General features: G+C 47.9%; 43 protein-coding genes, 2 tRNA genes and 1 rRNA gene. 45 read left to right on the top strand and 1 reads right to left on the bottom strand.

Features of this window, described 5'->3' with window-relative positions; all coding sequences use genetic code 11:
* From rrf to rsmI, 10 genes are all read left to right on the top strand, one after another.
* Positions 1-80 (top strand): 5S ribosomal RNA (gene rrf, locus KNP99_RS15570); the annotation flags it as partial.
* Between the two features lie 68 nt (positions 81-148).
* A complete protein-coding gene (locus KNP99_RS14770; protein ID WP_214846403.1) occupies positions 149-1,570 on the top strand; it encodes an aminotransferase class I/II-fold pyridoxal phosphate-dependent enzyme in 1,422 nt (473 codons plus the stop codon).
* Positions 1,567-2,205, top strand: coding sequence for a dTMP kinase (tmk, locus tag KNP99_RS14765; RefSeq protein WP_088835962.1), 639 nt, complete (start codon positions 1,567-1,569; stop codon positions 2,203-2,205). Before KNP99_RS14770 ends, tmk begins: the two co-directional genes overlap by 4 nt.
* Complete coding sequence (locus KNP99_RS14760) at positions 2,202-2,531, top strand: cyclic-di-AMP receptor (RefSeq protein WP_029332194.1); 330 nt, start codon at positions 2,202-2,204, stop codon at positions 2,529-2,531. The genes tmk and KNP99_RS14760 overlap by 4 nt, the downstream gene beginning before the upstream one ends.
* Positions 2,531-3,523: a DNA polymerase III subunit delta' gene (locus KNP99_RS14755; RefSeq protein ID WP_088835963.1), complete on the top strand. Its 993-nt coding sequence runs from the start codon at positions 2,531-2,533 to the stop codon at positions 3,521-3,523. The genes KNP99_RS14760 and KNP99_RS14755 overlap by 1 nt, the downstream gene beginning before the upstream one ends.
* A gap of 6 nt (positions 3,524-3,529) precedes the next feature.
* Positions 3,530-4,360 carry a PSP1 domain-containing protein gene (locus tag KNP99_RS14750; RefSeq protein ID WP_029332196.1) on the top strand — a complete coding sequence of 277 codons (831 nt, stop codon included), beginning with the start codon at positions 3,530-3,532 and terminating at the stop codon, positions 4,358-4,360.
* A complete protein-coding gene (gene yabA, locus KNP99_RS14745) occupies positions 4,357-4,719 on the top strand; it encodes a DNA replication initiation control protein YabA (protein ID WP_029332197.1) in 363 nt (120 codons plus the stop codon). Before KNP99_RS14750 ends, yabA begins: the two co-directional genes overlap by 4 nt.
* 49 nt (positions 4,720-4,768) lie before the next feature.
* A complete protein-coding gene (locus KNP99_RS14740) occupies positions 4,769-5,506 on the top strand; it encodes a tRNA1(Val) (adenine(37)-N6)-methyltransferase (protein WP_214803543.1) in 738 nt (245 codons plus the stop codon).
* Positions 5,499-5,753 carry a GIY-YIG nuclease family protein gene (locus tag KNP99_RS14735; protein ID WP_088835965.1) on the top strand — a complete coding sequence of 85 codons (255 nt, stop codon included), beginning with the start codon at positions 5,499-5,501 and terminating at the stop codon, positions 5,751-5,753. Before KNP99_RS14740 ends, KNP99_RS14735 begins: the two co-directional genes overlap by 8 nt.
* A complete protein-coding gene (gene rsmI, locus KNP99_RS14730) occupies positions 5,750-6,607 on the top strand; it encodes a 16S rRNA (cytidine(1402)-2'-O)-methyltransferase (protein ID WP_214846405.1) in 858 nt (285 codons plus the stop codon). Before KNP99_RS14735 ends, rsmI begins: the two co-directional genes overlap by 4 nt.
* Positions 6,608-6,648: 41 nt before the next feature.
* Here the strand turns inward: rsmI and KNP99_RS14725 are convergent, their stop codons facing one another.
* Positions 6,649-6,945: a transition state genes transcriptional regulator AbrB gene (locus tag KNP99_RS14725; RefSeq protein ID WP_012368944.1), complete on the bottom strand. Its 297-nt coding sequence runs from the start codon at positions 6,943-6,945 to the stop codon at positions 6,649-6,651.
* Positions 6,946-7,286: 341 nt separating this feature from the next.
* Here KNP99_RS14725 and metG point away from each other — a divergent pair, with 341 nt between their 5' ends.
* From metG to lysS, 35 genes are all read left to right on the top strand, one after another.
* Entirely contained in the window at positions 7,287-9,239 is a 1,953-nt protein-coding gene (gene metG / locus KNP99_RS14720; RefSeq protein WP_088835967.1) for a methionine--tRNA ligase, read from the top strand.
* Positions 9,240-9,297: 58 nt separating this feature from the next.
* Positions 9,298-10,065, top strand: a complete 768-nt coding sequence (locus tag KNP99_RS14715; RefSeq protein WP_214846407.1) for a TatD family hydrolase — start codon at positions 9,298-9,300, stop codon at positions 10,063-10,065.
* Positions 10,062-11,342 carry a 3D domain-containing protein gene (locus KNP99_RS15450; RefSeq protein ID WP_214809040.1) on the top strand — a complete coding sequence of 427 codons (1,281 nt, stop codon included), beginning with the start codon at positions 10,062-10,064 and terminating at the stop codon, positions 11,340-11,342. Before KNP99_RS14715 ends, KNP99_RS15450 begins: the two co-directional genes overlap by 4 nt.
* Positions 11,343-11,411: 69 nt before the next feature.
* The gene (gene rnmV / locus KNP99_RS14705) at positions 11,412-11,969 is read left to right on the top strand and encodes a ribonuclease M5 (protein ID WP_214803549.1); all 558 of its coding nucleotides are present in this window, start codon (positions 11,412-11,414) and stop codon (positions 11,967-11,969) included.
* A complete protein-coding gene (gene rsmA / locus KNP99_RS14700) occupies positions 11,966-12,844 on the top strand; it encodes a 16S rRNA (adenine(1518)-N(6)/adenine(1519)-N(6))-dimethyltransferase RsmA (protein ID WP_029332205.1) in 879 nt (292 codons plus the stop codon). The genes rnmV and rsmA overlap by 4 nt, the downstream gene beginning before the upstream one ends.
* Before the next feature lie 84 nt (positions 12,845-12,928).
* Positions 12,929-13,168, top strand: coding sequence for a Veg family protein (locus KNP99_RS14695; protein WP_012368950.1), 240 nt, complete (start codon positions 12,929-12,931; stop codon positions 13,166-13,168).
* A 96-nt stretch (positions 13,169-13,264) separates the two neighbouring features.
* Entirely contained in the window at positions 13,265-14,125 is an 861-nt protein-coding gene (gene ispE / locus KNP99_RS14690; RefSeq protein ID WP_088835970.1) for a 4-(cytidine 5'-diphospho)-2-C-methyl-D-erythritol kinase, read from the top strand.
* A gap of 69 nt (positions 14,126-14,194) precedes the next feature.
* Positions 14,195-15,034, top strand: a complete 840-nt coding sequence (gene purR / locus KNP99_RS14685) for a pur operon repressor (protein ID WP_029332207.1) — start codon at positions 14,195-14,197, stop codon at positions 15,032-15,034.
* 162 nt (positions 15,035-15,196) lie between these two features.
* The gene (spoVG, locus tag KNP99_RS14680; RefSeq protein ID WP_088835971.1) at positions 15,197-15,508 is read left to right on the top strand and encodes a septation regulator SpoVG; all 312 of its coding nucleotides are present in this window, start codon (positions 15,197-15,199) and stop codon (positions 15,506-15,508) included.
* Between the two features lie 326 nt (positions 15,509-15,834).
* Positions 15,835-17,184 (top strand): bifunctional UDP-N-acetylglucosamine diphosphorylase/glucosamine-1-phosphate N-acetyltransferase GlmU, encoded by a 1,350-nt coding sequence (gene glmU, locus KNP99_RS14675; RefSeq protein WP_214767913.1) that lies wholly within the window; start codon positions 15,835-15,837, stop codon positions 17,182-17,184.
* A 69-nt stretch (positions 17,185-17,253) separates the two neighbouring features.
* The gene (locus tag KNP99_RS14670; RefSeq protein ID WP_029332210.1) at positions 17,254-18,210 is read left to right on the top strand and encodes a ribose-phosphate diphosphokinase; all 957 of its coding nucleotides are present in this window, start codon (positions 17,254-17,256) and stop codon (positions 18,208-18,210) included.
* A gap of 100 nt (positions 18,211-18,310) precedes the next feature.
* Positions 18,311-18,868 (top strand): aminoacyl-tRNA hydrolase, encoded by a 558-nt coding sequence (pth, locus tag KNP99_RS14665; RefSeq protein ID WP_088835973.1) that lies wholly within the window; start codon positions 18,311-18,313, stop codon positions 18,866-18,868.
* Between the two features lie 55 nt (positions 18,869-18,923).
* Positions 18,924-22,442: a transcription-repair coupling factor gene (gene mfd, locus KNP99_RS14660; protein WP_088835974.1), complete on the top strand. Its 3,519-nt coding sequence runs from the start codon at positions 18,924-18,926 to the stop codon at positions 22,440-22,442.
* Positions 22,439-23,989 carry a polysaccharide biosynthesis protein gene (locus tag KNP99_RS14655; RefSeq protein WP_088835975.1) on the top strand — a complete coding sequence of 517 codons (1,551 nt, stop codon included), beginning with the start codon at positions 22,439-22,441 and terminating at the stop codon, positions 23,987-23,989. Before mfd ends, KNP99_RS14655 begins: the two co-directional genes overlap by 4 nt.
* Positions 23,986-25,416 (top strand): bifunctional methyltransferase/pyrophosphohydrolase YabN, encoded by a 1,431-nt coding sequence (gene yabN, locus KNP99_RS14650; protein ID WP_214803555.1) that lies wholly within the window; start codon positions 23,986-23,988, stop codon positions 25,414-25,416. The genes KNP99_RS14655 and yabN overlap by 4 nt, the downstream gene beginning before the upstream one ends.
* Positions 25,413-25,685 (top strand): RNA-binding S4 domain-containing protein, encoded by a 273-nt coding sequence (locus KNP99_RS14645; protein WP_088835977.1) that lies wholly within the window; start codon positions 25,413-25,415, stop codon positions 25,683-25,685. Before yabN ends, KNP99_RS14645 begins: the two co-directional genes overlap by 4 nt.
* Before the next feature lie 65 nt (positions 25,686-25,750).
* Complete coding sequence (locus KNP99_RS14640) at positions 25,751-26,131, top strand: FtsB family cell division protein (protein ID WP_088835978.1); 381 nt, start codon at positions 25,751-25,753, stop codon at positions 26,129-26,131.
* An 83-nt stretch (positions 26,132-26,214) separates the two neighbouring features.
* Positions 26,215-26,739 carry a S1 domain-containing RNA-binding protein gene (locus KNP99_RS14635; protein WP_088835979.1) on the top strand — a complete coding sequence of 175 codons (525 nt, stop codon included), beginning with the start codon at positions 26,215-26,217 and terminating at the stop codon, positions 26,737-26,739.
* Positions 26,740-26,892: 153 nt separating this feature from the next.
* A tRNA-Met gene (locus KNP99_RS14630) sits at positions 26,893-26,969 on the top strand.
* A 9-nt stretch (positions 26,970-26,978) separates the two neighbouring features.
* Positions 26,979-27,050, top strand: a tRNA-Glu gene (locus KNP99_RS14625).
* A gap of 76 nt (positions 27,051-27,126) precedes the next feature.
* Positions 27,127-28,371 (top strand): tRNA lysidine(34) synthetase TilS, encoded by a 1,245-nt coding sequence (tilS, locus tag KNP99_RS14620; protein WP_214803559.1) that lies wholly within the window; start codon positions 27,127-27,129, stop codon positions 28,369-28,371.
* A 33-nt stretch (positions 28,372-28,404) separates the two neighbouring features.
* Positions 28,405-28,950, top strand: a complete 546-nt coding sequence (hpt, locus tag KNP99_RS14615; RefSeq protein WP_012368964.1) for a hypoxanthine phosphoribosyltransferase — start codon at positions 28,405-28,407, stop codon at positions 28,948-28,950.
* Positions 28,951-29,040: 90 nt separating this feature from the next.
* Positions 29,041-31,077 carry an ATP-dependent zinc metalloprotease FtsH gene (ftsH, locus tag KNP99_RS14610; protein ID WP_407716614.1) on the top strand — a complete coding sequence of 679 codons (2,037 nt, stop codon included), beginning with the start codon at positions 29,041-29,043 and terminating at the stop codon, positions 31,075-31,077.
* A 161-nt stretch (positions 31,078-31,238) separates the two neighbouring features.
* Positions 31,239-32,000: a type III pantothenate kinase gene (locus KNP99_RS14605; protein WP_088835982.1), complete on the top strand. Its 762-nt coding sequence runs from the start codon at positions 31,239-31,241 to the stop codon at positions 31,998-32,000.
* A gap of 11 nt (positions 32,001-32,011) precedes the next feature.
* Positions 32,012-32,938 (top strand): Hsp33 family molecular chaperone HslO, encoded by a 927-nt coding sequence (hslO, locus tag KNP99_RS14600; protein ID WP_215193341.1) that lies wholly within the window; start codon positions 32,012-32,014, stop codon positions 32,936-32,938.
* A gap of 12 nt (positions 32,939-32,950) precedes the next feature.
* Positions 32,951-33,262 (top strand): SurA N-terminal domain-containing protein, encoded by a 312-nt coding sequence (locus KNP99_RS14595; protein WP_029332222.1) that lies wholly within the window; start codon positions 32,951-32,953, stop codon positions 33,260-33,262.
* Between the two features lie 80 nt (positions 33,263-33,342).
* The gene (cysK, locus tag KNP99_RS14590; protein ID WP_088835983.1) at positions 33,343-34,287 is read left to right on the top strand and encodes a cysteine synthase A; all 945 of its coding nucleotides are present in this window, start codon (positions 33,343-33,345) and stop codon (positions 34,285-34,287) included.
* A gap of 91 nt (positions 34,288-34,378) precedes the next feature.
* The gene (locus tag KNP99_RS14585) at positions 34,379-35,767 is read left to right on the top strand and encodes an anthranilate synthase component I family protein (protein WP_088835984.1); all 1,389 of its coding nucleotides are present in this window, start codon (positions 34,379-34,381) and stop codon (positions 35,765-35,767) included.
* Positions 35,764-36,345, top strand: coding sequence for an anthranilate synthase component II (locus KNP99_RS14580; protein ID WP_214771754.1), 582 nt, complete (start codon positions 35,764-35,766; stop codon positions 36,343-36,345). The genes KNP99_RS14585 and KNP99_RS14580 overlap by 4 nt, the downstream gene beginning before the upstream one ends.
* A complete protein-coding gene (gene pabC, locus KNP99_RS14575) occupies positions 36,329-37,168 on the top strand; it encodes an aminodeoxychorismate lyase (RefSeq protein WP_088835986.1) in 840 nt (279 codons plus the stop codon). Before KNP99_RS14580 ends, pabC begins: the two co-directional genes overlap by 17 nt.
* On the top strand, positions 37,165-37,956 hold the full coding sequence (gene folP / locus KNP99_RS14570) for a dihydropteroate synthase (protein ID WP_088835987.1): 792 nt from the start codon (positions 37,165-37,167) through the stop codon (positions 37,954-37,956). The genes pabC and folP overlap by 4 nt, the downstream gene beginning before the upstream one ends.
* Before the next feature lie 2 nt (positions 37,957-37,958).
* Positions 37,959-38,330: a dihydroneopterin aldolase gene (gene folB, locus KNP99_RS14565; RefSeq protein ID WP_088835988.1), complete on the top strand. Its 372-nt coding sequence runs from the start codon at positions 37,959-37,961 to the stop codon at positions 38,328-38,330.
* Positions 38,327-38,824: a 2-amino-4-hydroxy-6-hydroxymethyldihydropteridine diphosphokinase gene (gene folK, locus KNP99_RS14560; RefSeq protein ID WP_088835989.1), complete on the top strand. Its 498-nt coding sequence runs from the start codon at positions 38,327-38,329 to the stop codon at positions 38,822-38,824. The genes folB and folK overlap by 4 nt, the downstream gene beginning before the upstream one ends.
* Positions 38,825-38,855: 31 nt before the next feature.
* Positions 38,856-39,851 (top strand): tRNA dihydrouridine synthase DusB, encoded by a 996-nt coding sequence (dusB, locus tag KNP99_RS14555; protein ID WP_088835990.1) that lies wholly within the window; start codon positions 38,856-38,858, stop codon positions 39,849-39,851.
* Positions 39,852-40,021: 170 nt separating this feature from the next.
* The gene (gene lysS / locus KNP99_RS14550) at positions 40,022-41,503 is read left to right on the top strand and encodes a lysine--tRNA ligase (protein ID WP_157898521.1); all 1,482 of its coding nucleotides are present in this window, start codon (positions 40,022-40,024) and stop codon (positions 41,501-41,503) included.
* The last annotated feature ends 365 nt before the right edge of the window (positions 41,504-41,868 follow it).

Raw genomic sequence — 41,868 nt, 5'->3', positions numbered from 1 at the left:
ATGCCGAACACGGAAGTTAAGCACTTGAACGCCGAAAGTAGTTGGGGGCTTCCCCCTGTGAGGATAGGACGTTGCCAGGCAATTGAAAAGGACCGATCTGCATCTTGCAGGTCGGTCTTTTGTATTTTAAAAACAAGAGGTGTATTTCATGAAAAGTCAGCTTCCAATCATTGAGGCACTTAAGCGACATGTCGAACGTAAGGCAACATCTTGGCACGTTCCTGGTCATAAAAATGGATCAATCGTATTAGGTCTACCTAGTTTTTTGGAATGGGATAAAACAGAACTAGCTGGCTTAGATGATTTTCACCATCCGACAGAAGCGATTCTAGAAGCAAAAGTATTGTTGCGTGAAGTCTATGATTCGGAAGATAGTCATTTTTTAATCAATGGTTCAACAAGTGGTAACTGGGCAATGCTTGCGGCTGTGACTAAACGAGGAGATCGCGTCTACGTTCAGAGAAATTCACATAAGTCGATTTTTAATGCACTCGAATGGTTAGGATTGTCTCCAATCTTCATGAGCCCTGAGTATGATGAAGAAACACAAATCGCCGGCAATGTTTCACGTGAAACATTAAAGGAAGCGTTAACATCGTATCCGGGTGGAGTCGCGGTATTTTTAACTTCACCGAGTTACTATGGAGAAACAGCAGCTATCGAAGAAATCGTAGCAGTGACAGCACGTTTTAAAATACCATTATTAGTTGATGAGGCACATGGTGCACATTTTGGAGAAGCAGTTGGAATCCGTTCAGCTTTTGAACAGGGTGCTACAGCTGTCGTCCAATCTGCTCATAAGACGTTACCGGCATTAACGATGGGGGCTTGGATTCATGAGCGATTAACGGACGTACAACGTCGTAAGCTCCACCATGCACTCCAGTCGTTTCAAACATCAAGCCCTTCGTATCTCATCATGGCTTCGCTCGATTATGCTCGATACTATCGACAGCAGTGGACGATTGATGAAATGGAAGAGGTCCGGAACAGTCATCAACTGTTCAAAGACGAACTCGACGGACTAGATGGAATGCATGCTTTTACTTTTGATGATTGGTCACGCGTGATTCTTTCCTATGAGGACTATTCCGGAGAACAGTTACTCGATGCATTAGCCAATGAAAAAATAGATGCAGAGTTTGCTTTAGCTTCATTTGTCGTCTGCATTTTACCTCTTCACAAATTATCGGAAACTGTCCGAACTCAGTGGTTAAGACAGGTAAAAGATGCGATTGAAAAGTTGAAAATGAAAGGAATTCCCTCAAAAAGGTATATCGAGCAATCAATTATGGGTAAAATAAAAGTATCTTCACTCGCTTGCCCACTGGATCAGTTAGAGGAGAGGGAATATCGGATTCTTCCGCTTCGTGAAACGATTGGTCAGATTGCACTTGAAACGATTATTCCATATCCGCCAGGTATTCCAGTCTTGTTGCGAGGAGAGCGTGTGACAAAAGAACAGATAGTATGTATTGAGCATCATATAGCCGCATCCGTCCATCTTCAGGGTGGAGAGTCTTTGCAAGAAGGTACGTTGCGTGTCATAGAGGAAGGGTTTGTTGAATGAAGGGAACGTTTATTACAGTCGAAGGACCAGATGGCGCAGGAAAAACGACACAGCTTCAATTGATGGCAGAAGCATTAAAAAAAGAGGGTTATCAGGTCATCATGACACGAGAGCCAGGCGGCACACGCGTTGGGAATGAAATCCGTTCGTTGATTCTGAATCCAGATTTCACGGAGATGGATGAAATGACAGAAATTTTATTGTATGCGGCGTCACGGGCGCAGCACGTCAATGAATTGATTCGTCCGTCACTTACAGCTGGGACTGTCGTTTTATGTGATCGTTTCGTTGATGCCTCGATTGCGTATCAAGGATATGGACTCGGGTATTCAATTGAACAGATCCGTAACGTCAATCAGCAAGCAACAGGAGGATTAACCCCTGATCGAACGTACTTGTTTGACTTGACGGTCATGGACTCGAAAAGACGAATGATTGAACGAGGGGCGCTTGACCGGATCGAGCAACGTGATGATGCATTCAGAGAGCGTGTCTATCATGGCTTTTTATCATTAGCCGCGTCAGAACCGGAACGCATTCGATTGATTGACGCCAATCAATCGATTGAAGCGGTCCAGTCGCTATTGTTAGAAGATGTGTTAGCCTATTTGAAGAAAAGGGAGAGATTATCATGAAAATGGTCATTACGATTGTTCAAGATAAAGATAGCTTACGTTTAGCAGAAGCGCTTGTTGAAAATGATTTTCGGGCAACCAAACTTGCGACGACGGGCGGCTTTTTAAAAGAAGGTAACACGACATTCATGATTGGGGTTCAAAGTGAACGTGTTGACGATTTGATGCGTTTGATCAAGAAAAATTGTTCGAGCCGCGATCAAATGGTCTCGCCGATCTCACCAATGGGAGGACACGCCGACTCGTATATTCCCTATCCGGTTGAAGTTCAAGTCGGAGGCGCGACAGTCTTTGTCTTGCCGATTGAAGGGTTTCATCAGTTCTGATGCGGACATTTCATGAGCTCGAACAAACACAATCTGTCATCTCGACGATTCTTCAAAATTCTTTACGAGCAAATCGAATCAATCATGCTTATATCTTTACGGGAGACTATGAGCCGCTTCTTTTGGAAGCGGCTCAATTGTTCGCCAAGAGTTTATTTTGTGAGCGGAAAGATCAAGTAGAGCCGTGTAATGAATGCCGAAGCTGTCGACGGATGGATAGCGGAAACCTTGTCGATTACTACCAGATTGAGCCAGATGGGGCAACCATCAAAAAAGAACAAATCCAGCAATTGATGCATGACTTGTCACTTCGGGGGTTAGAAGGGGATCGGCAAATCTATGTCGTGACGCAAGCGCACCGGATGACTCCGCAAGCAGCGAATAGTTTATTGAAGTTCTTCGAAGAACCGGGCGAAGGAAAAGTAGCGATTCTACTAACGAATCAACCGCAACTGTTATTACCGACGATTCGTTCTCGTGGACAACTGTTAAGTTTTCGACCGGCCGATCGTGTGATGATTGGACAAGTTTTATCGGATAAAACGTCCCGAGATGCGGAGTTAACCCAACTTGCAGCTCGCGTCTACTCAAAAATTGATGATGCGGAGCAAGCCTTAATCGAAGACTGGTTTGTAAATGCGCGAGCGTCAGTGTTACAATTGATGGAGGAATTAGCGAATCGTCCGGCAGATTTGCCTTTGTTCGTTCAAGAGAAGTGGATTAATCAATTTAAGAATCGGCAAGACGTCCGGATTGGTCTAGAACTCGTGACATGTTTCTTCGAAGATGCCTTGCATCTGAAGTTGAATCCATCATGGGAGATCATTACGTATACGAATAGCCGACCATTACTTGAGCAGATGGGTGGAAAGAGTCAGGCGACGATCACCCGCTGGTTGCAGGCAGTACTTGCAGCCGTCAAACGGGTCGAAGCGAATGTTAATCCTCAATTAACAGTTGAGCGTCTCATGTTTGACTTACAGAAAGGGTAGAGCGATATGCTAGAAGTAGTAGGCGTTCGCTTTAAAGAAGCGGGCAAAATTTATTATTTTGCACCTGGACAAGAGTCATTATCACGAGGACAAGCCGTCATCGTGGAGACAGTACGGGGCATTGAATATGGCGAAGTGGTAATCGCCGATAAACAAATGGACGAGGAAGATGTGGTCTTACCATTAAAATCAATTCTTCGGATTGCTGATGATAAAGATGCAATGATCGTCCGTGAAAATAAAGTAGCAGCACTTGATGCACATGCAGTGTGTGTCGAAAAGATTCGCGAACATAAGCTCGATATGAAACTCGTGGACGTCGAATATACGTTTGATCGTAATAAAGTCATCTTTTACTTCACAGCGGAAGGTCGCGTCGACTTCCGGGAACTCGTTAAAGATTTAGCAGCAGTCTTCCGGACACGGATTGAGTTGCGCCAAATCGGAGTTCGTGATGAAGCGAAATTGCTCGGTGGAATCGGTCCGTGCGGCCGTGTCCTTTGTTGTTCATCGTTCTTAGGTGAATTTGAGCCGGTCTCAATCAAGATGGCGAAAGATCAAAACTTATCACTGAACCCAACGAAGATTTCCGGGGTCTGTGGCCGTTTAATGTGCTGTTTGAAATACGAGAACGATACGTATGAAGAAATGCGACGTGATCTACCGGATTACGGAAAACGTCTGACTGTACCAGAAGGCGAAGGTCGTGTCGTCGGATTGAACATCCTCGATCAAGTAGTTCAAATTGAACTGAAAGACCGTTCCCGCGTTCTGACTTATTCGATGGAAGAATTGTTATCCGTCGGTGCCGTAAAACAAAAACGACCAAAAGAATGACGGGGTGCATACGCGTGGAGAGAGTCGATAAAAAAGAAATCATTACGCGTGTCGATGCGATCGAGCAACAGATTCATTTGCTGACTGAGCATCTGAGCGTATTAAAAGATCAGCTTGCTTACATGATGGAGGAAAATCAACACCTCTACCTCGAAAATCATCACCTGCGTGAGAAGGTGGAGCGAGACGAACAACAACCGATTACAGAAGAAGCGGAAGCCGAAGCGTTAGTAGGTGCCGGATACGATAACCTCGGTCGCCTCTATCAAGAAGGATTCCACATTTGTAACTTGCACTACGGTCAAGTCCGTAAAGACGGGGATTGCCTGTTCTGCTTGTCCATGTTAACGAAACATTGAGAGGCTGACTTCCTAGGAGTCAGTCTTTTTTTCAGAAAGGAAGACACCTATGCTTGAATTATTACCAGATGAGCGACTCGATCATCTCCTCGGAAGAGACGGTCGCATCATTCAAAGTCCGACCGTCTTTTCGTATTCACTGGATGCCGCGTTACTCGCGCAATTCGTCTGGGTCCCGATCCGCCAAGGTAAGTTGGTCGATTTGTGTGCCGGAAACGGTGCGATTCCGCTCTTTTTATCGTACCGGACGAACGGAACGATCACGGGACTCGAAATTCAACCGCGCCTCGTCGAGATGGCACGCCGTAGTATCGAGTTGAACGAAAAAGCGGGACAGCTCCAAATGATTGAGGGGGATGTCAAAACGGCCGGGAAACAACTCGGATACGGTGCCTATGATGTCGTGACCTGCAATCCGCCGTATTTTTTAGCACATGAATCATCGAACCGAAATGAGAGTGAACACTATACGATTGCCCGGCATGAAGTGTTATGTACACTTGAAGATTGCATTCGTTCAGCCGCCGACTTACTTAAACAAGGCGGGAAAACGGCATTCGTCCATCGTCCGGAACGTCTACTCGACATCGTGACGCTGATGCGTCAGTACCGGATTGAGCCGAAGCGGATGCAATTGATTTATCCGAAGGCAGGGAAAGAAGCGAATATGCTGTTGATTGAAGGCATCAAGGATGCAAAACCGGGCTTGAAGGTGTTACCCCCGTTCATCGTCTACGAGCAAGATGACACGTATACCTTACAAATGCGGGAACATCTGAATGTCTAAGCATGCGGTGTATATCGTGCGTTGCCGCGATGGGAGTCTGTATACGGGATATGCCGTCGATGTCGAGAAGCGTGTTGCGACGCACAACACGGGGCAGGGTGCCAAGTACACACGGGCGCGGCTACCGGTCGTCCTTGCGTACACAGAGACGTTTGAGACGAAATCGGAAGCGCTGAAACGCGAGTATGCGATCAAACAATTGACGCGTGCAAAAAAAGAACAGCTTATTCAAGGAGGGACGTCATGAAGGCAACAAGCAGTTTTAAGGATCAAACGAACGGCTTATATATCGTACCGACGCCAATCGGGAACTTAGAGGATATGACGTATCGAGCCGTCCGCATCTTACAAGAGGCCGATATCATCGCGGCAGAAGACACACGCCAGACGATGAAATTGTGCAATCACTTTGAAATCGACACGAAACTCGTCAGTTATCACGAACACAATAAGCAAGTTAGCGGTGAACGGCTGCTCGAAGACTTATTGTCGGGGAAACAGGTCGCCCTCGTCTCCGACGCTGGAATGCCCGGGATTTCCGATCCGGGGAGCGACTTAATCCGACTCGCGATTGCAGCAGACATTCCGGTCGTCGTCTTACCGGGTGCGAATGCGGCATTGACGGCCCTCGTCGCGTCAGGTCTACCGACGGAACGTTTTTTATATTACGGCTTTTTACCACGCAAGAAAAAAGAGCGGCGTGAAGCACTCGAGACGTTACGTTATGAGCAAGGAACATTGATTTTTTATGAAGCACCCCATCGGCTAAAGGAAATGCTTGGAGGTGTCCTCGAAATACTCGGTGATCGCCAACTCACGCTCGCCCGTGAATTGACGAAACGTTATGAAGAATACATTCGTGGATCGGTGACGGAAGCGTTAGACTGGTCGTCAGAAGAGGTCCGGGGCGAATTTGTCGTCATCGTCGAAGGAACGACGGAAGAACGTCCGAGTGAAATCCAGCAAGAGGCAGATCCACTCGATCAAATCGAACGGTATATCGCAGACGGTGAAAAACCGAATGCGGCGTTAAAGCGTGTTGCGAAGGAACGGGGACTTGACCGACAAGCCTTATACCTGTCTTATCACGAATCGAAATGAAAAAAGGAAGCGTACCGAATCGGCGCGCTTCCTTCTTGGTTTTATTCGTTTCCTGCGTAATGACGATCGAGGAAATCTTTTAACTCAACGAGGACACGTTGTGCGCCGTCTGGAGAGAGAATTAATTTTCCGTCTGCCAATTTGAAGTTATCTTCTGATACTTCACCAGTAACTTGGCAAGTCATGTTTGGTTTGTATTTTTTAAGAATGATTTGCTCGTTATCGACGTAGATTTCGAGTGCATCTTTCTCTGCGATTTGGAGTGTGCGGCGAAGTTCAATTGGAATGACTACCCGGCCGAGCTCGTCTACTTTACGTACAATACCTGTTGATTTCATTTTGTTGTTCCTCCTCTGGATGTCTAAGTCTCTGTATTTTTTTAAAAATCGTCAAAATTCGACATCACTTCTATAGAATGTAGAATACTAAACTTTCCAAAAGTAGTCAACCAATCCGAATAGCTTGAAATCAAAATGTCATTTATTTCTCAAAAAAGCCATAATTGAAACGATTTATTAATAGATTTTCCCTTTTTAAAGGAATTCAAACTATTGAGTGTGTTTTTTTGTAATTTGATGTCTGATGTCAAAAAATGTTTTGATTCGACAAAAAACGAGTTTCGACAGCGGCGATAGAACAGCGTATAATAATGGAATGAACAATAGAACGGAGGAATAACATGTCAAAAACATTTTATATCACGACACCGATTTATTATCCTAGCGCGAAGCTACATATCGGTCATGCGTACACGACGGTCGCAGGAGACGCGATGGCCCGTTATAAACGTCTTCAAGGATTCGATGTGCGTTACTTAACAGGAACGGATGAACACGGACAAAAAATTCAGGAAAAAGCAGCTGAAGCAGGTATTTCTGAACAAGCATTCGTCGACGGTGTCGTCGAGCAGATTAAAGTTCTGTGGGATCGTCTCGACATCTCGTATGACGATTACATTCGAACGACAGAACCACGCCATAAGAAAGTCGTCGAACACGTTTTTGAGACATTACTTGAAAAAGGTGACATCTATCTTGGTGAATATGAAGGCTGGTACTCGATTCCGGACGAGACGTATTACACGGAATCGCAGTTAGTGGATGGAAAAAGCCCAGATAGCGGCCATCCCGTCGAACTCGTCCGTGAGGAATGTTATTTCTTCCGAATTAGTAAGTATGCCGATCGTTTAGTCGAATACTTTGAAGCGAACCCATCATTCATCTTACCGGAATCACGGAAGAATGAAATGATCAACAACTTCATTAGACCAGGTCTCCAAGATCTCGCCGTCTCACGGACGACATTTGACTGGGGCGTCAAAGTCCCGTCGAATCCAAAACACGTCGTCTACGTTTGGGTTGATGCCTTGACGAACTACATCTCGTCACTCGGTTACGGAACGGATGATCAAGGGAACTTCGACAAGTACTGGCCAGCAGACGTTCATCTCGTCGGAAAAGAAATCGTTCGTTTTCATACGATCGTTTGGCCGGCACTCTTGATGGCACTCGATCTCCCATTGCCGAAACAAGTTTTCGCGCACGGCTGGTTGTTGATGAAAGATGGGAAGATGTCGAAATCAAAAGGCAATGTTGTTGACCCGATTCCGATGATTGACCGTTATGGTCTTGATGCTCTTCGTTATTATCTCTTACGCGAAGTTCCTTTCGGCTCAGATGGGATGTTCACACCGGAAGCATTCGTTGAGCGGATGAACTTCGATCTCGCGAATGATCTCGGGAACTTACTCAACCGGACGATTGCGATGGTCACGAAATACTTTGATGGGGTCATCCCGACCTATGCGGGAAATGTCACGCCGTTCGATGCGACATTGTCGACGCTTGCGAAAGAAACAGTCGAGAAGGTCGAGGCTTCGATGGAGCATATGGAATTCTCGGTTGCCTTAGCGCACGTCTGGCAATTAATTAGTCGCGCGAATAAATATATCGACGAGACACAACCGTGGGTACTCGCGAAAGACGAAACGAAGACGGATGAACTCGGCTCGGTCATGGTCCACCTCGTCGGAACGCTGCGTCACGTCGCGATCATGTTGCAACCGTTCATGACACAATCGCCGACCGAGATGTTCCGTCAGCTTGGTCTTGCTGGTCAGCCGATGAACTGGGGAGCACTCGAACAGTTCGCGTCGATTGAAGAAGGAACAAAAGTCGGGATTGCTGAACCGATTTTCCCGCGCCGCGACATGAAAGAAGAAGTCGAAGCAATCGTCGAAATGATGCAACAGGCGTCTGCTGCCCGAGTTGAGGAAGAAGAAGTCGAAGAAGCAGATGAGGATGTTCGTCCGGAAACGACAATTGATGTTTTTGATCAAATTGAGCTGCGTGTCGGCGAAGTCGTCACAGCAGAAAAAATCAAAAAAGCAAAAAAACTGTTAAAGTTAACGGTCGACATGGGGAAAGAAACACGCCAGATCGTTTCAGGCATCGCTGAATGGTACGAGCCGGAAGACCTGGTCGGTCGGAAGGTCATCGTCGTCGCGAACTTGAAGCCGGTCACTCTCCGTGGTGAATTATCGCAAGGTATGGTGCTTGCGGCTGAAAAATCAGGTAAACTTGAACTAGCGACCGTCCCGTCAACGATGGCGAACGGTGCCAGTGTAAAATAATTCGGATGCCTGTGGACTTCACGTCACAGGCATTTTTTTGAAAAAGGAGTCGAGGATATTGTTAATCGATACACACACACATTTAAATTCCGATCAGTTCGACGGAGACGTCGAAGAAACGATTGAACGCGCACGCGCGAACGGAGTCTCACCAATGATCGTCGTCGGATTCGATAATAAGACAATCGACCGGGCGATGGAACTTGTTGAACAGTATGATGATCTGTATGCCGTCATCGGTTGGCATCCCGTCGATTCAATCGATTTCGATGATGCAGCGTACGCGAAAGTCGAGCGCCTCATGGACCATGAGAAAGTCGTCGCCCTCGGTGAGATCGGTCTTGATTATCACTGGGATACGTCACCAAAAGATGTTCAGGAAGCTGCGTTTCGTAAACAGATTCAACTCGCGAAGAAAAAGAATAAGCCAATCGTCATTCACAACCGGGAAGCAACGGAAGATACGTTACGTATTCTCGAAGAAGAAGACGCGAAAGAAGTCGGTGGGATTCTCCATAGCTACAGCATGAGTGCCGAGCTCTTACCCCGTTGCCTAGCAATGAACTTTTATATTTCGCTCGGTGGACCGGTAACGTTTAAAAATGCGAAGATGCCGAAACGTGTCGCTCAAGAAGTTCCGCTTGATCGGTTACTCGTCGAGACAGATTGTCCTTACCTGACACCGACACCATACCGCGGCAAACGGAATGAACCGGCGTACGTCCGGTTCGTGGCGGAAGAAATCGCGCAACTGCGTGGCATGATGTATGCCGATATCGAACAAGCGACAACAGAAAACGCGAAGCGGGTCTTCCGTTTACCATGATGCGTTCGTTCTCTTATATCGCGACAGGGTGTGCCTTATTGTTAATTGCGATTCTAATCTACTTGGCGATGGATCATCCGCGTGACGTCACTATCATGATTGACGGACAAGAACAACACGTCAAGACGATAGAAACATCAGTCTATGGTGTCTTACGTGAAAATGGAATCGAAGTGCGAGCGGAGGATAACATCGAACCTTCGCGCAGTGCGGATTTACCAAAGAATGGTTTGATTGTCATCCAACGTGCAAAAGAAATTACGATGATTGTCGGATACGGGCAAGCACAGACGGTTCGGACACATGCTCGTCTTGTATCGGATTTATTGAAGGAACGTGGCATCGTCCAAGCCGATACCGATGATGTATACCCTTCGATTCATGCCGTCTTGACGACCGGGATGACAGTCCGATTCCGTGAAGCATTTCCGGTTGACATCGTCATCGGAGGACGAGCCAGTCAAGTCTATACGTACCAAACGACCGTCCGTGAGCTCCTTGCGAAACAAGGAGTGACGTTACAAGCAACAGACCGTGTTGCGCCGAGCCTTGATACCGTTGTCTCGGAAGATACGCTCGTCACCGTCAATACGACGCGACGGGCGACCTTAACGGAAGAACAGTTGCTTCCGTTCGATGTCGAGCAAGTAGAAGATCCGACATTACCGAAAGGACAACAACTTGTAACGACGACGGGGCGTCCTGGAATCCGGACCCAAAAGTACGAATTGACGCTCGCTGACGGGCTCAGTAAAGAGAAGAAGTTACTGACCGATGAAGTAACGAGTGAACCGGTGAAACAAATCATTAAAGTCGGAACAAAACCGATTGAACGAGTAGAAACACCGGCACCTGTCTTCAATGAAGAGGAGGCAACGACGCCATTGACGGTCGCACCGGAAGTCACGGCAGACTTGGACTTCAAGAATGCGAAGACGCTGATGGTCGAGGCGACGGCCTATACGAATGACCCGGCATCGAACGGGAGTCAATTGTATGATGGGCGCGCATTGACAGCGACGGGGTACGATGTCACGGATACAATCACCTATCAAGGGTTACCGATCGTCGCCGTCGACCCGAAAATAATTCCGCTCGGGACGAAAGTGTATGTCGAGGGGGTCGGACTGGCGGTCGCGCTCGATACGGGCGGTGCCATTAAAGGCAATAAAATTGATGTCCTCGTCAGTGACGAACAGACGGCGAAGACGTTCGGGCGGAAGACCGTCAAGCTTTGGGTCATTCCGAATGAGTCGGGCACGGAAGCGGGCAGTTGACGCTTCCTTGTTTTTTTCGTGGAAACAGGTACAATTACGGAAGTGTTTGAAGAAGGTGGAGAAGAATTGATGCAAAAACGCTTAAAAGAAGTCATCGTCGTCGAAGGACGTGACGATACGACACGACTACAGGAAGTATTTGATGTCGATACAATTGAAACGAACGGCTCTGCCGTCAATGAGCAAACGTTACAACGAATTGAAAAAGCACTCGAACGCCGAGGCGTCATCGTCTTCACGGATCCAGACTTTCCGGGTGACCGGATTCGCGCACGTATCAATGAACGTGTTCCGGGATGCAAACAAGCCTATCTGCCACGTGCGGACGCAAAAGATAAACGCGGTAAAATCGGTGTCGAGCATGCTTCGCCGCAGGCAATCGAACGTGCACTCGCAGCCGTTTATGAAACAGAAGAAGTCCATGTCGCAGAAGTGACACGGGATATGATACTTGCAGCAGACTTAATCGGTGGTCCATCAGCATCGTCACGCAGACGTCGGCTCGGACAGTTGCTCGCAATCGGTGAACCGAATGCGAAACAACTCGTCAAACGCGTCGCTTCGATTCGGATCACAAAAGAGGAATGGGAAGCTGCACTGAGACAGTTAGAGGAGGAACAAGATTGAAAGACATCGCAACACTACACCGGACGAAGGAAATCCTCGCGCGACACGGATTTTCATTTAAGAAGTCCTTAGGACAAAACTTTTTAATCGATTTGAACGTACTCGCGAACATTGTCGGCGCTGCTTCGTTAACAAAGGAGAGCGGTGTTCTTGAGATCGGACCGGGAATCGGGTCGTTGACGGAACAGTCCGCGAAACAGGCGAAAAAAGTCGTCGCCCTTGAAATCGACCAACGGCTGTTACCGATTTTAGATGATTCGCTCTCACCTTATCCGAACGTCAAAATCATCCATGGAGATGCACTTGAACTGGATCTCGAAACGATTGTCAACGAGGAGTTCACACAAGAAGGAATTACGGATCTTGCGGTCGTCGCAAACTTACCGTACTATGTCACAACACCGATCATCATGCGGATATTGGAGGCGAAAGCACCATTTCGGACACTCATCATGATGATTCAAAAGGAAGTCGCGGAACGGATCGGTGCGAAACCAGGTACAAAAGCGTATGGTTCATTATCGATTGCGATTCAATACTATGCGGAAGCGGAAGTCTGTTTCACGGTGCCGAAGCAAGTCTTCATTCCCGCTCCGAACGTCGATTCGGCTGTCATCCGCTTGAACATCCGAAAAGAACCGGCCGTCCAAACGAAAGATGAAAAATTATTCTTCGAAGTTGCGCGTGCGAGTTTTGCCCAGCGCCGGAAAACGATTTTAAATAATTTGTCGAGCCACTTCGGAAAAGCAGAAAAAGAAGCTGTCGAAGCCGCGTTGCATGAAGCAGGTATCGACCCAAGACGTCGTGGTGAAACGCTCAGCTTGCAGGAATTCGCACAGCTCGCGGACGCACTTTTGCCGATTAAAAAACGTTGACGGTAGCGGGAAGAAAAGATATAATATTTGCCCTTTCTAATATTTAATTAATATGCTATAATAAATATTAGTGAGGTGAAGCGTATGCCAAAGACGTTGAACGAAATCAGACATGTTTTCGAAACACATGTTGGTGAAAGACTGACGCTAAAAGCAAGCGGCGGTCGTAAAAAGGTCGTAACCCGAATCGGAACGCTCGTTGAGACGTATCCTTCGGTGTTTGTAGTCAAGCTAGACGCAGAGCGCCACAATGTCGAGCGAGTTTCTTATAGCTACGCTGACGTGTTAACCGACTCCGTACAAATCGAATTTGCGAATTCGTAAACTTACCTTCCGAAGCGGACAGAAATGTTCGCTTCTTTTTTTGTGGAAAGGTTGATACAATTCGTACAGGATACGTACTAGAGGAGGAACGGCACGATGACGATTATTGTAAAGGCACCAGCGAAAATCAATTTAGTGTTGGATGCGACGGCGAAGCGGACAGATGGTTACCATGATGTACATATGGTGATGACGACAGTGGACTTGGCAGACCGCTTAGAGTTGACGGAACTTTCGTCAGGCGAGATTCGAATGAATGCACAGCACGCCTATGTTCCGAACGATGAGCGGAACTTGGCTTACAAGGCGGCAGCCGTCTTGAAGAAAAAATTTAACATCCAGGCTGGAGTAGAGATTTACCTTGAGAAACAAATTCCGGTCGCAGCCGGTCTCGCGGGTGGATCGAGTGACGCTGCCGCGACATTACGCGGTTTGAATGATTTATGGCAGCTCGGATTGACGCTCGAACAACTCGCAGAAATCGGCGCGGAAGTCGGTTCGGATGTCCCGTTTTGTGTCATGGGTGGGACGGCGATCGCGACAGGACGTGGTGAAAAGCTTGAAAAATTGATTGCTCCGCCTCCGTGCTGGGTCGTGCTTGCGAAACCAACGATTGGTGTGTCGACGGCAGACGTTTATGGCGCACTCGATTTGACGACGGCCAAACGACCGGATGTCGAAGCGATGATTACAGCTGTTAAAGAGCAGGATTTTACGGCGATTTGTCAATCACTCGGAAATGTTCTTGAGTCGGTCACGTTACCGATGCACCCGGAAGTCGAGCAAATCAAGGATTTCATGACGAGTTGCGGGGCGGAAGGTGTCTTGATGAGCGGGAGTGGTCCGACGGTCTTCGCGTTGACGGAACACGAAAACCGGGCCCAACGTCTCTATAATGGCTTAAGAGGTTTTTGTAACGAAGTCTACGTCGTTCGTCTTTTAGGCGAAAACCATTGATAATATCCGTATGAAAATGATATATTCACTAGTGAATATTCGGAATTACGGAGAGGTGGAACAATTTAGATGAAAATTCGGAGAAGTGGTCGGTTAGTCGATATGACACGTTATCTACTCGACCATCCGCATCATCTGATCTCATTGACAATTTTCGCAGAACGCTATAAATCTGCAAAATCGTCAATCAGTGAAGATTTAGATATCGTGAGTGAAATGTTAGAGCATGAAGGAACAGGACGACTCGTCACAGTCCCGGGGGCTGCGGGCGGTGTCATGTTCATTCCGACATGGAGTAGCGAAAAAGCATTACCGTTCATCGATGATTTATGTGAACGCGTCGCACGGCCAGATCGTCTGTTGCCGGGTGGGTATTTGTATCTGACAGATTTACTTGGCAATCCACGGATGGTCAAGCAGATGGGACAAGTTTTTGCATCTGTCTTCAGTCAGAAAAAAGTGGATGTCGTCATGACGATTGCGACAAAAGGAATCCCGCTTGCTTACGCCGTCGCTGAACAACTCGGTGTACCGTTCGTGATCGTTCGTTCGGACAGTCGTGTTACGGAAGGGTCGACCGTCAGCATCAACTACGTATCAGGCTCATCAAAAGCGATTCGGACGATGGCACTGGCGCGACGAAGTCTTCCGCGCGGAGCGAACGTCTTGTTGATTGATGACTTCATGAAAGCTGGGGGAACAATTCGTGGGATGATGAGTTTACTGAGCGAGTTCGAAGCGAAAGTAGCCGGTGTCGGGGTCTTGATTGAAGCAGAAGGTGCCGAGAAAAAGATGGTCAGTGAATACGTCAGCTTAATGAAACTTGCCGACGTCGATGTCGATCTCGGACAGATTCAAGTGAAGCGTGGGAACGTCGACCAGTATTTCACAAGCGATGGGAATACCTGAATTTGACACGTGATTTCTTTGAAACTATACTGTAATTATCAAACTTTTGGAAATTATGCCTAAAAAGATTGGAAAAAGCTAAACCTTTATTTGTTTTGAACCGTAAGTAGAAGTAGACAACGAAGAGTTGTGACATCGGTTACTAAAAGGGGTGCGGACAAAATGAACGTTACGGACGTTAAAATTCGTCGCGTCGTGGCAGAGGGGCGCATGAAAGCACTCGCCTCGATTACGCTCGATCACGAATTCGTAGTACACGATTTACGTGTGATTGAAGGGAACAGTGGTCTCTTCGTCGCGATGCCGAGCAAACGGACGCAAGAAGGCATCTTTCGTGATGTCGCTCATCCAATCAATGCATTAATGCGAAAAAAGGTCGAAGATTCAGTACTAGAAGCATATGTGTTGCGTGAAGAAAATGAAGAGGCGCTCGATTTAGAGCTGACATCAGTCGAATTGACAGATCGCCCTTAATAGAGAAGACCGGTTTCCCGTATTGCGGCGGACCGGTCTTTTTTTTGCTGTTAAAAAGGTTTGCTGCAATCTTCTTACAAAACAACAACGGGTTGCGCCTCTTTCGATGAAAGCAATGAAAAGAAAAGCCCGTCCATCACAAAGGTTGATTTTAAAACGACTTATGAGTCAGCCTCCTCACGTTGTCTACAGTCTGTTTTTAATGGATGTTTCATCAATTTGACTCGGTCCTGTGATTGAATAGTGGCCTCATTTTCGTTATAGTTGGTACGAGTGTACTATTTCTGAACGAAATCAACACTAATTTACGTGGAGGAGCGACAAGGATGAATCATTTCGCGGTAATTCTAGCAGCTGGTAAAGGAACACGCATGAAATCAAAACTCTACAAAGTACTCCACCCAGTAGCTGGGAAACCTATGGTACAACACGTCGTGGACCAACTCGCGACACTTGGCGTCAAACGTCAAGTCGTAATCGTTGGGCATGGTGCGGAGTCTGTAAAAGAAGTGCTTGGCACATCGGTGGAATATGCGCTTCAAAGTGAGCAGCTTGGCACGGGTCATGCTGTTCAAATGGCAGAACCGGTACTTGGAAACGAAAAAGGATCGACGCTTGTCGTCTGTGGGGATACACCACTCTTAACGAGTGAGACGTTAGCCGCGTTACTCGACCACCATGCAGAAACGGGTGCAAAAGTGACCGTCTTGACGGCTCATGCGGATGATGCGACTGGATATGGTCGGATTATTCGTGGTGAAGAGGGACATGTTTCAAAAATCGTTGAACATAAAGATGCGACAGAACAAGAACTCGCGATTAAAGAAATCAACACAGGAACGTACGTGTTTGATAATGAGTTGTTGTTCGCTGCGTTAAAACAAGTCAAGAACGATAATGTCCAAGGAGAGTATTACTTGCCGGATGTCATCGAAATCGCGAAAGCCGATGGCGAAACGATTGCTGCCTATGCGGCGCCGACGTTTGAAGAGACAATCGGTGTCAATGACCGTGTCGCACTCGCGCAAGCTGAGACGTCGATGCGTAAGCGGACGAACGAGCATTGGATGCGTCAAGGTGTCACATTCATCGACCCGGCATCGACCTATATCGGACCAGATGTTACGATTGGTTCGGATACCACGCTCTACCCAGGGACACAATTGCTTGGGAAGACGATCATCGGGTCTGAATGTATCATCGGACCGAATAGTGACATCCGTAACAGTGAAGTGGCAGATGCTGCCGTCGTCCGTCAGTCGGTCGTAACCGATAGCCGGATCGGGCAAGCGGCACAAGTCGGTCCATTCGCGCACTTGCGTCAGCAAGCGGTGCTCGGAGCGAACACGCGTGTCGGTAACTTCGTTGAAGTCAAGAAATCGACGTTCGGTGAAGGAAGTAAATCGGCACACTTGAGTTACGTCGGAGACGCAACGATTGGTAAAAACGTCAATTTAGGATGTGGATCAATCACCGTCAACTATGATGGAACAAACAAGTTCGAAACGGTCATCGAGGATGATGCGTTCATCGGTTGTAACGTCAACTTGATTGCCCCCGTCACAGTCGGTAAAAATGCACTCGTCGCAGCAGGTTCGACAGTGACAGATGATGTTCCGGAAAACGGTCTTGCGATCGCCCGTGAGCGTCAAACGACAAAACCTGATTATCGTTAATTCAGCTATACCTTATTCATTACTTGTCGCTCTACTCGTCTAAACCAAACAAATGGAGGCCACCTAAACATGTCTACTGTCTTAGAACATGAAATTCGTATTTTCGCACTCAACTCGAACAAACCACTGGCAGAGGAAATCGCTAAGGTCATCGGAATTCCCGTTAGCGAAAGTTCAGTCAAACACTTCAGTGATGGCGAAATCTCGATGAACATCGAAGAAAGCGTTCGCGGAGATGATATCTACATCATCCAATCGACAAGTCAGCCGGTCAACGAGAACTTGATGGAGCTCCTCATCATGATTGACGCATTAAAACGTGCTTCTGCACGGACGATCAACGTCGTCATGCCGTATTATGGTTATGCACGTCAAGACCGTAAAGCACGTTCGCGTGAGCCGATCACAGCAAAACTTGTTGCGAACTTACTTGAAGTCGCAGGAGCGACACGTGTCGTCACGATGGATCTCCATGCCGCTCAAATCCAAGGTTTCTTCGATATTCCAGTAGATCAGTTAATGGGTGTTCCACTTCTTGCTACTTACTTCGAGAAGAAAAACATCGACCCAAATGAACTCGTCATCGTTTCTCCAGACCATGGCGGTGTTACACGGGCACGTAAATTAGCAGAACAATTAAAAGCACCGATCGCAATCATCGATAAGCGTCGTCCGAAACCGAACGTCGCGGAAGTCATGAACATCGTCGGTCAAGTCGATGGCAAAATCGCCATCATCATCGATGACATCATCGATACGGCAGGAACGATTACACTTGCTGCGAACGCTTTAATCGAAAATGGGGCGAAACAAGTTTATGCTTGTTGTACGCACCCTGTTCTTTCTGGTCCAGCGATGGAACGGATTGAGAACTCAGCGATTGAAGAGCTCGTCGTCTTGAACACGATCGACTTGACGCAACGTGAATGCGCAAGCAAAATCAAACAAATTTCTGTCGCGCGGTTACTTGCAGAAGCAATCATCCGTGTCCATGAACAAAAATCAATCAGCCCGCTCTTTAGCTGATCAACAAACAGATACGAACGATGAGGTCCGGTTTTTTGAAATCGGACCCTTGTTCGTGCTTTTTTTTCATCAAAGGAAATGAACAAAAGGAGGTAGCGATATGAAATGTATCGTCGGTCTAGGGAACCCTGGAGCTAAATATACGAACACACGTCACAACATCGGTTTCCTCGCGATTGATGCGTTGGCGGAGGAACACGGAATAAAATTATCCGAGTCGAAGTTTAAAGCAGTCTTCGGAACGGGAATGATAAATGGGGAACGTGTTGTGCTCGTCAAACCATTGACTTACATGAATCTATCCGGGGAAGCAGTTCGTCCGCTCCTGGATTTTTATAAAATCGCGGTCGAAGACGTCCTCGTCATCTATGATGATCTCGATTTGCCGCTTGAAAAGATGCGTCTTCGCTCAAAAGGAAGCGCCGGTGGGCATAATGGTGTCAAGTCGCTTATTCAGCATTTAGGCACACAAGAAATTAAACGCTTAAAACTCGGTGTCGGTCGTCCGCCTGCTCCGATTCAAGTCATCGATTGGGTCTTGATGCCGTTCTCAAAAGCAGAACAACCTGTCTTGCGGGAAGTATTGGCGGACGCTGTGAAAATCGCGACAGACTTTACCGATACACCATTTTTGGCTTTGATGAATCGCTATAACTGAACGAAACGCTTTGGAATTCCAAAGCGTTTTTGCTGTCGTCTTAGGAGGGGAAACTATGAAACAACTACAAAATCTGTTGCTCGGAATACCAGAAATAAAAACGGTCCGTGAGCGTTTTCGACAAGGGGTCGATGCCCAACTCATCACAGGCTTGATGAATAGCGGGAAAGCGTTGTTCGTCGCAGGCATTTATCAAGAAACAAAAAAACGGTTCGTCATCGTCACCCACAATATGTTTCAAGCGCAAAAACTGTATGATGATTTGATTGAACTAGTGCCTGAACAGGAAGTGATGCTCTACCCGGTCGACGAGACATTGGCCGCTGAATTATCGTACGGGGCGAGCCCGGAATTACGGGCGACACGGATTGAAACGCGGCACCGGCTCCTGACGACCGATGATGGTATTTTAATCATCCCACTCGTCGGTCTCAGACGGTATGCTCCACCTGCAAGTGATTTCTTAGCGCATACGAAACGGATTAAGCCGGGCGATATCTTGGCGATTCCGGACTTCATTCAAGAATTAGTCGACGCCGGATATGAGCGGACGGCGACCGTGACGACACCGGGAGAATTTTCAGTCCGCGGGAGTATCATCGATATTTATCCGTTGACGGTCGACCGTCCCTATCGATTGGATTTATTTGATGAAGAAGTCGACTCGATTTATACATTCGATGCAGAAACGCAACGATCACTCGGTGTGGTCGCAGAAGCGTTGCTTCCACCGGCAGCTGAACACTTTGCGACGACGGAAAATCTCCGTGCCGCGGGTGAACGGTTGCGTGCACTCTATGAAGCGACGAAAGAACGTGTCCAAAGTACGGAAGTCCTTGCAGCACTTGAAGAAGGGATCGCCTATGACGTCGAATTGCTCGAAAGTGGGGAGCGACCGAAACAACTCGCGAAATACGCGCCGTTACTGTATCAGAAGACATTACTGGCTGATATCACAGATGCCGTCTTGATCGTCGATGAAATCGCACGGATCGAAGAAGCGGCGGAAGTTCAGGATGCGGAAGAAGCGGAATGGATGGCTTCGTTGATTGAACGGGGGCAAAGCGTTAGTGATTACATTCTCTCGGTTCCGATGCTCAAAGTCTTCGAACAACGTCAGCTACTCTATTTGTCGCTCCTTCCGACACGCAGAAGCGGCGTCCCTGAAAGTGCAGCGATTCACTTCAACATCAAACCGATCGCTCCGTTTCATGGCCAAATGGAACGTCTGAAACAGGAAATCGATCGGTATGCCCGGGCAGACATGTGGATGGTCTTTCTTGCGAGTAACAAAGAGCGGGCGGAGCGGATGCGGCAGACACTTTCCGACTACGGTGTCGAAGCGTCCTTGCATACGGCAGAAGAAGATATGCGTCGGGGACATCCGTCGATTTTAATCGGTGGCATTCATGGTGGTTTCGAAATGACGAATGCACGACTCGTCGTCGTGACGGAAGAAGAAGTCTTTAAGCAACCGACCCGTCGCCGGAAACAGACGACGAAATTAACGAACGCGGAACGGATCAAAAGTTACCAAGAGTTGAAGACGGGTGATTATATCGTCCATATCCACCATGGAATTGGTCGTTACCACGGCATCAAAACGATTGATGTCGCAGGGAACCATAAAGATTACTTGCACCTCGTCTATGCCGGTGACGACTCCTTGTATGTTCCGGTTGACCAAATCGACTTGATTCAAAAATACGTCGGGGCAGAAGGAAAAGAACCGAAAATCTATAAACTCGGCGGAACGGACTGGAAGAAAGTCAAAGCGAAAGTCCAAAAATCAGTTGAGGACATCGCAGATGAACTAATCAAATTGTATGCGACACGAGAAGCGGCAGTTGGATTTGCTTTCCCGGAAGATGATGACAGCATGCAGGCATTCGAAGCCTCGTTCCCGTACGAGGAAACGGTCGATCAAGTCCGGTCGATTGAAGAGATTAAGAAAGATATGGAACGGCCGCGTCCGATGGATCGTCTGTTATGTGGAGACGTCGGATACGGGAAAACGGAAGTCGCGATTCGGGCGGCATTTAAAGCAGTTATGGCAGGGAAACAAGTTGCTCTCCTTGTGCCGACGACTGTTCTTGCCCAACAACACTATGAAACGATGCTCGAGCGATTCAGCGAATGGCCAATCAATGTTTCAGTCATGAGTCGGTTCCGATCGGCGTCAGAACTGAAAGCAACAAAAAAAGGCTTGAAAGAAGGAACGATCGACGTCGTTGTCGGAACACACCGTGTCTTATCAAAAGATGTTCAGTTCGCTGACATCGGTCTGTTGATCATCGATGAAGAGCAACGCTTCGGTGTTAAACATAAAGAACGATTGAAACAACTCAAAACGAATGTCGATGTCTTGACGTTGACGGCGACACCGATTCCACGGACCTTACACATGTCGATGATTGGGATTCGTGATTTGTCGGTCCTCGAGACACCGCCTGAAAACCGCTATCCTGTCCAAACGTACGTGATGGAGTACGACGGAATCATCATGCGTGAAGCACTTGAACGTGAACTTGGTCGAGGGGGGCAAGCCTTTTTCCTCTACAATCGCGTTGAAGGGATTGAACGGAAGGCGGAGGAAATCCGGGCGCTCGTTCCGGAAGCACGTGTCGTCACGGCACATGGTCGGATGACAGAGACGGAACTTGAAAGTCAATTGATTGCCTTCTTCGAGGGGGATGCCGATGTTCTTGTCAGTACGACAATCATTGAAACGGGGATCGATATTCCGAACGTCAATACATTGATCGTCAACGATGCCGATCAAATGGGTCTATCACAGCTCTACCAACTACGTGGTCGTGTCGGACGTTCAAGTCGTGTCGCGTATTCCTACTTTACGTACCGTCCGCAAAAACGGTTGACCGAAGTCGCCGAGAGTCGTCTTCAGGCGATCAAGGAATTTACGGAGCTTGGAAGTGGCTTCAAGATTGCCATGCGTGACTTGTCGATTCGCGGTGCCGGGAATCTGCTCGGATCCCAACAATCCGGTTTTATCGATTCAGTCGGGTTCGATTTGTATTCACAAATGTTATCGGAAGCCGTCGAAGAACGGAAGGAACGAATGAAAGGGAAACAACGTGTCCAAAAATTCGTACCAGACTTTACGTTCAGTCTCGATGCGTATATTCCGAGTCATTATATGTCGGATTCTGAACTGAAAATTGAGTTCTATAAACGCTTAAAGTATGTTGATACGACAGAAAGTCTTGATGCACTCGAAGGAGAGATGCTGGAGCGCTTCGGTGAATTCCCGAATGAAGTCGCACGATTGATTCAGTTGACGCGGATGCGGATTTTTGCTGAACGGGCTCGGATTGAGCGGGTCAAACAAACGGACCCGAAAATCGAGATCGTCTTATCCGAACAAACGACTCAGACGCTCGATGTTGCGGATTTCGTCAAGTGGACGGTACCGATTGGTCGCGGACTCGGCATGGGACAACAAGAAGGAAAACTTGTTTTGACGTTGAACCGTGGCAAACAAACCGTTCAACAAACAACGGAACAAGCAGAGCGGTTGCTCGCTGAACTTGACCGCCGGATCTCGATGCGATGAGTCAACGGCGAACGATTGCGCAAGGGGCAGCGCTCCTGGCGATCTCGAGTTACGTCTCAAAGCTGCTGAGCTTTTTTTACCGGATTCCGTATCAAAACATGGCAGGGGATTTTGGATTGTACGTCTATCAGACGGTCTATCCATTATTCGCGATTGCGGCAGCACTGGGGATTTATGCGCTACCCGTCATCGTCGCAAAGTTGACGTTGCATCACCCGGAAGAAAAACGAGAGGTTCTTTGGTCGATTTTCTTTGTCCTTGCGAGTCTTTCGTTAGTGTTCGGTCTGCTCGGCTGGATCATCGCACCAGAACTTGCTTTACTGTTCGGAGATCCGAAGCTCGTCCTTCCGTTACGTGCTGTGACGTTGACGTTTTATTTATTGCCGGTCATTGCCGTGTTACGAGGAATGTTTCAAGCAGACCTTGAGATGCGACCGACCGCCTTTTCGCAAATTACGGAAAACGCCGTGCGTGTCTGTTTATTGTTACTCGTGACGTATTATGGTGTCTCGATCGGAGCGAATCCTTATCAAATCGGTGCTGCGGCACACGTGACGGCGCTCGGTGGCAGTGTCGCTTCATTGTTGTTGCTCCTTCGCTTCGCGAAAGGGCGGATTGGTCGCCCGGTCGTCTCGAAGCGTCATTTAAAACGTGTCGGGAAAGTCTTATTGACGAGTGGGATGGCGGTCAGTATCGCGTCGCTTGCTTTACTGTTGATGCAGTTGATTGATGGATTGACGTTCGTCAACTTGCTCGGGGATACGATGGAGACGAAAATCGAGAAGGGGATTTTTGATCGTGGTTATCCATTGTTGCAGTTCGCAATTTTATTTGCGACGTCGATCAGTCTGGCCAGTGTTCCGACGTTGCTGACGGAGTATCGTAAACAAAATGACGCGGCGACACGGTTGCACCTTGAAACACTCCTTCGTTCTGGTCTATTGGTCGCGGCAGCTGCGACGGTCGGATTGTTTAGTGTCATGCGTCCACTCAACATCGCGCTCTATCAAGATGATAAAGGGACGATTGCGCTCAGTTGGCTTGCTGCGACGGCCTTTACGGCATCGCTCTCGATGATTATCATCTCTTGTCTCCAGTCCGTCGATGCTGAAAAATATGCCTTTGCAGGCGTCGTGCTCGGACTGGTCGTCAAGCTGTTATTAAACATCTACTTGTTGCCCCGTTATGGTATGATCGGGGCGGGAATGGCGACATTCGGCGGATTCGCGATGATGGCATCAGCACAACTCATCTTATTGAATCGGAAATTCGGACGTGTAACAGCAGGACGAATTTTCTACGTCCGATTGCTCCAAGCAATCATCCCGATGGCGTTGTTTTTGTACGTGGTCGAACGTCTGTTTCAATGGGCAGGTTTCGAGACGCGGATTGGAGCGATGTTTGAAGTGGGTCTACTCGTCATCGGTGGTGCATTGATTTTTTGTATATTTGCACTGCGCAGGCGGGTCCTGACAGAGCGGGAGTGGTCTTTATTGCCGTTCGGAGACAAACTTTATCGAATTCATCATCGGAGGAAAATCATATGACACACCGTATTACAGTCGTCGGCTTAGGTGTTGGCGAACTAGAGCAATTGCCGTTTGGCGTTTATAAGTTATTGAAAGAAACAACACAACCTGTTTATTTACGGACAGCAGATCATCCCGTCGTTTCAGAACTGGCGACAGAGGGAATGAAATTTACATCGTTTGATTCGATTTATGAGCGGCACGACCGCTTTGAAGCGGTCTATACGGACATCGTCGAAACACTGCTTGATCAGGCGACACAAACGCCAATCATCTATGCGGTACCGGGACACCCGCTTGTAGCAGAAAGTACCGTTCAACAACTACTTGCGCGTGCGACTGACATCGACATCGTCGGTGGGCAAAGTTTTCTTGATCCGATGTTTGCAGCGGTCGGGGTGGATCCGATTGAAGGATTTCAATTGCTTGACGCAACGGCCTTCCGTGTTGATGAAGCGCAAATTCGTCAACACGTACTGATCGGACAAGTGTACGATGCGTTTGTCGCAGGTGACTTGAAAGTCATGTTGATGGAACGTTATCCGGATGAACACCCGGTGACGCTCGTCACAGCAGCGGGGACGAGCAAGCAACACGTCATGACAGTTCCACTCTATGAACTGGATCGTGTGACGATGCTCAGTAATTTGACGACGGTCTATGTGCCGCCGGTGACGGAGGAAAAGGCGCTGAATCGGGATTTCGCGACGCTCAAGGACATCATCGCCCGTTTACGTGGTGAAGGAGGGTGTCCATGGGATCAAGAACAGACGCATGAATCGCTCAAAAAACATTTAATCGAAGAATCTTACGAATTACTGGAAGCAATCGACCTTCAGGACGATAACTTAATGATAGAGGAATTAGGGGATGTCTTACTTCAAGTCATGTTACATGCACAAATCGGTCTCGATGAAGGGTACTTTGATATCCGGGACGTCATCGGCAGTGTCAGTGACAAGATGATTCGCCGTCATCCACACGTCTTTGCAGAGACGACGGTTGATTCGGCGGCAGACGTCGTTGCGAACTGGCAAACGATCAAGTCGCAGGAGAAACCAGAGCGGAAATATCTACTCGACGGTGTCACAAAAGGGGCACCTGCCTTGATGCGTGCTGAACAGATTCAGAAAAAAGTCGCAAAAGTCGGCTTTGAGTGGGACACAGTCAGTGGTGCGCTTGAAAAGGTACAAGAAGAAATACGTGAACTACAAGAAGCAGCGCCAAAAGAACAACTTGCTGAATTCGGAGATCTCTTATTTTCGTTAGCACTTGTCGGAAAATATATGGGATTATCGGGAGAAGAAGCGTTGCAGCTGACGAACGATAAGTTCATTCGCCGTTTTACGCGGGTGGAACAACTCGCAAAGCGACCAATTGAAGAGTTGTCGCTCGACGAACAAGATCAGTTATGGAATCAAGCGAAGCAGGAGGAACAGTCATGAGACTCGATAAATTTTTAAAAGTATCGCGATTGATTAAACGACGGACACTCGCAAAAGAGGTAGCAGACCAAGGTCGGATTACGATTAACGGTCTCGTCGCAAAAGCAAGCAGTACAGTCGCAGTCGGAGATGAGATGACGATTCGATTCGGAAACAAAATCGTCACCGTTCAAATCGACGGCATTAAAGAGCATGCGAAAAAAGAAGAAGCGACGGACATGTATAAGATTATTCGTGAAGAAAAAGTGAATTCTGAAGAATCAATGTAATTTACCTGAAAAAGGAAGTATACTAAAGAGTGTCAGAGATGACCACTCGGATAAGGAGGGATGATATGCCGGCACCGTTAGAATCAGGTCGTCAAACACCACCAAAGATTAAACCGCTCAATGATCGTAAAAAGCAATTAAGCCAAAATGCGATTGAGAACCGATCGCGCTTAAAAAAGCGTTTCTTGATTTGTATGTCAATCTTTCTCATCGTCCTTTCTCTCATGGGGTGGTCATACATCGAAAAGAAACAATTGATTGCTGAACAAAATCAATCGTTCCAGGTCGCTCAACAAGAGCAAACAAAAGCGAAAAAAGAGTCGGCACGCCTGAAAGAGGAAATCGAACGGCTGAACGATAAAGAATACGTTGCGAACTTAGCGAGAAGTGAGTTGTTGTACTCGAAAAAAGGCGAAACAATTTTCTATTTCTCACCTGAAGATTAACCGATGGTTGCCGATTGATTGAAAAAATATGTAATCACTCGTATAATAAGAAATGAATCAACTAAAAAGGAGCAATACAATTTATGTCGATTGAAGTAGGCAGCAAAGTGCAAGGGAAAGTTACAGGCATCACTAATTTCGGAGCGTTCGTAGAATTACCGACTGGGAAAACCGGTCTCGTTCACATCAGCGAAGTGGCAGATTCTTACGTTAAAGATATCAATGATGTCTTGACGGTTGGACAGGAAATCACAGTTAAAGTCTTGAGTGTAGAAAACGATGGTAAAATCGGTCTTTCAATCAAGAAGGCTGTTGACCGCCCTGAAGGCGAACGTCCTCGTCCTGCACGTCAATTCGACCGTGGCCCACGCCCGGCCGGTCAAGATCGCGGACCACGTCCGTTTGATAACAAAGGACCGCGCAGTGGCGGCGGTGGTGGAAATCGTGGAGGATTCAACAAAGGTGGTCGCGGAGCACCTGCTCCACGTAAAGAGCAAACGTTCGATACGTTGATGACGAGTTTCCTCAAAGACAGTGAAGATCGTCTTGCGACACTCAAACGCCAAACGGATTCAAAACGTGGCGGACGCGGTGCTAAACGTCAATAACTTGCTGACCTGTTCTTTATAAGAATAGAGATGGAATGACGCTGTTCATTCCATCTTTTATTTTTTTGAAATTATTTTTATAAAAAGCGTTGACTTTCATTTGACTCCACCGTATTATAGAAAATGTGCTTAAGACGCACGAGTTAAAAATATGGCGGTGTAGCTCAGCTGGCTAGAGCGTACGGTTCATACCCGTGAGGTCGTGGGTTCGACTCCCTCCGCCGCTACCATATTTTTTTGGCCCGTTGGTCAAGCGGTTAAGACACCGCCCTTTCACGGCGGTAACACGGGTTCGATTCCCGTACGGGTCATTCTTTAAAAGCTATCTCTATTATATAGAGGTGGCTTTTTTTAGTATAGTAGATTCGAAAAGGGGATGCGTACATCATGGAAACGATTGCTCCTGTTCCGAATGAACCGCTCATCGTCGGCGTATCCGGAGGCTGCGACTCGATGGTGCTCGCGCATCTGTTGCACGAGGCGAAGTTTGATCTTTTAATTGCCCATGTCCACCATGGTCTTCGTGCAGCATCGGATGAAGAAGCCGCGTTTGTCGAAAACTGGGCTTTTGAACGTAATATCCCGTTCCGGACGACTCGTTTAGAATGGGGTGGACAACGGGTGAGTCAAGCCCGTTGTCGCGAGAAACGGTATCAGTTTTTTGAAAACTTAATGGAAGAGACGAACCGGAGTCACTTAGTCTTAGCACATCATCGTGATGATCAACTCGAGACGTTATTGATTCAGTTGTTGCGGGGTGAAGCGACGATCGACGGGATTCCGATTCATCGCCCGTTCGGTCCCGGTCAGTTGCATCGTCCGCTGGTGAACTGGACGAAACAGGAACTGACGGCTTATGCGACGCGTCAACAAATCGAGTGGCGTGAGGATGCTACAAATGCGGAAACGAAGTACTTAAGAAATCAAATCCGGCATGATATTTTACCAAGGCTCGCTCAAGTGCGCCCGGGGTTCGAAGAAGCGACGGTACGTGCCGCACGGCTTCGTCAAACGATACAGGACGAGCACTTAGCGTACGTCGAAGCATTAGTAGCGCGACATACGACGGAGGATGGGATAGTAATCGATGAGATCAACCAGCTGCCGACAGATTTGAGACGACTCGCTTTACAAGTGCTCTTACCGGATGTCCGGTTGACATCAGAGGATTTCGATCGCTTTTTAGCATGGCTCCGAGTAGATATGCCCTCGAGCGAAGTGTATTATGGAAACTGGAGGATTCGCCGCGCGTACGGATACTTGACCTGTATCGAGAAAGATACGACAGATTCTGCACTTGAATCGTTTCAAGTAGGGGCTGATTTGGGAACATACCGTTATGGTGAACGAGATGTGACGTTTTCATACGGGGATGCAGGGATTCCGTTAGCGGAAGTTACTTTCCCGCTGACGGTACGAAGTCAGTTGCCAGGGGACCGGATACAGCTAGAAATCGGAACGAAAAAAGTGAGCCGGATTCTAATTGATGCGAAAGTACCACGTTATCTTCGGGCAGAAGTTCCGGTCGTCGTCGACGCCACGGGTCAAGTTTTAGCGGTCGTCGGACATCGAATTGCAAAATTCGGGTCATTTGAACTCCTCGCACGGTCTTATTTAATGATAGAATGGTAATGTAGTGTTTAAAATGGAGGAGGAATACCTAGCATGACCTTAATGAATGATATGGAGAAAGTACTGATTTCGGAAGAAGAGATCCAACATAAAGTCGGTGAACTCGCGGGTGAACTGACAGCAGATTATGGTGATCGTTTTCCACTGCTCGTCTGTGTCTTAAAAGGCGCAATGCCGTTCATGTCTGATCTCGTCAAAAAGATGGACATGCACCTTGAGATGGATTTCATGGATGTTTCGACATACCACGGTGGAACGACATCGACAGGCGAAGTTAAAATCGAAAAGGATTTGAACACATCTGTAGAAGGACGTGACATCCTGATTGTCGAAGATATCATTGACAGTGGATTGACGCTTGGATACTTGGTTGATCTCTTCAAGTACCGTAAAGCAAAATCTGTCAAAATCGTGACATTGCTCGATAAGCCGTCAGGTCGCAAAAATGATCTTCACGCGGATTATAGTGGATTTGTGATTCCACACGAGTTCGTCGTCGGTTACGGTCTCGACTATGAAGAGAAATATCGTAACCTGCCATATGTTGGTGTGTTGAAGCCGGCAGTCTACGGTGGCTAATTATTTTTAATCTTGACTGTCACATGATAAGATGAAACCAATTACAAAGCGCGCTTTGCCGCGTCAGGATTCGTATCAGTTGATGAAGGTATGTCAGTTGGTGCGGAGAGGAGGCATAAGATGAACCGAGCAGTGAAGAATACCCTCGTGTTTGGGGTCATTTTTCTAGCTTTGATCTTGTTTCTGCAATACTTGCAGAGTCCAGTGAACAAAAGCAAAGAAATCAATTACACACAGTTTGTCGAGTCGGTTGAAAAAGGTGAAATTAAGACGGCTACCTTCCAGTACGAAGGACAGACGTATAATGTGACTGGTGATTTACGTGAAAAGGATTCGACGTATGAAACGGTTGTTCCAGCTGTTGATACGGAGTTAACGGATCTTTATACACAATTGCGCAGTCAAGGTGTCAATATGGACTTTAAAGCAGCAGAGACGAATGGCGGTTGGATCGCGTTACTGACGACGATCGTCCCGTTCATCATCATATTCATTCTCTTCTTCTTCTTAATTAATCAAGCACAAGGTGGCGGCGGCGGTGGCCGCGTGATGAACTTCGGTAAATCAAAAGCGCGCCTCTATGATACGGAGAAAAAGAAAATTACGTTTGAAGATGTCGCTGGTGCAGACGAAGAGAAACAAGAACTCGTCGAAGTTGTTGAATTCTTGAAAGACCCACGTAAATTTGCACGTCTCGGTGCACGTATCCCTAAAGGGGTCCTTCTTGTCGGTCCTCCAGGTACAGGTAAAACGTTACTTGCACGTGCAGCGGCAGGTGAGGCTGGCGTTCCATTCTTCTCGATTTCAGGTTCTGACTTCGTTGAGATGTTCGTTGGTGTCGGGGCGTCACGTGTACGTGATCTCTTCGAAAATGCAAAGAAAAATGCACCGTGTATCATCTTCATCGATGAAATCGATGCAGTCGGTCGTCAACGTGGCGCAGGTCTCGGTGGCGGACATGATGAGCGTGAACAAACATTGAACCAACTTCTCGTTGAGATGGACGGATTCAGTGAAAATGAAGGCATCATCATGATCGCAGCAACGAACCGCGCTGATATCTTGGACCCAGCCTTGCTTCGTCCAGGTCGTTTTGACCGTCAAATTACGGTTGAGCGTCCAGATGTCGTCGGTCGTGAAGCAGTTCTTAAGGTACATGCACGAAATAAACCACTCGACTCAACAGTCGATTTAAAAGCAATCGCACAACGGACACCAGGATTCTCTGGTGCTGATCTTGAAAACCTGTTGAACGAAGCAGCACTCGTTGCAGCGCGTACCGACCGGGATAAGATTTCCATTGTCGATCTAGAAGAAGCGATTGACCGCGTTATCGCTGGACCAGCGAAGAAGAGCCGGATCATTTCGCCGAAAGAGAAAAAAATCGTTGCGTGGCATGAAGCAGGTCATACGATCATCGGTGTCACACTTGATGATGCGGATGAAGTGCATAAAGTAACAATCGTTCCTCGTGGGAATGCCGGCGGTTACGTCGTCATGCTTCCGAAAGAAGATCGTTACTTCATGACAAAACCAGAACTTGAAGATAAAATTACCGGATTGCTTGGTGGTCGTGTCGCGGAAGATATCGTCTTTGGTGAAGTATCGACTGGAGCAAGCAACGACTTCCAACGTGCGACAGGACTCGCCCGGAAGATGGTGATGGAGTTCGGGATGAGTGAAAAACTCGGACCGCTTCAGTTCGGTTCAGGTCAAGGCGGAAATGTCTTCTTAGGACGTGACTTCCAAAATGAACAAAACTATTCGGACGCGATTGCGCATGAGATTGATACAGAAATCCAAGCGATCATCAACCGCTGTTACCAAAAAGCGAAAACGATCTTAACGGAAAAACGTGATCAGCTTGATTTGATTGCGACAACGTTACTTGAAGTTGAAACGCTGGATCAAAAACAAATTCACCACCTTATCGAGACAGGTGAATACAAGAAGAACGAGCCAGAAGTGGTAGCTGAACAAACGGAAGACGAGAAGAAACCGGAATCGACGACTCCTGTCATCGATGAACCGACAGAATCTCCGACACAACGTGGTTCAGTCATCGACGAAGGTCAAAATGTGGACGTAGAAAAGCCTGATCAACCACGCCGTGATGATCAAATTTAATCGCTGACACAACAAGACAGGATCAGTGCCCGCTATGCGGGTGCTGGTCCTGTTTTTATATGCCGTGATGCTTGCGCACTTCGGTAGGTGAAGCTTAGCCGACGTGGTATAATCACAACGTATATTGCAGGTATCGTATAGAAAAGTGGGGAATCAGTCAAATGATCTTAGTAATTGATGTTGGAAATACGAATATCGTACTGGGTGTCTATGCTGGCGAGACATTGGTCGAGCACTGGCGGATCGCAACCGATCGGACGCGGACGACCGATGAGTACGGGATGCTCGTCAAAGCCTTGTTCCGGGATGCAGAGTTAAACGTGGAAGAAATCGAGGGAATCGTGTTATCATCTGTCGTACCCCCCGTCGTGTTTCCACTGGAGAACATGTGCGTCCGTTATTTCAATCGACGCCCGTTCGTGATTGGACCAGGTATTAAAACCGGACTCGACTTAAAAGTCGATAACCCAAGGGAAGTCGGGGCGGATCGAATCGTCAATGCGGTCGCCGCGACGGTCAAATATGATGGTCCATTGATCATCGTCGACTTTGGGACAGCAACGACCTATTGTTATATCGATTCACAAAAACGCTATTACGGTGGAATCATTTCACCGGGTGTCATGGTGTCGACTGAGGCACTTTATAACAAAGCAGCAAAACTGCCGCGCATTGAGATTGCGAAACCACAATCCGCGATTGGGCGGAATACGATTCATGCGATGCAGTCAGGGACGTATTTTGGATATGTCGCGCAAGTGGACGGTCTTGTCCACCGGATGAAAGAAGAAATGGGTGAAGCAAAAGTCATCGCGACTGGTGGGCTTGCCCGATTAATCAGCGAGGAATCCGCAACGATTGAAATCGTCGATCCATTTTTGACGCTTGACGGGTTGCGTATTATCTACGAACGAAATAAGTGAGGGAATAAATAATGAAACGTGAAGAATTATTAGCACAACTAAAAGATGATTATTTAGTACGGGCGCTCGGTTTTAACGGCGAAGTCCGTGCATTTGCAATCCGTTCGACAAAGTCGGTGTATGAAGCACAGCTCCGGCACCAAACGACTCCGGTCGTCACGGCGGCGCTTGGCCGGACGCTGACAATCGGCGCGATGATGGGAACGATGCAAAAAGGCGACACACGTGTGACCCTGAAAGTTGAAGGGGACGGTCCGATCGGAAAAATCATCGTCGATGCCGATGCAAAAGGAACGGTCCGTGGATACGTCAGCCATCCACGTGTCGAAATGGATACGTACGTCAATGCAGACGGTCTGACGAAATTAAAAGTCGGCGATGCAGTCGGTCGCGGAAATATTTCCGTTATCAAAGACTTAGGTCTTCGTGACTTCGTCGGAGGGCAATCACCGATCCAAACCGGTGAAATCAGTGAAGACTTTACGTATTACTTCGCAGTCTCAGAACAAAGTCCATCTGTCGTCGGTGCAGGTGTGCTCGTTTATCCGGAAGATGAGTCGGTCATCGCAGCAGGTGGGTTAATCGTGCAATTGATGCCAGGAGCATCGGAAGAGACGATTGCTGCGCTTGAAACACGAGTGGCTGCATTAAAACCAATTTCGATTCTTGTCGGAGAAGAAAAAACACCAGAAGAAATGCTTGAACTCGTCCTTGGTGAATCATACGAAGTTCTCGATACAGTTCCTGTTACGTTTGGTTGCACATGTGACCGGGAAAAACTCGCGACAGCGATTGTTGCGCTTGGACCTGACGAGATTCAATCGATGATTGATGAAGATGGTGGAGCAGAGGCAGTTTGTCATTTCTGTTCAGAACACTATCAGTATGGCGTCGAAGAATTACAATCACTTCGTGAAAAATCGCTCGAACGAGCATAAGAGGGTCTGAAAATGGGAAATGTAAACTCTAAGTACTTGTGGATGTTGATTTTCATCTTACTGTTGACGAACTTTTTAACGGGAGCATATGCCTTCATGGGAGAACTACCGAAAGTTGATTCTCCGAAGATCGTCCAAGAAAGTATCGGTGGACCGCTTGAAGACGTCGTCGCGACAGTCGGAGACGAAGACATCACACGAGCGGATGTCTATCAAGTAATGCGTAAAGAACACGAACAAGATACACTCGATCGTTTGATTCAAGAAGCGGTAGAACGTCAATCCAAAAATGGAACGAAACCTACCGTGGAGCGCTTTGATTGACAGATTTCATCCAGTCCATTGATAATTGATTTATCGGATTACTTGGAATTAAAGGTTTTTCATTATGAGGAGGAATGGTCATGCGTATTGCAAATTCAGTACTAGATTTAGTCGGCCGCACGCCGATCGTCAAATTGAACCATCTGACAGGACCAGAGGATGCAGATGTCTACTTGAAACTGGAGTACATGAATCCCGGGTCAAGTGTCAAAGACCGGATTGCGCTGTCGATGATTGAAGCGGCAGAGGATGCTGGGAAACTGAAAGCGGGCGATACGATCATCGAACCAACGAGTGGCAACACCGGGATTGGTCTAGCGATGGTCGCAGCAGCGAAAGGATACCGGGCCATTCTCGTCATGCCAGAAACAATGAGCATGGAACGTCGAACTCTTCTTCGTGCGTACGGCGCGGAGTTGATTTTAACACCTGGTCCGGAAGGAATGAAGGGTGCAATCGCGCGAGCGACGGCGGAAGCAGAGGAACATGGTCATTTCATGCCGCAACAATTCAACAACGGAGCGAACCCCGTCGTCCACGAACAGACGACAGGACCTGAAATCGTTGAAGCGTTCGAAGGACTATCACTGGATGCCTTCATCGCCGGAATCGGAACAGGTGGGACGATCACGGGTGCTGGTAAAGTATTACGCGACGCCTTCCCGGGAATCGAAATCATCGCTGTCGAACCAACGGATTCACCTGTTCTTTCGGGTGGTAAACCGGGTCCGCACAAGCTCCAAGGAATTGGTGCTGGATTCGTACCCTCGATTCTCGATACACACATCTATGACGGTGTCGAACAAATCACGACGGAAGAAGCATTTGATCATGCGCGCCGTGCCGCGAAATCAAACGGAGTTCTCGGTGGGATTTCTTCAGGTGCTGCAATCGCTGCAGCTCTTAAAACGGCCAAACGTCTTGGAAAAGGCAAAAATGTGTTAGCGATCATTCCTTCGAATGGAGAACGTTACCTCAGTACGCCACTCTATCAAGTCGAGGAAGAAGAAGGTTCGAAACTATAATTTTTTTCAGGCACACGGAAGTCATTCGACTCCCGCGTGCCTTTTTTTGCGTATAATGAGGACAGAATACGTACAGAGGTGGGGGACGCAAGTGCGACAGACGAGATATGTAGCATTTACATGGACGAAGGAACAATTTTATAACCGTTATGTGGAGCGGACAAAAGAACAAACCGGTCATATCTGGCTCGAAAGTGGTCGTATCGGTTCCTATACGATGGCTGGTGTGCACCCGGTCGGGCAGTTACGCACGAAATCCGGACAAACGACGATTACAACACGTGATGGTGTCGAGGAACGAACAGATTCTCCGTTTTCATTAATTGAAGAAGTACGCGCGCGTCATGCATCGGCTCGTCCGGACGGGATGCCTGCATTTTTCGGTGGACTGGCAGGCTACGTCAGTTATGACGCTGTCCGGTATTTAGAGCGATTACCGGACGAAGCGGAGGACGATTTAGAAACAGCAGATATTTCGTTGTATTGGTACGATGAAGTCGCCGTGTATGACGAACAGGCAGGTCAGTTATTCGTTGCCGTGACGCGTGATACGGTCGAGGCAGCGGAAGCAGCACTTGAAACTGAAGTACTTGCTTGGAAAGTGGAGAGTCCTGCGCCAGTCTTTCGCCCGGTTTTGAATGAACGGTTAGAGCGGGGTCGGTCGTTCGAACAAGCCGACTTTGTCGAGGCGGCAGACCGCGTCAAACGTTATATTGAAGCGGGTGACGTCTTTCAAGTCAATCTTGCGGTTCGTCAACATGAACGTCTCTTAACATCGCCGGCTCATGTCTATGACGTGTTGCGGCAGGTGAACCCGTCGCCGTACATGGGCTACTTCGTCGATGAAGAGTTGACGCTCGTCTCAGCGTCACCCGAGTTGCTCGTCGAAAAAATTGGAGACGATCTCGCGACGCGTCCGATTGCTGGGACACGTCCGCGCGGGAAGGATGAAGCGGAAGACTTAGCGCTTGCGAAGACGCTGCTCGATAATGAAAAAGAGCGGGCGGAACACGTCATGCTCGTTGATTTAGAACGCAACGATTTAGGACGGGTCAGCCGGTATGGGTCCGTTCATGTCGATGAATTGATGGTGATCGAAAAATATTCTCATGTCCAACATATCGTCTCGAATGTCCGTGGGAAAGTAGCGGAACACCAAGGTGCGAGCGATGTTCTCGCAGCGATGTTCCCCGGTGGGACGATCACCGGTGCACCAAAAATCCGGACGATGGAGATCATCGAGGAGTTAGAACCGGTCCGGCGTGGTATTTATACAGGGTCACTCGGATTTATCAGTTGGGCGGACGATGCGATCTTCAACATCTTGATTCGGACGCTCGTCGCCAAAGATGGCGTCGCTTATATTCAGGCGGGAGCAGGAATCGTCACCGATTCTAGTTCAGTGAGCGAATATGAAGAATCACTCAGTAAGGCAAAGGCACTTTGGGTCGCAAAAGAAATGGCGGAGGGAACGACATGATTGTATTGATTGATAACTATGACTCATTTACGTACAACTTAGTCCAATACTTTGGGGAGCTCGGGCAAGAGATCCAGGTGTTTCGGAATGATGCGATTACACTCGAGGAGATTGAACAACTCAAACCCGATCACCTAGTGATTTCGCCAGGACCTTGTACTCCGAACGAGGCGGGCATCAGCCTTGCTGCGATCGAATACTTCGCAGGCAAGTTGCCTATCCTTGGTGTCTGCCTCGGTCATCAAGCAATCGGACAAGTCTTCGGCGGACAAGTCGTCCGGGCACAAGACTTAATGCACGGAAAAGTTTCGTTATTGTCTCACGACGCGACCGGGATGTTTGAAGGCATCGCTCAAGATACACCAGTGACACGGTACCATTCGCTTGTCGTCGAGCGGGAGACCTTTCCGGATGCCCTGGAAGTGACAGCGGAAGCAGGGGGAGAAATCATGGCCCTGCGACATCGCGAGTTACCGATCGTCGGTGTCCAGTTTCATCCGGAAGCAATCTTGACCCGAGACGGGAAACGGATGTTAAAAAACTTTTTGGAGTTGAATCGATATGTATCTTTGGCATGATGGACAGGTAGTAAAAGAAGAAGACGTTCGGATTTCACCATTTGACCATGGTTATTTATATGGAATGGGGATTTTTGAGACATTTCGTACGTATGCAGGACATCCATTTTTATTTGATGATCATATTAAACGGCTACAGATGAGTTGTGCCGCGATTGGAATCGTCATCCCCTATACGCGGGATGAACTGTTAGTTGCGATTGAGACCTTATACCGTGCCCATGCGACGACTGATTTATACATCCGCTTAAATGTCTCGGCTGGTCCCCGTGATATCGGACTCTCCGTTGAGCGGTATGACACGCCGACGGTCGTGATTTATGCGAGACCGATTGGTGCGCGACAAGCGACGGAGCGGGCGCTTGAAACGGTCCGGTTGCCACGCAGTACACCGGAAACGGCGTATCGCTTAAAGTCGCATCACTACATGAACAATCTAGTTGCGAAACGCCAACTGTTTAATCCGGAAGCGGAAGGGCTCTTCTTGACGAAGGAAGGATTCATTTGTGAAGGCATCACTTCGAACATTTTTTGGCGTTATGGGGAGAAGTGGTATACACCGTCGCTTGAGACGGGTGCCTTGAATGGGATCACCCGCCAGTTCTTGATGGAGCAACTTATGGTCGAAGAACGCCTTGCTTTATTGCCACAGTTGATGGAGGCAGACGAAATTCTCTACACGAATTCCGTTCAAGAAGCAGTCGCCGTTTCATCACTTGACGGACGAACGTTCCCGGGTCAATCGGGAAGCGGCTATCAACGTGTGCGTCAGCTATTCGATGAGGCCGTCGAGACGCGGTGGTCGAGGAGGGAAAAACGTTGACAAAAATCATGGGAATTTTAAATGTGACGCCGGATTCGTTTTCAGATGGTGGACAATACGTTGATGTCGAACTCGCTGTTCGTCATGCTAGGCAACTTGTTGCGGACGGGGCAGATGCAATCGATGTTGGTGGAGAATCGACGCGACCGGGTGCGACATTTGTTTCAGCAGCAGATGAAATCGACCGCGTTGTTCCAGTGATTCGTCGCTTGAAGCGTGAGCTCGATGTCTTGATTTCGATTGATACGTATAAACCGGAAGTCGCTGAAGCCGCTGTCCGTGCCGGTGCAGATCTCATCAATGACGTCTGGGGTTCGAAATGGGGGGATCGTTCAATGGTAACGGTCGCCGCCCGGCACGAAGTCCCAATCATCCTGATGCATAATCGGACGGAACCACACGGAACAGACGTCTTAGCTGAAGTCCGCGCCGACCTTGAAGAATCAATCCGATTAGCGAAACAGGCGGGTGTCTCGGAAAATCGGATTTGGCTCGATCCAGGGATTGGTTTCATGAAAACGTATGAAGAGAATTTATTTTTGATGCGTCACCTCGCGATCGCGACAGATTTCGGATACCCCGTCCTGCTCGGGACGTCGAGAAAGTCACTCATCGGATTGACGCTCGGACTCCCGGCGGCGGAACGGGTGGAAGGGACGATTGCGACCGTCTGTTACGGCATCCAACAAGGTTGCGAGTGGATGCGTGTCCATGACGTGAAAGAAATCAAGCGGGCCGCTCTGATGATGGACGCGATGCTTGCAGCAGAATTACCGAAGGGGGAATGAAGATGGATCGCATACACGTTTCAGGGATGCGTTTTTATGGTTATCATGGAGTGTTCGCAGAAGAAACGAAGTTAGGACAGCGCTTTAATGTGGATTTATCCATCGGACTTGATTTATCACGCGCCGGCGAGACGGACGATTTACGGGAAAGTGTCAATTATGCGGAACTCTATGAAGCGACGAAACATGTCGTCGAAGGGGAGGCCGTTCAGTTGGTCGAGGCGCTCGCGGACCGAATCGTCCGACACGTCTTTTTGCTCGATCCACGAATTTTGGAAGCGACCGTCAAAGTCATCAAACCTGATCCACCGATCGCAGGGCACTATGAGCATGTCGCGGTAGAAATCAATCGGGTTCGGGGGGATTATGCATGAACCGTGCTTACATCGCCCTTGGGTCGAACATCGGGGATAAGGCCGGGCACTTACATGCTGCAATTGAAGCGATGACGGCGTACCCGGAGATTCAAGCGATTCGCCCGTCCTCGATTTATGAGACCGTTCCTGTCGGTTACCTCGATCAAGATTTATTCTACAACATGGTCGTCGAACTTGAGACGAGTTGGTCCGCGGAGGTGTTGCTCGAGCACTTGCAGGGCATCGAACGCCAAGAAGGACGGAAGCGATTGTTCAAGAATGGACCGAGAACGTTAGACCTTGACATCATCCTTTATAATACAGATGATATACATTCAGAAGGATTAACGGTGCCGCATCCACGGATGCAAGAGCGGGCATTTGTCCTCGCGCCGTTGCAGGAATTGAATCCGCAATATGAGGTACCGCATTTAAAGAGGACGGTCGAGGAACTCTACGCGCAACTACCGGAAACGGAACGAGCGGGCGTCAGACGAATCGTGAAGGAATAGAGGGTATTGAAGAAGAGAGGAAGAGCGCTACATGTCAGGTTTTAAGATTGGTGACGTCGAACTGAACAATCGTGTCATCCTCGCACCGATGGCGGGCGTCTGCAATCCTGCGTTTCGTTTGATTGCAAAAGAATTCGGGGCAGGACTCGTCTGTGCGGAAATGGTCAGCGATAAAGGGATTTTGTATGAAAATGAACGGACGTTAGAGATGCTGTATGTCGACGAACGCGAAAAGCCGCTCAGTTTGCAGATTTACGGCGGATCGAAGGAGACACTCGTAAAGGCGGCACAGTATGTCGATGCCAACACGAATGCGGATATCATTGACATCAACATGGGATGCCCGGTTCCAAAAGTCACGAAATGTGATGCCGGTGCAAAATGGTTGCTTGATCCCGATAAAGTATATGAAATGGTTCATGCTGTATCGCAAGCGGTCGAGAAGCCCGTCACGGTCAAGATGCGGACAGGCTGGGACAGTCATCATATTTATTGTGTCGATAATGTCCGGGCAGCGGAAGCGGGTGGAGCAAAGGCGGTTGCTATTCACGGGCGGACCCGTTCGCAAAAGTATGAGGGCGTTGCGGACTGGAACATCATCGGGGAAGCAAAACGGGCAGTGCAGATTCCGATCATCGGAAACGGTGATGTGCAAACGCCGCAAGACGCGCAACGGATGATTGATGAAATCGGTGTAGATGGTGTGATGATTGGTCGGGCGGCGCTCGGCAATCCATGGATGCTCTATCAGACCATCCAGTATCTCGAATCCGGGACGTTACCAGCCGAGCCGACACCACGTGAAAAGATTGATATTTGCTTGTTGCATGCGGCACGACTCGTTGCACTGAAAGGTGAGAAACTAGCCGTTCGTGAAATGCGTACCCACGTCGCGTGGTATCTCAAAGGATTAAGTGGGAACGGGCAAGTCCGAAAAGCCTTATTCGATATTGATACCCATGCCGGTCTTCAAGAGTTGTTACGTCAGTATGTCGAAACCTTGGAAACAACCGTAGTACATGCGTGACAGGTAAAGTATAGTCGGCATTACCCGTTTTATGGTACGCTAATTGCATTAAAGATGAGCGAATCGGTTTTTTTCAAGGTGCTGTCGGTCATGCCGGCAGCTTTTTGATGCAGAATGATGAAGACCGTCGTGAACAATTTTTAGAAGGAGTGAATACAGTGAGTCAGGACATGGAAATGAATGATCAAATGCAGGTGCGTCTCGGTAAGATGAACGCGATGCGTGAGCAAGGACTCGACCCGTTCGGTGCTCGTTTTGAACGGTCAACGGATACAGCAAGCATTCGTTCAGCTTACGGCGAGAACGAAAAAGAGGAATTAGCTGAATTAAAACCGGAAGTAACGATTGCGGGACGTGTCATGACGACACGCCGTAAAGGGAAAGTTGGATTTACGAACGTTCAGGATGTGACAGGTCAAATTCAGTTATATGTCCGGAAAGACGATGTCGGAGAAGCAGCGTATGAAATTTACAAGACATGTGATTTAGGTGATATCATCGGAATCAGTGGTTATGTCTTTAAAACGAACGTCGGCGAGTTATCAGTCCATGTCACGTCGTTTACATTGTTGACGAAAGCACTTCGTCCGCTTCCAGATAAATATCATGGATTAAAAGATGTGGAACAACGGTACCGTCAACGTTACCTCGATCTCATTACAAATACGGAATCACGGGAGACATTCATCGCCCGAAGCAAAGTAATTCGAGGCATCCGTCAATATCTCGATAGTCTCGGCTACTTGGAAGTCGAAACACCGATGTTACACACAATCGCAGGTGGAGCATCTGCCCGTCCGTTCATCACGCACCACAATGCTCTTGATATGACGCTTTACATGCGAATCGCGATTGAATTGCACCTAAAACGTCTTATCGTCGGTGGACTTGAAAAAGTATATGAAATTGGTCGTGTCTTCCGAAATGAAGGAATTTCAACACGCCATAACCCAGAGTTCACGATGATTGAGTTGTATGAGGCATATGCGGACTATGAAGATATCATGGATTTAACAGAAAACCTGATTGCTCACGTCGCTCAAGAAGTACTTGGGACAACAAAAGTTACGTATGGCGAAGACGTCATCGATTTAACGGTTGGTTGGAAACGTGCCCACATGGCAGATCTCGTTAAAGAAGCGACAGGAATCAATTTCTTTGATGATATTTCGAAAGAGCGGGCCCACGAACTTGCCCATGAACACGGAATCGAAGTTCAGTCACATATGTCGACGGGGCATATCTTAAATGAATTCTTCGAACAAAAAATCGAGGAGACACTCGTTCAACCGACTTTCGTTTATGGTCACCCAGTTGAAATTTCACCACTCGCGAAGAAAAACCCAGAAGATCCACGCTTTACGGATCGTTTCGAATTATTCATCGTGCGTCGTGAACATGCGAATGCCTTCACGGAGTTAAACGATCCAATCGACCAACGTGAACGTTTCGAAGCACAGCTTGTTGAAAAGGAAGCTGGAAATGATGAAGCACACGAGATGGATAATGATTTCATCGAAGCATTGGAATACGGAATGCCGCCAACGGGTGGACTTGGAATCGGAATCGATCGCCTTGTCATGTTGCTAACAAACGCACCATCGATTCGTGACGTTCTCTTATTCCCAACGATGCGCCACCAACAAAACTAACAAACACGTTTGCTCCCTTTCTTCTATATATAGTAGAGAGGGAGCTTTATTATGAAAAATGAAGGCTCGAAAAGACATGATGGATTGGAATCAATCAGCAATAAAACGGGTAAATAATCTTTTTAAATGTTTTTCTAATAAAATGCTTGTACAATCGAAAAAGCCGTGGTATATTATTTCTTGTGCCGCAAATGGTTGTGACACACCGAAAAAAATATCAAAAAAAGTTGTTGACAATTGTGTTGATAACTTGGTAAGATATTAAAGTCGCTGAAAACGACACGACGAACTTTGAAAACTGAACGATGAGGCAAAAAACGTATCTTCGGATACAAACAATGAATGAAGCGCAAGCTTCGTCAACG

The organism is Exiguobacterium sp. s95 (assembly GCF_018618655.1).
Taxonomy (GTDB): Bacteria; Bacillota; Bacilli; order Exiguobacteriales; family Exiguobacteriaceae; genus Exiguobacterium_A; species Exiguobacterium_A oxidotolerans.
The sequence above is the reverse complement of the archived record's forward strand: the minus strand, read 5'-3'. Positions and strand labels throughout refer to the sequence as shown.

Coding starts and splice junctions, on each gene's coding strand:
- lysS (WP_157898521.1), top strand. CDS start 40,022: ATGGAAATGAATGATCAAATGCAGGTGCGTCTCGGTAAGATGAACGCG.
- KNP99_RS14760 (WP_029332194.1), top strand. CDS start 2,202: ATGAAAATGGTCATTACGATTGTTCAAGATAAAGATAGCTTACGTTTA.
- KNP99_RS14670 (WP_029332210.1), top strand. CDS start 17,254: ATGTCTACTGTCTTAGAACATGAAATTCGTATTTTCGCACTCAACTCG.
- KNP99_RS14695 (WP_012368950.1), top strand. CDS start 12,929: ATGCCAAAGACGTTGAACGAAATCAGACATGTTTTCGAAACACATGTT.
- rnmV (WP_214803549.1), top strand. CDS start 11,412: ATGCAAAAACGCTTAAAAGAAGTCATCGTCGTCGAAGGACGTGACGAT.
- spoVG (WP_088835971.1), top strand. CDS start 15,197: ATGAACGTTACGGACGTTAAAATTCGTCGCGTCGTGGCAGAGGGGCGC.
- hpt (WP_012368964.1), top strand. CDS start 28,405: ATGACCTTAATGAATGATATGGAGAAAGTACTGATTTCGGAAGAAGAG.
- KNP99_RS14580 (WP_214771754.1), top strand. CDS start 35,764: ATGATTGTATTGATTGATAACTATGACTCATTTACGTACAACTTAGTC.
- pabC (WP_088835986.1), top strand. CDS start 36,329: ATGTATCTTTGGCATGATGGACAGGTAGTAAAAGAAGAAGACGTTCGG.
- tmk (WP_088835962.1), top strand. CDS start 1,567: ATGAAGGGAACGTTTATTACAGTCGAAGGACCAGATGGCGCAGGAAAA.
- yabN (WP_214803555.1), top strand. CDS start 23,986: ATGACACACCGTATTACAGTCGTCGGCTTAGGTGTTGGCGAACTAGAG.
- KNP99_RS14750 (WP_029332196.1), top strand. CDS start 3,530: ATGCTAGAAGTAGTAGGCGTTCGCTTTAAAGAAGCGGGCAAAATTTAT.
- purR (WP_029332207.1), top strand. CDS start 14,195: ATGAAAATTCGGAGAAGTGGTCGGTTAGTCGATATGACACGTTATCTA.
- mfd (WP_088835974.1), top strand. CDS start 18,924: ATGAAACAACTACAAAATCTGTTGCTCGGAATACCAGAAATAAAAACG.
- KNP99_RS14640 (WP_088835978.1), top strand. CDS start 25,751: ATGCCGGCACCGTTAGAATCAGGTCGTCAAACACCACCAAAGATTAAA.
- KNP99_RS14735 (WP_088835965.1), top strand. CDS start 5,499: ATGTCTAAGCATGCGGTGTATATCGTGCGTTGCCGCGATGGGAGTCTG.
- hslO (WP_215193341.1), top strand. CDS start 32,012: ATGAAACGTGAAGAATTATTAGCACAACTAAAAGATGATTATTTAGTA.
- cysK (WP_088835983.1), top strand. CDS start 33,343: ATGCGTATTGCAAATTCAGTACTAGATTTAGTCGGCCGCACGCCGATC.
- pth (WP_088835973.1), top strand. CDS start 18,311: ATGAAATGTATCGTCGGTCTAGGGAACCCTGGAGCTAAATATACGAAC.
- ftsH (WP_407716614.1), top strand. CDS start 29,041: ATGTCAGTTGGTGCGGAGAGGAGGCATAAGATGAACCGAGCAGTGAAG.
- KNP99_RS14655 (WP_088835975.1), top strand. CDS start 22,439: ATGAGTCAACGGCGAACGATTGCGCAAGGGGCAGCGCTCCTGGCGATC.
- KNP99_RS14725 (WP_012368944.1), bottom strand. CDS start 6,945: ATGAAATCAACAGGTATTGTACGTAAAGTAGACGAGCTCGGCCGGGTA.
- KNP99_RS14635 (WP_088835979.1), top strand. CDS start 26,215: ATGTCGATTGAAGTAGGCAGCAAAGTGCAAGGGAAAGTTACAGGCATC.
- ispE (WP_088835970.1), top strand. CDS start 13,265: ATGACGATTATTGTAAAGGCACCAGCGAAAATCAATTTAGTGTTGGAT.
- metG (WP_088835967.1), top strand. CDS start 7,287: ATGTCAAAAACATTTTATATCACGACACCGATTTATTATCCTAGCGCG.
- KNP99_RS15450 (WP_214809040.1), top strand. CDS start 10,062: ATGATGCGTTCGTTCTCTTATATCGCGACAGGGTGTGCCTTATTGTTA.
- folB (WP_088835988.1), top strand. CDS start 37,959: ATGGATCGCATACACGTTTCAGGGATGCGTTTTTATGGTTATCATGGA.
- tilS (WP_214803559.1), top strand. CDS start 27,127: ATGGAAACGATTGCTCCTGTTCCGAATGAACCGCTCATCGTCGGCGTA.
- KNP99_RS14755 (WP_088835963.1), top strand. CDS start 2,531: ATGCGGACATTTCATGAGCTCGAACAAACACAATCTGTCATCTCGACG.
- KNP99_RS14645 (WP_088835977.1), top strand. CDS start 25,413: ATGAGACTCGATAAATTTTTAAAAGTATCGCGATTGATTAAACGACGG.
- glmU (WP_214767913.1), top strand. CDS start 15,835: ATGAATCATTTCGCGGTAATTCTAGCAGCTGGTAAAGGAACACGCATG.
- KNP99_RS14770 (WP_214846403.1), top strand. CDS start 149: ATGAAAAGTCAGCTTCCAATCATTGAGGCACTTAAGCGACATGTCGAA.
- dusB (WP_088835990.1), top strand. CDS start 38,856: ATGTCAGGTTTTAAGATTGGTGACGTCGAACTGAACAATCGTGTCATC.
- folK (WP_088835989.1), top strand. CDS start 38,327: ATGAACCGTGCTTACATCGCCCTTGGGTCGAACATCGGGGATAAGGCC.
- rsmI (WP_214846405.1), top strand. CDS start 5,750: ATGAAGGCAACAAGCAGTTTTAAGGATCAAACGAACGGCTTATATATC.
- KNP99_RS14740 (WP_214803543.1), top strand. CDS start 4,769: ATGCTTGAATTATTACCAGATGAGCGACTCGATCATCTCCTCGGAAGA.
- KNP99_RS14605 (WP_088835982.1), top strand. CDS start 31,239: ATGATCTTAGTAATTGATGTTGGAAATACGAATATCGTACTGGGTGTC.
- KNP99_RS14595 (WP_029332222.1), top strand. CDS start 32,951: ATGGGAAATGTAAACTCTAAGTACTTGTGGATGTTGATTTTCATCTTA.
- yabA (WP_029332197.1), top strand. CDS start 4,357: ATGACGGGGTGCATACGCGTGGAGAGAGTCGATAAAAAAGAAATCATT.